The organism is Streptomyces sp. NBC_00057 (assembly GCF_045041165.1).
Lineage (GTDB): Bacteria > Actinomycetota > Actinomycetes > Streptomycetales > Streptomycetaceae > Streptomyces.
This window is the reverse complement of sequence record NZ_CP108256.1, coordinates 1,142,257-1,199,927: the sequence shown is the minus strand read 5'-3', so window position 1 is coordinate 1,199,927 and position 57,671 is coordinate 1,142,257. Positions and strand designations below refer to the sequence as shown.

General features: G+C 70.7%; 31 protein-coding genes (2 of these 31 only partly in view). 18 read left to right on the top strand and 13 right to left on the bottom strand.

The genetic code is table 11. The annotated features are described in order from the left end of the window. Both OG953_RS05835 and eccCa read right to left on the bottom strand, forming a co-directional pair. Positions 1 to 82: the start of an alpha/beta hydrolase gene (locus tag OG953_RS05835; protein WP_405682885.1), read on the bottom strand. The gene continues 938 nt to the left of window position 1, outside the view; the window shows 82 of its 1,020 coding nt (coding positions 1-82); it begins with the start codon at positions 80 to 82; the stop codon falls past the left edge of the window. A 163-nt stretch (positions 83 to 245) separates the two neighbouring features. Next, positions 246 to 4,172 carry a type VII secretion protein EccCa gene (gene eccCa / locus OG953_RS05830; RefSeq protein ID WP_405691659.1) on the bottom strand — a complete coding sequence of 1,309 codons (3,927 nt, stop codon included), beginning with the start codon at positions 4,170 to 4,172 and terminating at the stop codon, positions 246 to 248. 277 nt (positions 4,173 to 4,449) lie between these two features. Here eccCa and eccD point away from each other — a divergent pair, with 277 nt between their 5' ends. From eccD to OG953_RS05765, 13 genes are all read left to right on the top strand, one after another. Beyond that, positions 4,450 to 5,832: a type VII secretion integral membrane protein EccD gene (gene eccD, locus OG953_RS05825; RefSeq protein ID WP_398629467.1), complete on the top strand. Its 1,383-nt coding sequence runs from the start codon at positions 4,450 to 4,452 to the stop codon at positions 5,830 to 5,832. A gap of 117 nt (positions 5,833 to 5,949) precedes the next feature. After that, on the top strand, positions 5,950 to 7,395 hold the full coding sequence (gene eccB, locus OG953_RS05820; protein ID WP_405682884.1) for a type VII secretion protein EccB: 1,446 nt from the start codon (positions 5,950 to 5,952) through the stop codon (positions 7,393 to 7,395). Between the two features lie 260 nt (positions 7,396 to 7,655). Next, positions 7,656 to 8,003: a hypothetical protein gene (locus OG953_RS05815; RefSeq protein WP_405682883.1), complete on the top strand. Its 348-nt coding sequence runs from the start codon at positions 7,656 to 7,658 to the stop codon at positions 8,001 to 8,003. A 66-nt stretch (positions 8,004 to 8,069) separates the two neighbouring features. Then, positions 8,070 to 8,369 carry a hypothetical protein gene (locus OG953_RS05810; RefSeq protein WP_405682882.1) on the top strand — a complete coding sequence of 100 codons (300 nt, stop codon included), beginning with the start codon at positions 8,070 to 8,072 and terminating at the stop codon, positions 8,367 to 8,369. A gap of 36 nt (positions 8,370 to 8,405) precedes the next feature. Continuing rightward, complete coding sequence (locus tag OG953_RS05805; protein ID WP_405682881.1) at positions 8,406 to 8,783, top strand: hypothetical protein; 378 nt, start codon at positions 8,406 to 8,408, stop codon at positions 8,781 to 8,783. Positions 8,784 to 8,787: 4 nt separating this feature from the next. Further along, the gene (locus tag OG953_RS05800) at positions 8,788 to 10,953 is read left to right on the top strand and encodes a hypothetical protein (protein WP_405682880.1); all 2,166 of its coding nucleotides are present in this window, start codon (positions 8,788 to 8,790) and stop codon (positions 10,951 to 10,953) included. Positions 10,954 to 11,006: 53 nt separating this feature from the next. Continuing rightward, positions 11,007 to 11,588, top strand: coding sequence for a type VII secretion system-associated protein (locus OG953_RS05795; RefSeq protein WP_405682879.1), 582 nt, complete (start codon positions 11,007 to 11,009; stop codon positions 11,586 to 11,588). Then, positions 11,588 to 12,046 carry a YbaB/EbfC family nucleoid-associated protein gene (locus OG953_RS05790; protein ID WP_405682878.1) on the top strand — a complete coding sequence of 153 codons (459 nt, stop codon included), beginning with the start codon at positions 11,588 to 11,590 and terminating at the stop codon, positions 12,044 to 12,046. The genes OG953_RS05795 and OG953_RS05790 overlap by 1 nt, the downstream gene beginning before the upstream one ends. Continuing rightward, entirely contained in the window at positions 12,039 to 12,350 is a 312-nt protein-coding gene (locus OG953_RS05785; protein ID WP_405682877.1) for a hypothetical protein, read from the top strand. The genes OG953_RS05790 and OG953_RS05785 overlap by 8 nt, the downstream gene beginning before the upstream one ends. An 87-nt stretch (positions 12,351 to 12,437) precedes the next feature. Next, a complete protein-coding gene (locus OG953_RS05780; protein WP_405682876.1) occupies positions 12,438 to 30,359 on the top strand; it encodes a glycosyltransferase in 17,922 nt (5,973 codons plus the stop codon). 390 nt (positions 30,360 to 30,749) lie between these two features. Beyond that, positions 30,750 to 30,962 (top strand): hypothetical protein, encoded by a 213-nt coding sequence (locus OG953_RS05775; protein WP_405682874.1) that lies wholly within the window; start codon positions 30,750 to 30,752, stop codon positions 30,960 to 30,962. A gap of 98 nt (positions 30,963 to 31,060) precedes the next feature. Beyond that, entirely contained in the window at positions 31,061 to 32,758 is a 1,698-nt protein-coding gene (locus OG953_RS05770) for a hypothetical protein (RefSeq protein WP_405682873.1), read from the top strand. A gap of 336 nt (positions 32,759 to 33,094) precedes the next feature. Further along, positions 33,095 to 33,451 carry a hypothetical protein gene (locus OG953_RS05765; protein WP_405682871.1) on the top strand — a complete coding sequence of 119 codons (357 nt, stop codon included), beginning with the start codon at positions 33,095 to 33,097 and terminating at the stop codon, positions 33,449 to 33,451. A 543-nt stretch (positions 33,452 to 33,994) separates the two neighbouring features. Here the strand turns inward: OG953_RS05765 and OG953_RS05760 are convergent. From OG953_RS05760 to OG953_RS05735, 6 genes are all read right to left on the bottom strand, one after another. Further along, on the bottom strand, positions 33,995 to 34,195 hold the full coding sequence (locus tag OG953_RS05760; RefSeq protein ID WP_405682869.1) for a DUF5132 domain-containing protein: 201 nt from the start codon (positions 34,193 to 34,195) through the stop codon (positions 33,995 to 33,997). 257 nt (positions 34,196 to 34,452) lie between these two features. Next, on the bottom strand, positions 34,453 to 35,595 hold the full coding sequence (locus OG953_RS05755) for an alpha/beta fold hydrolase (protein ID WP_405682867.1): 1,143 nt from the start codon (positions 35,593 to 35,595) through the stop codon (positions 34,453 to 34,455). Positions 35,596 to 35,844: 249 nt separating this feature from the next. After that, positions 35,845 to 36,612 carry a thioesterase II family protein gene (locus OG953_RS05750; RefSeq protein WP_405682866.1) on the bottom strand — a complete coding sequence of 256 codons (768 nt, stop codon included), beginning with the start codon at positions 36,610 to 36,612 and terminating at the stop codon, positions 35,845 to 35,847. Further along, positions 36,609 to 36,800, bottom strand: coding sequence for a hypothetical protein (locus tag OG953_RS05745; protein ID WP_405682865.1), 192 nt, complete (start codon positions 36,798 to 36,800; stop codon positions 36,609 to 36,611). The genes OG953_RS05750 and OG953_RS05745 overlap by 4 nt, the downstream gene beginning before the upstream one ends. 169 nt (positions 36,801 to 36,969) lie before the next feature. Beyond that, positions 36,970 to 37,353: a DUF5132 domain-containing protein gene (locus tag OG953_RS05740; protein ID WP_405682863.1), complete on the bottom strand. Its 384-nt coding sequence runs from the start codon at positions 37,351 to 37,353 to the stop codon at positions 36,970 to 36,972. A gap of 235 nt (positions 37,354 to 37,588) precedes the next feature. After that, on the bottom strand, positions 37,589 to 39,349 hold the full coding sequence (locus OG953_RS05735) for a DUF885 domain-containing protein (protein ID WP_405682861.1): 1,761 nt from the start codon (positions 39,347 to 39,349) through the stop codon (positions 37,589 to 37,591). A gap of 157 nt (positions 39,350 to 39,506) precedes the next feature. On the opposite strand from OG953_RS05735, the gene OG953_RS05730 reads away from it, so the two are divergent. The 5 genes from OG953_RS05730 (at position 39,507) to OG953_RS05710 (ending at position 46,504) form a co-directional block, all read left to right on the top strand. Then, entirely contained in the window at positions 39,507 to 41,105 is a 1,599-nt protein-coding gene (locus OG953_RS05730; protein WP_405682860.1) for an ABC transporter substrate-binding protein, read from the top strand. Positions 41,106 to 41,156: 51 nt separating this feature from the next. Continuing rightward, the gene (locus OG953_RS05725; RefSeq protein ID WP_405682858.1) at positions 41,157 to 42,143 is read left to right on the top strand and encodes an ABC transporter permease; all 987 of its coding nucleotides are present in this window, start codon (positions 41,157 to 41,159) and stop codon (positions 42,141 to 42,143) included. 88 nt (positions 42,144 to 42,231) lie between these two features. Then, a complete protein-coding gene (locus OG953_RS05720) occupies positions 42,232 to 44,091 on the top strand; it encodes a dipeptide/oligopeptide/nickel ABC transporter permease/ATP-binding protein (RefSeq protein ID WP_405682857.1) in 1,860 nt (619 codons plus the stop codon). Further along, a complete protein-coding gene (locus tag OG953_RS05715) occupies positions 44,088 to 45,149 on the top strand; it encodes an oligopeptide/dipeptide ABC transporter ATP-binding protein (RefSeq protein WP_405682856.1) in 1,062 nt (353 codons plus the stop codon). Before OG953_RS05720 ends, OG953_RS05715 begins: the two co-directional genes overlap by 4 nt. Further along, positions 45,146 to 46,504, top strand: a complete 1,359-nt coding sequence (locus tag OG953_RS05710) for an NAD(P)/FAD-dependent oxidoreductase (RefSeq protein WP_405682854.1) — start codon at positions 45,146 to 45,148, stop codon at positions 46,502 to 46,504. Before OG953_RS05715 ends, OG953_RS05710 begins: the two co-directional genes overlap by 4 nt. 77 nt (positions 46,505 to 46,581) lie before the next feature. On the opposite strand, the gene OG953_RS05705 is transcribed toward OG953_RS05710, so the two are convergent. The 5 genes in view from OG953_RS05705 to OG953_RS05685 are tightly spaced (at most 31 nt apart) and all read right to left on the bottom strand, a layout consistent with a single transcriptional unit that may run on beyond the window. Then, the gene (locus OG953_RS05705; protein ID WP_266354702.1) at positions 46,582 to 46,770 is read right to left on the bottom strand and encodes a hypothetical protein; all 189 of its coding nucleotides are present in this window, start codon (positions 46,768 to 46,770) and stop codon (positions 46,582 to 46,584) included. Positions 46,771 to 46,801: 31 nt separating this feature from the next. Continuing rightward, positions 46,802 to 47,566 carry an SRPBCC domain-containing protein gene (locus tag OG953_RS05700; protein ID WP_405682853.1) on the bottom strand — a complete coding sequence of 255 codons (765 nt, stop codon included), beginning with the start codon at positions 47,564 to 47,566 and terminating at the stop codon, positions 46,802 to 46,804. A gap of 3 nt (positions 47,567 to 47,569) precedes the next feature. Then, on the bottom strand, positions 47,570 to 48,817 hold the full coding sequence (locus OG953_RS05695) for a cytochrome P450 (RefSeq protein WP_405682852.1): 1,248 nt from the start codon (positions 48,815 to 48,817) through the stop codon (positions 47,570 to 47,572). A gap of 10 nt (positions 48,818 to 48,827) precedes the next feature. Next, complete coding sequence (locus OG953_RS05690; RefSeq protein ID WP_405682850.1) at positions 48,828 to 49,043, bottom strand: MbtH family protein; 216 nt, start codon at positions 49,041 to 49,043, stop codon at positions 48,828 to 48,830. A gap of 5 nt (positions 49,044 to 49,048) precedes the next feature. Then, positions 49,049 to 57,671: the end of a non-ribosomal peptide synthase/polyketide synthase gene (locus OG953_RS05685; RefSeq protein ID WP_405682848.1), read on the bottom strand. It continues 15,215 nt past the right edge of the window; the window shows 8,623 of its 23,838 coding nt (coding positions 15,216-23,838); its start codon lies beyond the right edge, outside the window; its stop codon occupies positions 49,049 to 49,051.

Sequence of the window (57,671 nt, the reverse complement as noted above, 5' to 3'; positions counted from 1 at the left end):
CACGCAACTCCGGGTCGAACGCAGGCGCGTGCCGCGCCGGCGAGTCGGGGCGGTGCTCCGACGGCCTTCCACCGGTATCCACGACAGGACCTCCCCGGACCGGAGGATGCCTGGCGGCATCCCGACCGGGACAGCCTGCCAGCACAACCGCGCCGGCAGCACCCGGGGGCAGTCCGGCCGTGCACGCGAAGTCCCGTTGTACGCCCGGTAGATGAAGTGGGCGGGACGGGACTTCGCGTACATGCCTAGGCTTCGCCCTCCGGGTCCGGCAGCAGCGGGGTCTGCACCTGCACCACACCCCTGCGCGTGATCAGCTGTGCCCGGCCGGGCGGCAGCTGCCTCGGCTTGGTGTCGTTGAACAGGTATCCCTCCGAGGGCGGGCAGGAGAGCAGCGCGGCAGGCGTGTTGACCTCCAGCAGCCGGCGCAGCAGCGGGTCGTTCATCGCCCGAGCCGCGCCGTTGGCGCTGCGTGCCACGATCAGGTGCAGACCGAGCTCCGCGCCCTGGGCGAGGTAGTCGAGCAGCGGCCCGAAGTGGTTGCTCATGTTGCCGCCGGACACCATGTCGTAGTCGTCCACGACCAGGAAGACCCGCGGGCCGCTCCACCAGTCCCGCCGCTTCAGCTGGGCGGGCGAGATGTCCGCGCCGGGCAGGCGCTCCTTCATGGCCCGTGCGACGCCGTCCACCGCCTGCTTGAGTACGTCGACGGAGACGGCGTAGCCCAGCCGGTGCGACTCGGGGACGCTCTCCAGCAGCCCGCGCCGGTAGTCGATCAGCAACACCCGCGCCTCGGCGGGGGTGTAGCGGTCGGTGACCGCCCGGCAGACCGAGCGCAGCAGGTTGGTCTTGCCGGTCTCCGCGTCGCCCACCACCACCAGGTGCGCGGTCTGTGCGAAGTCGTGCCACATGACGTCGAGCTGGTTGCCCTCCAGGCCCAGCGGCAGGCGCAGATCGCCGTCCGCGCCGACCTCGGCGTCGGGCAGCTCGGAGGGTTCCAGGACCGACGGCAAGGTGCGGACCGCGGGTGCGGGCGGGCCCTGCCAGTGCTCGGCCACCTGGGCCACGGCGTCGGCGACGCCCGCCCCGAGGTCCGAGGAGCTGTCGCCGCCGTCCAGCCGGGGCAGAGCGGTGAGGAAGTGGTGCTTGGAATCGGTCATGCCGCGGCCGGGTGACTTGGGGATGGTCGCGGCGGCCCGCATGTTGATCATGGAGTCCATGCTGTCGCCGAGCCGCAGCTCGAAGCGGGTGCCGAGCTGGTCCCGCAGCGCGGTGGGGATCTCCGACCAGCGGCCCGCCGCCACGATGAGGTGCACACCGTAGTTGAGGCCCCGCGCCGCCAGCGCCGTGAAGGTGTCCATGATGTCCATGAAGTCCTGACGGATCGTGCCCCAGCCGTCGACGACGAGGAACACATCGCCGTACGGCTCGTCGGGCATCTCACCGGCGGCCCGGCGGGCGCGCAGCATCGCCATGGAGTCGATGCCCAGCTCGGCGAACTGCTTCTCGCGCCGGGCCACCAGCCCGTGCACCTCGGCCAGTGTGCGCTGCACCCGCTCCAGGTCCAGCCGGCCCGTCACGCCGCCCACATGGGGCAGGTCACGGAGCGAACCGAGCGAACCCCCGCCGAAGTCCAGGCAGTAGAACTGGACTTCGCGCGGAGTGTGGGTGAGGGCGAGCGACATGATCAGGTCGCGTACGAGCGTGGACTTGCCGCTCTGCGGACCGCCCGCGATACCGACGTGCCCGCCCGCGCCGGACAGCTCGGCCACCAGGGGCTCGCGGCTCTGGTCGAAGGGCCGGTCGATGATGCCCACCGGCACCGTCAGCCGGCCGTGCAGCTCGGGATCGATGGTGGTGAGACCCCGCTCGGCGTGCGGCTCCACCCCCATCAGCAGGACGTCCAGCGACAGCGGGCTGTCCAGCGGCGGCAGCCAGACCCGGTGCGCGGGCCTGCCGCCCTCCCGCATCCGGGACACGGCCAGCGCGAGCAGGGACTCCTCGCTCTCCTCCTCCGCCACCGGCTGCGGGTCCGGGTCGGGCGCGGGGAGCCGGGGCGCGGTCCACTCCGTGCGGTACGGGACCACCTGACCGGCGACGGCCGATGCACCGACCCTGCGGGCGCCCTGATAGGGCCCGGAGACGTACGCGGCCTTGAACCGGACCAGGGTCCCGGTGTCCTTCTTCAGGATGGCGCTGCCGGGTACGGAGGGCAGCTGGTAGGCGTCCGGCACACCCAGGACGCCACGGCTCTCCATCGAGGAGAACGTCCGCAGCGCGATCCGGTACGACAGATGCGACTCCAGCTGGGTCATCCGGCCCTCGTCCAGCCGCTGCGAGGCGAGCAGCAGATGCACACCCAGACTGCGGCCCAGCCGTCCCACCATCACGAACAGATCCATGAAGTCACGGTGTGCGGAGAGGAGTTCGCTGAACTCGTCGACCACCACGAAGAGCGTCGGCAGCGGCTCCAGATCGGTCCCCGCCGCCCGCGCCGTCTCGTACTCGAACGCCGACGTGTAGTTCCCGGCGCTGCGCAGCAGCTCCTGGCGGCGCATCAGCTCACCGTGCAGGGCATCCTGCATGCGGTCCACCAGGGAGGACTCGTCGGCGAGGTTGGTGATGACGGCCGAGGTGTGCGGCAGACCGTCCAGGCCCAGGAACGTGGCGCCGCCCTTGAAGTCGACCAGGACGAAGTTCAGCTTCTCCGAGGAGTGGGTGAGCGCCAGTGCCAGCACCAGGGTCCGCAGCAGCTCCGACTTGCCGGAACCCGTCGCGCCGATCAGCACGCCGTGCGGGCCCATACCGCCCTGCGCCGCCTCCTTGATGTCCAGTTCCACCGGGGTGCCGTCACCGGCGAGCCCCAGCGGCACCCGCAGCCTGGCCCGTTCGCTGCGGTCGTCGCGCACGGCGTCCAGATCGACGGTGTGCAGGTCGGGGAGGCCGAGCAGGGTCGTCAGCTGCACGTCCGAGGTGAGTGCCTCACCGTTGTCCGTGGTGATGCCCATCCGATAGGGGGACAGCTGCGTGGCCAGTGCCCTGGCCCGCCGGGGACCCAGCACATCGGGCCTGCCGAGCGCGGACGTGGTCTCCTTCCCCGACCGGTCGGTGCTGACCAGTTCGAGCTGTTGCCCGGCGATCCGCAGCCGCAGGGTGTGGCGGGACTGACGCCAGGGCAGGGAGCCGGACACGTCCAGCGTCACCGTGTTGCGGTAACCGTCGGTGGCCAGCCGGGAGTCGGCGGGCGTCCGGGCGCTGTCCAGGACCACGACGCAGTAGGGCTCCTCGGTGCTCGGGACGGCGTCCGTCTCGAATGCGGGCCGGCCGGTCAGTTCCTCGCCGAGCAGTGATTCGAGACCCAGGACGGAATCGGTGACCAGCCGCACGGGGCCCCCGCCGTCGACGTCCGTCGGATGCTGGGCGTGCGGCAGCCACTTCACCCACTCCCAGGCGTCCCGGCGGTCATGGTCCGCCAGCACCACGATCCGCAGGTCCTGCGGCGCGTGGAACACACTCAGCTGGGCCAGCAGGGCCCGCACCATCGCGTGCGCGGCCTCCTCCTCGGACTGGAGCAGGACGCGTGCGTAGGTACGCAGATAGACCGCGACCGGCTGGTCGGGCACCGTGCCGTACGCCTTGATGAAGCGCCGCAGGGCGTGCGCGGACAGCGGCTCCAGATCCTCGACCGGCTTGGTGCTCAGCGGTGTCAGCTTCGTCGCCAACTGCTGTTCGCCCACCGCGATCCGCACCTCGGCGAAGTCCGCGTGCGCTGCCCGCCGCTCCCACAGCCTGGCCGTCGGCACCAGGCTCCACAGGGATGCCGGGTCCGGGTGCGACCACGCCTGCGCCTCCCGCTGCTGGGTGATCACCTTGCGTATGCGCCTGCGGCTGATCGACAGGTACCGCATGTAGTCGCGCCGCTCACCGAGCAGCGCCCGCTTGCGGTCCCCGGAAGCCCGGATGATCTGTGAGACCAGCATGCCGACGGCCGACAGCGCCATCAGGCCGATGGCGACGTACATCATGGGGCCGCCGCCGCTGCCGGGACGCAGGAAGATGAGCACCATGCCGAGCGAGCTGAGCGCCATCGGCATGTACGTGATCATGTTGCCCATCGCGCTCTGCGTCTCCGGCACCGTGGGCGGCTCCTGGAGGCTCAGTTCGCCATGGGGCATCTCGGGGCCAAGACGCCGGGGAGGCCTCTTGAAGAGGACCACGCTCAAAGGGAATCGCCTTCCTGAGGGGTGCCGGCGGTTGCCGTGACGCGTCTTCGGGATGACAGAACGTCAAACGCCGACGATACGGCCGACGGTGCGGGAGTGCAGGCCGGGGGATGGGCGGGGGCGGGGCCGCCGATCTTGGCGGCACCCCACAACGTACAGACTGCACGCACAAGTTAATGTGATCAATCTGACCGCGTCGACCACTGTCCTGGAAGGCGATGAAACGCGCTTGACCGACATATCCGCGGCACCCCTGTGCCGCCTCACGGTGCTGACGCCCGACCGCTCCGTCGAACTCGCCGTACCGTCCGACATCGTGCTCGCCGATCTGATGCCGACCATCGTCGACCACGGGGGCACCGACCTCTACGAACGTGGCGCGCAGGCGGGCGGCTGGGTGCTCCAGCGCCTCGGCCAGGAACCCCTCGACGACGAGAACACCCTCGGCGACCTGGGCCTGCACGACGGCGAAACGGTACATCTGCGCCTGCGCGGGGACGCCCTCCCCGAGATCCACTACGACGACCTCGTCGACGGGCTCTCCAGCCGGCTGCGCGAACGCCCCGACTCCTGGCGGCCGGTGTGGTCGCACCACCTCATGACCGCGCTCGCCCTGAGCACCCTCGCCACCGGCCTGCTGCTCCTGCTGCTGCCCGGTTCCACGGGGCTCAGGACGGTCTGCGCGGCGGCGACCGCGATCCTCCTGCTGGCCGGTGCGGCGGCCGCCTCACGGGCGGTCGGCGACGTCGGCGCGGGCGCCGCGCTCGGTGCGGCTGCCGTCCCCTACCTCGCCCTGGCCGGAGCCCTGGTGCCCCAAGGGGCCGAGTCCGACGCGGAACTGGGCGCCCGGCTGCTCGCGGGCTGCTCCGCGGCGGCCGGCGCCGCCGTGCTCGCACTGGCCGCCGTGGGCGCGTGCGCCCCGCTGTTCCTGGCCGCCGCCCTGGCCGCGGTCCTCGGAGCAGTCGGGGGAGCCGTGATGCTCTTCGGCGTCCCGGCCACCGGCACGGCCGCCCCGCTGATCCTGGCGGTCGTCCTGCTGGGACACTTCCTGCCGTCCCTGGCGTTCCGCCTGTCCGGACTGAAGGTGCCGCTGCTGCCCACCAACGCGGGCCAGCTCCAGGAGGGCATCGAGCCCACCCCGGACGAGCGGATCGCCGCCCGGGGCGCCGTCGCCGACAGCTACCTCACGGGCCTCTACGGCGCCACCGGGCTGGTGGCCGCGGGCTGCCTCACGGCGCTGGCGTTCGAGACGTCCTGGGCGCCGCTCACCCTGGCGGCGGTCCTGTGCGCGCTGATGTTCACGCACGCACGGGCGATCGGCGGCGCCTGGCAGCGGCTCGCCGTCGTCCTGCCGGCCGCCTACGGTTCCGTACTGCTGACGGTGCAGCTGGTCCTGCGGACCGACGACGGGTCCCGGCCGCTGCTGCTCGCCGGTCTGCTGGCCGTCGCGGCCGTGCTCGCCATCACGGGCTGGACGCTCCCCGGCCGTCGCCTGGTGCCCTACTGGGGGCGCGCGGTCGACCTGCTGCACCTGCTCTTCGCCATCGTCCTCGTCCCGCTGGCCCTGCTCGTCGCCGGTCTCTACCAGTACCTGCGGGGCCTCAACAGCTGAGCCCGCTGTCCGGCGTCCGCCGTCGGACAGCCGGCGGATCCCGGGGTCCGGCGGCCGAAAGCCCCGGTACCCCGGGCCCTCGCGCGCCGGGCCGATGCCCGGTCGGAAAGGCAAGGAATGCAGTCCAGGCGGGACCAGGTCCACGCGCACATGTTCGTCATGAGCCGGCTGTCACTGGGAATGCTCCGGGACGACCCGGACGCCCCCGAGTCCGCACACCGGCGGACCACGAAGGGCTTCGTCATCGGCCTCGTGGTCGCGGCCCTGGCCGCGCTCATCGTCGCGGTGTACGGGCTGGTGGTGCCCGGCGGCTCGAACGCGTGGAAGGCCACCGGAACGCTGGTGCTCGACGAACGTTCGGGCGCCCGCTACCTCACGCTCGACGGAGTCCTCCACCCGGTCCTCAACGAGACCTCGGCCAGACTGCTGGCGGGTGACCGGATGAAGGTGGTGAGCGTCAAGCCCGCCTCCATCGAGGACGCCCCGCGCGGCGCGACCCTGGGCATCGTCGGCGCGCCGGACCCGCTGCCGCAGGCGGGCGCGCTCAGCCGCGAGGCCTGGTCGGTGTGCGCCACCCGGCCCGACGCCGCCTCGGAGCCGCTCCTCACCCTGGCCGTCGGCCTGACCGCCGAGGGCAGGCCCGTGACCTCGGACGGGGCCACCCTGGTCCGTACCGTCCCGGGCGGCACCACGTACCTCCTCTGGCACGGCACCCGGCTGCGACTGAACACCGCGAACTACGCGGTCCAGGCGCTGGGTTACGACCCCGACGGGGCGTACCCGGTCCCGGACGCGTTCCTCAACGCCCTGCCGGCGGGCCCGGATCTGGCGGTGCCGGAAGTGTCCGGACGCGGCAAGGCGGGCCCCTCGCTGGCCGGCCGCCCGACACGGATCGGGCAGCTCTTCGACGGCTCCGGCGGCCACTACCTGCTGACGGAGCGCGGGCTGACCAAGGTCACCGCGCTGGAGGAGGCACTGCTGAAGGGCGATCCACGTACCCAGCGGACCGCCTACGCCGGAGGAGCAGTCGTACTCCAGAAGATCGGTCCGGACGACCTGGCGCGCCACCAGGACCCAAAGGCGACCCGACTCGTGGGAGCCGGGGGCGGTACGGTCCCGACCGGTCTGCCCAGGCCCAGCCCGGTCGGCGCGGGGGAGGGCGTCTGTGCCGTCGTCGGCACCGCGGACGGCAGGCCGACGGTCTCGGTCGTCCTGCCCCGCGCGGACGCGGTGGGCGGCCGGGCGGTGTCCAACCAGCCCGGAATCACCGCGGGTTCCGGAACCGCCGACCTGTTCGCCGTACGTCCGGAAGGCGGCGCCCTCGTCACGGCACTCTCCTCGGCGGGCACCGGCACGGCCTACTACCTGGTCACCGAGTCGGGTGCCAAGTACCCGGTCCCCGGGGGCGAGAAGGGACTCCAGCGGCTCGGGTACAGAGCCGATCAGTCCGTGCCCATCCCGTCCGGAGTCCTCGGGATGCTCGCGTCGGGGCCCGCGCTGGACGACACGGCCCTGCTGACGCAGGGACTCGTGGAAGCCCCGGAGAACACGACATCGCGATAGCCGATTCCCCTCCGCCTTAAGGGAATTGAGGTTCCTTTGAGGATAGGAGGGCCGGGGGCATGCGCTTTCTCCGGCATTTCCGCAGCTCACGCACGTATCGCAGATGAACACTCAGATTGTCGGGGTACATTCGTGCCAAGATCCCGTACGGCGTATTAACCTGATGATCCGTCGACTCCCGGAGGGCGTGATTCCGGTGTGGTCGGCCTGTCGTGCGCCCGTGGTGCCGCCGTGTTCCCGCAGTGTCCAGGAGGACCCCCATGTCTGATGTCTCCGGCTTCAACGTCAACTCGGCCGATGGCCTGTCCAACGATGAAACAGCGATGCTCGAGACGCTGAAGACGCTGGACCAGCATCTTCGCGACATGGATGAGGCGGGCCGCAAGGTCAGGACCATCCAGGGCCAGGTCCGGGCCGCCTACCAGGCGGGTTCCTCGGAGACCCACGCGGCGGGCATCGACGAGTGGCTCAGGGCGCACGGCCGGGTCATGGAGCGCACCCAGTTCTTCCGCGAAGGCACCGCGATGGCCAACCGGCTCCTCACGGACGCCGAGCACGAGGCACAGGGCTACGCCGCCGGTATCGCCGGCACGATCAACCCCGGGTGACCTTCTCCGCCTTTCTCCCCGCCTTTTCTTCCCCGCTCTCTTAACCGTCTTACGAGGAGTTCCGCCATGACCGTCAAGATCAGCCACCAAGGGGTCCTGGACGCCGTCAAGAACATGGACTCGGCCCAGCAGGAGATGAAGGAGGCGCTCGCCTGGATGGAGAAGAACTTCGGCGCGCTGCGCGACACCCTGAGCGGTCAGACCCGTACCTCCTGGGAGGAATTCCAGGCGGAGCTGGGCCGGATCAAGCTGCAGCTCGACGAGCAGTACGGGGTCGCCCGCACCACTCTCCAGCGGATGCACGCCCGGCAGATCGACGGAGACCTCGACGGCGGCCGCGGCCTGAACAACCTCCAGGGCAGCTGACCCGGCCGGCCGAATCGACTTCTGTGAGGTGTGAGCATGGCTGACGACGCGACTCCGGGCGACATCTACCAGTCGACCGACGGCGTCTATCTCAGGTACGCGAATCAGGAGATCCCCAGGTTCCGCCGTGACCTCACGGTCAAGCCGGACTATGTGAGCCTGGGATCGAAGATCCCGCTCGCCATCGGAAACCCCGAGAAGTGCACACAGGCGAAGGCGCTGGAAGGTCAGCTGGAGGCGTACCGCGCGAGCATGCGAACCCGGTACGAGACGGCCATCACGCTCCTGAACAACTTCTCGGCCAGCCTGCGGGACGTCGAGGCCAAGCACCAGGACGCCGAGGACGACTCGACGAGCATCGGTGGTGCCCTCGCCGACGAGTTCTCCGAGATCCTGACCCCGAAGGGAAAGTGAAACCATGGTCGCGGTGCCCCCCGGGATGCCGGCCAAGTGGGAGGACATCCTCGCCATGTTTCACGACGGCACCACCAAGCTTCCGGACCGGAACCTTGTGGCGGGGCCGGGGTCCAAGCGGTGGATCGCCTCGGCGGTGAACGGGGCCTGGTCCGATACCGCTACGAGGAGCGGCGGCGAGGACTGGGGGTTCGACGGGTACAAGGCATACTATTTTGCCTCCAGGTCGGAGAAGCCGTACCTCGTTTTCGGATTCAGGTATGACTGGAAGGAATTCGGCAACGACCCGGGGCCGTTGAGTGATTTCACGGGGGCCGCCGGGGCCATCTTCGGCTCCGTCTGGGCGGGTACCAACAAGGACACCAATCCGCTGATGTCCAAAAAAGCGGCCGAGGTGTTCAACAACATGGATCTGTGGACCGGCGGGTGGGCCGTCGAGTTCAACAAGTGGGCCGAGAGTGTGGGAAACGGCTCGGAGGAACTCGAAGGGAAGTCCGCGGCTCTCTTCGAAGCCGTGCTCCTCGCGGTCAAGCGTTCTCTCCTGGAGACACAGTCCTACTACATGAGCGGCGTCATCAAGAGCGACCTGGAAGCCGTGAGTTCCAAGCTGAAGACGACCATAGATGTTCTGGCGAAGAATGCCTGGGATTGGTTCGAAAAGCGGGAGACAGTGCCGGTGGTCGCAGGGCAGAAGCCCCGCGAAGCAGGTCCCATCTCCATGCCCTTCACCCACCTCTACGCCGAATTCCTGCGGGCGTTGGCAGCCAAGACCTTCACCACGGATTACCGGGACAGGTTCGACGGTCTGGATTTCGAGAGTGTGGAAGGCGAAGCCAAGCTGAGCTGGCTCGCCGGAGTCAAGACCGAACTGGACGACGCGTCCGCACAGACGATGCTCGACCTGGCGACGGCCTACGACAAGGCGAGCGCGAAGCTCTCCGACGCGAATGCTGTCGTGAAGCCGACATTCACCATCTCGCTGACGCCCGAGGAGCAGAAGGACTTCTACGGCGCCACGGGTACCGGCGATGACGGCGGCCCGGGCGGCGCCGACGACTTCCTCAACAAGTTCAAGGAGATGTTCGGCGGCGGCGCGGGCGGTGACGGCGCGGGCGGCACCGGAGGCGGTTCCGGCGGTGCGGGCGGCGGCGATCTCGACCTCGGTGCCCCGCCTCCGGTCACCGGGCCGAGCGGCAGCACTTCCGGCACCAATCTACCGAAGACCAACAACCTCGGCCTCGGCCCGAATCCGGTCACCGGCCCCAACGGCAGCACTTCCGGCACGGGCGGCGGCGGGTCCCTGACAGTTCCGGCCGGATCGCGCATCGATCCCAAGACCGGTGCCGTCACCGACTCCAAGGGCAAGCCGGTCCTCGGTGCGGACGGCAGGCCCCTGGTCGTGCCGCCCGGCTCCACCATCGGCCCCGGCGGCAAGATCATCTCGCCCGCCGGCCCGAAGCCGCCGACGCTTCCGAACGGCTCCACCTCGGGGGGGAACCCGCCGCGTGGCTTCGGAATCGACGCCGAAGGCAACGTCATCGTCCCCAAGGGCACCAAGGTGGACGCCCACGGAAATCTGATCGGCGCGGACGGCAAGCCGCTGACCAACGCGTACGGCGGGAAGCTCACCGTTCCGCCCGGCTCCCGGATCAACGCCGACGGCACCATCAGCGACCCGCAGGGCAAGCACATCACCGAGAGCAGCAACAACCTGAAGACCCGCAACCCCAAGACGCTCGACGAGCTGTTCAACGGTCAGCGCCGTCCGTCCACGTCGAGCGGTGAGCTCTTCGGTGGCTCGAAGGGGGCCTCCGAGAACCTCCGCAGGATGGTCGACAGCAACGGCAACGCGATCCGGGAACCGTCTTCCGTCGTGTCCGGGCTCAGCAACCGGGCCCGCGCGGCCATGGGGCTGCCCGCGACCCCGGCTGTTCCGCCCACGCAGGGCAAGGTGTCCACCCAGTCGCTCGGCGCCCTCGGACGGGGCGGCGCGGGGGGCGGGACGGGGAGCGGCATGCCCTTCATGCCGCCCATGGGCATGGGTGGCGGTGGTGGTGCCCCGGGCGGCGGGGCCAACGGCGGTGACCGGCAGCGCAACGTATGGCTGTCGGAGGACGAAGAGGTGTGGGGCACCGAGCCCGACGCCGGAACGGGCGTGATCGGACGATGAGTTCCACAGGTGCAGAGGCGGCCGGGACACCTCCCGGGGACGAGGATTCCGTCATGCCGCCGGTGCCCGACGACATCCGCGCCGCGGCGCGCACCGCACCCGAGCACTGGTTCGGCACGGTGGACCCCGCGTGGAGCGGGGACGGTGAGCCGCCGCTGTGGGCGGTGATCGGGCAGTGGCGCTCCGACGCCGACGGCGAGATCGTCGAATGGCAGCGGAACGACAAGTACCGGCCGTCTCCCGGCATGCTGGGCTGGCCCGAACCGACCGACGACGTGGATGCCGCCATGCAGCTCGCGGCCACCGGCTACGGCCCGGTCGAGGGCGTCGCCCTGGCCGTGGTCACGGCCGAACTGGCCGTCCTGACCGCTCCCGGCGGTGGCGCGGTCAGCGCCTGCACCCCGGACGGCGACCCGGTGGTGCCGGTGTTCACCGCGCCCGCCCATCTGGAGCGGGCGGGCGCGCTGGCCCACCAGGTGCTGCCCGTCTCGGAGGCGTTCGCACTCGTACCCGAAGGCCAGGACCTGTACCTCAACCCGACGGGCCCCGTCGCTCTGCGGCTGTCCGCGGACGACCTGTCCCGCGCGGTCGACGTGCTGGAAGCGGCGGCGGAAGGCAAGGAGGAGCAGTACTGATGGTGTCGTTCCAGGAACAGCTCGCGGAGGCCATGGCCGGCCTCGCCGAGCAGACGAAGAAGATCCAGCAGGTCCAGGAGGAACTGGCCAGGGCGTCCGCCTCGGCAACCTCCAAGGACCGGATGGTGACCGCAACGGTCAACGCCCACGGCGAGATCCTCTCGTTCAAGTTCCACACAGAGGGCTACCGCACGATGCCGGGGGCTCAGCTCGCCGAGGTGCTGAAGACCACCGTCAACGCGGCACGCACGGAGATGAATTCCAAGGTCAGCGGCTCGGTACGGCCGTTGATGGGCAGTCAGGAGGAGCTGGCGAGCGGACTCTTCGGCGGTGGTGAGCTCGACGATCTGCTCGCTCCGCTGCGCGCGATGCAGCCCGAGGGGCTGACGGAGACGGTGCTGGGCGGCGGGCGCAAGCCGTCCGGGAACCGCGGCGAGGAGGACGAGTTCTATGGCTGATGGAACCCTGAGCGTTCCGGGGGATCTCCCGCGCCGGTTCACCCAGTTCGGCACCATCTCAAGGATCGTCGGTGAACTGGGCGTCCTCAACGACCACATCAACCTGGAGAACAGGACCGCGGGCGGCAAGGACGATGTGTACGCGAAGGAGTACCACAAGTTCGTCGACTCGACGGGCAAGGGGCTCACGTACGGCCTCGAAGGCCTCTCCGATCTGCTCGAAATGGTCGGCATCAGCGGCAACAACGCCTCGGTCATCCTGAACGACGCCGAGGACGACGCCAACCACATCGCCGCCGGCTGAGCCGGCCGAACCCCGAAGACGCGGCACCACACAATGGCGATTGAGGTTTCCGAGGGATGGGCGACCCTCCTCAAGACTCTGACCGGCATGCCCTTCCCGCAGGCGAACGAGGACACCCTGCGGGTGGTCAGTGACGAGTATCGCCAGATGGCCGAGAAGTTCCGTGAGGTGGAGGAGCTTCTGCGGCAGGTCGTCGGCCGCGTCGACGAGGACTTCGAGGGCGAGACCGCGACCCGGTTCGTGGCGTACGCCCGGCAGTTCGTCGAGAGGACGAACGGTAACGAGAGCATCCTCGAGCGGGCCTACGAGGACGCCATCAAGCTGTCCAAGAACGCCCACAAGACCGCCGCCGACATCGAGTACACCAAGTGGATGATCTTCGGCCAACTGGCCCTGCTCGTCGTGCAGATAGCCCTGGCCCAGGCCCTGATGCCGGTGACCGCCGGGCTGTCGGAGATCTGGGCGGCCGCGGCGATCGCCGCGTTCCGTTCCATGGCGGTGCTGATCCTCAAGTTCCTGCTGGCCCAGATCATCATGCAGACCATCACGGGCCTCGTCGGCGGCCTGCTGCTCGACTCCATCCTCCAGCTCACCCAGATGGGCCGCGGCGACCGTACGGAGTGGAACAAGAACTTCACCGCGGACGCCGCGAAGTTCGCCGCCATCGGCGGTGCGCTGGGCGGGCCGTTCGCGCTGCTGGGCGGCGGACTCGGCAAGCTGCTCGGCAATCTCACCGGCAAGGGCCTCGGCAAGATCCTCGGCAATGACGCGGGGAACGTGCTGGGCAAGGGGCTGGCCGGGGGCGGCAAGGGAGCGGGCGGCGCCGCAGGCGGTGCGGGCAAGGCCGCGGGCGGTCTCGGCAAGGGCGCCGGTGGCGCGGGTGCGGGTGGTCTCGGCAAGGGCGCCGGTGGCGCGGGTGCGGGTGGTCTCGGCAAGGGCGCGGGCGGCGCGGGTGCGGGTGGTCTCGGCAAGGGCGCCGGTGGTGCGGGAGCCGGTGCCGCGGGCAAGGGCGCGGGTGCTGCGGGTGCGGGCGCCGGAAAAGGCGCCGGCAGCGCGGGTGCGGGTGCGGGCAAGGGTGCGGGTGCCGCAGGAGCGGGCCTGGGCAAGGGGGCGGGCGCCGCGGGTGACGGCGCGGCCGGAGCGAGCGGAAGGGCCGGAGCGGGTGCCGCGGGCCAGACGATCTCGGAGGAGTCCGCCCGCAAGCTCGGCGAGCGCCTGGGCAACATCATGGGCCGGACCAATGAATCCCTGAACCATGTGGGGGCAGACGGTGCTCGGGGGGCGGCCGCCGGAGCGGTCGGCCGGGAGGTCGTCAAGGACTTCGCGAACGCCTTCGAGAAGAACCTCGGGGATTCCCTCGGCAACGAGACCGCCCGGAACCTGGGCCGCGACTACGGCGAGGCGCTGGTCAAGAACTGGGGCGGCAAGGCCGACTGGCAGGGGCTGACCCATTCGCTGGACGACGCGCTCAAGCCGTACGTGAAGGACCTGGGGGAGAACGGAGTGCGTGCGCTCTCGCACGACCTGCCCGGCTCCTTCGTACAGACCATCAGCAAGAACATCGAAGGGAACATCGGCTTCCGGATCGGTAACTTCGTCGGCGAGATCGCCGGTGAATCGGGCCACGCCGTGGTCACCGAGGGCATGTACAACCTGATCTTCGGGCCCGAGCACAAGTTCACGGTCAGCGGCTGGACCGCGGCAGCGGGCGCGGCGGGCGGCGTGATGGGTCGGGGCGTGGCTCACGGCTTCCAGGCCATGCATCACGCGGTCTCGGGCCCCCCGGCCGCGCCGCCGCCGCGCCCCCCGGTCTTCTCGTCCGACTCGCCCACGCCGCCGTCCGGCGCGTCGCGGCCGAGCACGGAGTCGAACACGACGGTGCGCGACGGCTCCGACCCGAGGAACGACGCCGACAATCGCACGCTCACGGATTCGGCCTCGGACTCCGGTTCCGACAACGTCTCGCTGCGGAGCGGCGACGACAACGCCTCGGACGGCGACAGCCTGTACTACCTGGCCGTGGACGACTTCTCGGACAGCCGGACGCTGTACTCGAGCGACGACGACGGGAACGCCGCACCGTACGACGTGTCCGGGGCGTCCGCCCCTTCCTTCGCCACCAGTTCGAACGACACGAACTTCACGAACGACGGCAACTTCACGAACAACACGAACGAGACCAACAACGCGAACAGCGCGAACGAGACCAACAACTCGAACAACAGCGACACGACGAACAACTCCGGCGACTCGACCACCAACTCCCTCACACCCGAGCCCCCCGTCCCGCCGGACTCGGTGTCGGAGCTGGACCTCCTGCTGAACAGCCTCCCTGACGTACCCGAGACGCTGCCCTCCCCGGACCAGGTACACGAGAACGTGACGCAGGAACTCACGGACGTGAACACGCTTCTGGACGGCCTCCCGGACGTACCCGATACCCCGCTGGGCACGGTGCTGTCGCCGGAGGCGGAGCGGCTCCTGGCGGACCTGCCCGACGTACCGCGGAACGACCTTCCGCAGACGTCCGACGACGGCGCGGGCGTGGGGTCGTCCAGTCGGCCCGACGACTCCGGGGCGGTAAACCGGACCGCGAACGACCTCGATCGCCTCCAGGAGCGCCTGGACCGGCTGAAGGACCGGCAGAATTCCGACGACTCGGACTCCGACCTGGCGGCACGGATGGCGAAGCTGCGGGAGGGCGACTCCGACGGCGGCCTCGGCCGCCCCGCACGGGTCGACGAGCTCCGTGAGCAGTACCGCGCGGCCCTGGAGGAAGAGGGCGCCGACGGGCTGGAGCCCGACGGCACAACGACGGGTATCGAAGGCGACGGAGTCCTCCCGTTCAACGGCGCGGGCGGCATCGCACCGCCGCCGCGCCCCGTACCGACCGTGTCGACGGGCCCGGGTGCCGGCACTGCCCCCGGCGGACCACGGCAGCAGACACCCACGGGTCCGTCCCCGGACGGGCTCGATGTGGTGTTCCCCGACGTGCCGCAGAACGAACCCGGTGCCCAGCTTTTCACGGGTGACGAGCCAGACCTCGTGTTCCCGGATGTTCCCCAGGCCCCGCCCGGCACCGAGCCCGCGGCCGGCAACCGGCCGGAGACGGAGAGCACCGAGAGCGACGGGAAGGGGCCAGCCACCGAGGACTCGCCGAATCCTCTCCGTACGGAGACGGAGGACGAACTGCCCTTCCGTGACGGCTTCGATGGGGACAACGACAGCGATGCCGACGCGCTGATCGCGCACCTCGACGAACTGGGCAGCCTCACCGACGACCCGGTGACCCGGCTGGAGCAGTTGCCCGACGTGCCCGAGGGCCTGACCCCCACCGAGCAGCGCAGGCTGACCAAGGACGTGGAGCGGGAGACCGACGCCCTGTTGGCGGATGCCCGGCGGGTGGGCGTCGACAGGGAGACACGACAGCGGCTGAGCGAGCGCATCCGGGACGACGCAGGGGCGGGCAGGCACGCCGAGGCCGCCGACGGCCTTCGGGAACTCGGCGACCTCGTCGCCGTGCACGGCCTCGGTGAACGCCTCCAGCAGTTCCGCCGTCACATGGACGGCGGATACGAGGCGCGGGCCGCACAGCTGGGAATGCGCCGCACGGAGTGGCTGCGCCATGCCCTCGACATCGAGCAGTCGGCTCTCGCCAACGATCCCCGTCGGACGACCCAGTTGCTGGACGACTTCGAGAACCGTCTCGGCACCCTCGGGTCCGAGCTGAGCGCCCGCGCCGACAGCACCCCCGAGGCGCTCCGGAAGCAGTTGGCCGACAACCGGCGGGCCGATGCGGAAGAAGCGGGCATGGACCGCGAGCGGTTCCTCGAATGGGAGGACCGCAGGGAGCAGGCGGCGACCCCCGAGGATCTCCGCAGAGTGCAGGCTGACTACGACGCCGAACTGGAGACGTCGCGACGGCTCGCGACCCTGCGGGATCTCGGTGCATCCGAGACGGAGCTGGCCACCTGGAAGAACCGGTTCGAAGGACCGGGGCGGGGAAGTGACCTCGACGCGCAGTACGAACGTCGTACGGTCACCCTCGGCAGGGAGGCCGAGCTGGCGTCCTTCCGGGCGAGGCTGGACGCCATGCGCGAGGGCGGCCACCAGCAGGAGTCCTCGGAGCCGCTGCCCCCGCCGCAGGACGGTGACGGCGGTGACGGCGGTCCCGGCGGTGACGGCACCCCCGGCCGGGACCGGACCGAGGACTCCCGGGCGGAGAACGACCGGATCCTGGAGGAGCGGCTCGACCGGCTGCGCGAGGGCACGGACGACACTGGGATGTCGCGCGAGGAGCGGCAGCAGTGGGAAGACCGGCGCGCGAACGCCGAGGACGACACGGCGAGGCAGGCCATCGAGCGGGAACAGCTCGACCGGATGGCACAGCTGGAGCGCGACCGGCGGCTGAAGGCCATCTCGGACGGCGACCCCGAGGGGGCGGAGCGCGGCACCGAACGCCGCGCCGCATGGCAGAACAGGCTGGACGAGGCGGCGGGCGACCCTCAGGCCATCGACCGGGTCCTCGACAGCTACGACGCCGAGACGGCGGAGCTGAGGCGTGAGGGGCAGGAGCGCCTGGAACAGGAACTGCGTGCTCCGGACCGCTTGCGGGACCTCGACCGCCGTATCGACCGCTCGCTCGACAAGCTGCCCGAGGAGGTACGCGAACAGGCTGCCCACGACGCCCGCACGCTGGTGGAACGCCTGCGGAACCTGGTCACGACCGGCAATGAGCCCGGTACCCCCAAGGTGGACGACGCCGTGTCGGAGAAGCGCACGGACGTCCAGGACACGGATCTGACGGATCTGACGGACACGTCGGGCCCGTCGAATGCCGGACCGTCGGCAACCGTGCGCAATCCGGTCTCCCGGACGAACGTCGACGAGGGTGCCGGCAACTCGGCGAAGACCCCGCGGCCGGCCGACTCCGAACGGGACAGGCGTGCTCCGGTGCAGCCGGGCGAGCAGCTGATGGAGGCTCCGCGGCATCTGGACGATGCGTCGGAGTCCGGGGGGAAGGACGGGGACAGCCTTCACTCGCGGGAGCGGGACGACCTGCCGTCGCCGAACGCCCGTCGTGTACGTACACAGACCGAGGACGACACACAGTCCCTCACCGACACGCGGACCACGTCGGAATCCGAACCGAACAACGACGTCGATCTCAAGTCCGACGACGCGTCCGACTTCAAGTCCGATGACGCGTCCGACCTCAAGTCCGACGACGACGCCGACTCCGTGGCTTCCGCGCCCAAGGACTCCGACATCCCCGTGAAGGAGAACGAGGAGCCGCCGGGCGGCCCTGGCGGTGACGGCTCCTCACCGGCAGGCTCGTCGGGCGCGCAGCAGCCCACGGCCCGCGACAAGGCCCTGAACGCGCTCTCGGCGGACGAGTACGAGCAGCGGATGTACCGGGTACGCCGCGACCGTCCGGACCTGACGACAGAGGAGGCACGCCGCGACGAGGTGTTCCGCCGGATCGAGAACCCGGGCCAGAAGGTGGAGAAGGCGCGCTTCGCCCCTCCGCTGCTGAGCGACAACGTGGATCCGCTCCCGCAGGAGCGGTCCGGTGAATTCGTCACGTTCGACGACAACGCGATGCTGCCGAAGTCGATGAAGGGCCACGGGCACGGACGCATCACCATCAGGGGAGTCGACGCGCTGGCCGATTCCGTCGCGACGGGGTGGGGCCTGCGCCCCGACGGGCTCGACGAGTTGAAGCGCGTGCTCATCCAGAGTCCGCATACGCTGCTCAGCCCCCGGACGTTCGTCCTGCCGACCATGGACGGCGGCCAGCGGGAAATCTCCCTCTCGGTGGAGAGCTACGGGAACTGGCGCCGCCATGCCGAGCCATCGGCGCTGGCCGTCGTGGACGACGTGGCCGAGTCCGCACCGCACAGGGACGGACACGGGAACGAGGGCGGTTCGACCACCTCCAAGGCGGAGGGGCCGAAGGCGGAAGGGTCCAATACCGACGCCTCCAATACCGACGCCTCCAATACCGACGCCTCCAATACCGACGCCTCCAAGACCGGCGCCTCCACGACGGACAAGCCCGGGACCGACGAGTCGAAGAAGGACGCGTCGAAGACCGCCGAGGCCAAGGCCACCGACGCCCCTGTCAAGATCGAGACCGAACTCCGCACCCGCCCCGGTGCGACGGAGACCAAGACCCTCGGCACCTCCCGCGCCTTCGGAGTGGCGGTCCCGCTGGGGCCCTCCGCGGGGACCGTCGGTGCGTTCGGGTCGGTGTCCCTCAGCGCACGGCGTATGGAGGCCTCCTACACGTACACCCAGGAGAGCCGCGCCCAGAGCAGTGTGACCGCGGTCGGCAAGGACGGCAGTCATCTGCATGTGAGCGACCTGCACATCGTCGTCGAGTCCTCGCGCGTCTGGGACAAGAAGGGCCGTGAGCTGTCCCCGGACCAGCAGCAGCCCGGCACCGCCGCGCAGCGGCGCTACCGCATCCAGGACGGGGTCACCTGGCGGGTCCCGGACAGCGTCACCGACCCGGCGATCCCGGACCGGCTGCCCATCGCCTTCGCGTTCGCGCCGGGCGCCCGGCCGCACCTGCTCGCACCGCTGAGCGTCACCACGGAGACCCGGCTGCTGGACTGGGCGCTCGCGAACTTTCCCGAGGCGACCCCCGGCAGCTTCCTCCGCCACCAACTGGCCGATCTGTTCGGCGGGGAGAGCCTGCGCACGATGATCGCGCAGAGCTCCGGCGAGACGGTGGTCAGCGCCCCGCTCTTCGCCGGTCTCGGCAACCGGTCACTGGGCTCCGTCGAGCTCCGGCTGATCCCGGTCGACGCCACACTGCTCCAGGCGTCCGACAAGACCGAGGTCAAGAAGGCCGACGCACAGCGCTCCACCGCCACCACGGAGAAGAAGAACACCCAGGGCGCCGGGGTCGGGATCTCCGCCGGTCCGCAGTTCGCGCTGCTCCAGCCCGCGGGCACCCTGAGCCTCCAGATCGGGGGATCGGCCGCCCTGACGACCCAGCGTGCGGAGAGCAGCTACAGCGGCAACACGGCCGAGTCCGTGCGGACGCTCAACAGCCGCGGCCACTCGGGGCTCTACGACGTCCGCTTCCGGATCGAGCTGCGCAGGCAGGGCGGCGCATGGGAGTCGCCCGAGCCGGCCGAGCGGACCGCCCAGGCCAACCGGAACGCCCCGAACGAGGAAGGTGCCTTCCTCACCGCCACCGTGCAGTTGCCACGGGCCGACGCACGCAGACTGGCCGGCTGGGACGACGGCACCGCACCCGTCCCGGACGCCGAGGTGCCCCCCGCCCCCGCGTATCTGTCGCCGTCGAATCCGGCGACGTTCGGCCTGCACGCGGTCCTGGACCTCGCGGCGACCCGTGCCCAGGAAACGGTCCCGCCCCAAGTCTCCCTGACGGACGAACTGGTCGACCGCATCCAGGCCGGGCTGCACCGCGCCTACCCCGACCTGGTGCTTCCGCCCCGGCCGGACACCGCGGTCGACGGCGACCGGAACGGCGGCAGCGACCGGAAGTACAACACCGCGGTGCGCAACACCCATCTGCTGCGCCAGGCACTCTCCCGTACGGTGCTCGAAGGCTCCCTCGACCGCCTGACGAGCACCGGACTGCGGATCCAGCTGGAGCGGCTCGACTCCGTCAGCAAGCGGTACGTCGTTCTCACCGTGCGCGCGGAGGCGACGAACCGTCAGTTCGTGGGTGCCCACCACGATCTGGGTCTGGCGAACAACGTCCTGTCGACCCGCCGCGCGGACAGCGCGACCACCCGTACCCACGGCTGGTCGGTCGGCGTCGACGTGGGACTGACCGGGATCGAGCGCTTCGGCGGCACCGGGAGCATCGGCTACCGGTACGGCAGGCAGACCGCCTACGGCATGACGTACGGCCCGACGCTGACCCCGGACGGCGGCATCACCAGCTCCGGGTCACAGCACCTGTGGTCGTACGACCTGGCCTTCACCGCCGAAGCCACCAGTTTCACCCGGCCGCGCCAGATCGCGCGGACCATGACCGGCGAGCTGCTCAGCACCCGGTGGTTCGTGAAGCAGGCCGCCGGGAGCGTCGACGTCCTGGCCACCGGGCAGGGCGACGGACAGACCGCCCCGGCCCCCGTCACCGGCCGCGTCACCCTTGCCGTACCCGCGTCGCTGTCCGTCCCCTCCACTCTGCCTCTCAACCGGCCGGAGACGGTTACGGCCCCCGTGTCCGCGCCGATGGACCCGGCTCTGGCCGAACTGCTCTCCTCCGGGAAGCCCGTCTCCACGGATGACTGGACGCCCCACGCCCTTTTCGGCGGCCTGCACTCCGTGCAGAGCGTCACCTCGCCCGAGGTCGTGGTGCACCACCTCAAGGAACTGCTCGCCTCCGTCTCCGGCAACTCCTGGATCTACGGGACCGACGGGACCCCCGCCTCCGGCGCGCTGGCCGAGGCGTTCACCACCGGTCGCAACGAGGCGGACTTCAGCGACGCGGCGCAGACGGGCAAGCATGTCAGCGACCTGTTCGGGAGGACGGCCGTCACCGACATCACCGCGTCGGTCAGCGCCTGGCCCCAGGTGCGCGGGACGCGCGTGCTCGCCGTCGTCGACTCCAGCGACCTCGCCCTCTCCAACATCGGCTCGGGCACCAGCGGGGCGGGACACTCGGTCGCCCATGTCCGCAGTCACGCCATCTCGTCCCTGCTGGCCTTCCGGGCCAAGCACACCGACGCGTTCCAGACCTCCGGCACCTACGGTTTCACCGCGTCGCCGTACCAGCGCACCAGCACCGCGACCTCGGCCGAGACCTTCTCGGCGAACCCGGCCCACACGGTCCAGTACACCGGACCGATGGTCCTGGTCGGCGCCGATGTGGCCTGGCACCTCGCGGCCCGCTCCCAGCCGTCCGGTCTGCTCCAGGCGCCTATGGAACTGATGCGCGGACGGCCGCCCCAGGGCCGGGTCGTGGAGATCCCCGACGGCCTGCTCGTGTGGATGCCGCTTGCCGAGGCGAGGAAGGCCGGTCTCTTCGACGACGGTCTCACCGCTCCGCCTCCCCAGCAGCTCTTCACCGCAGTCGATGCGGCCGCGCACGCCACGCTCACGGTCGGCCGCATCGACATGTCCGAGGCGATCAGCCGGTTCATGGGCACCCTGATGGAAGACCTGCCGCAGCACAGGAGCTGGCTCGGGCCCAAGAGCCTGCTGGCCGACCAACTCGGCGGCCTGGCACGGCAGATGACCACCCTGTCGCCGTCCGGTATCCGCGCTCTCCAGACGGGTATGGAGAACGGCGGCACCTCCCTGCGTCTGGCCCGGAACAAGATCGGGCCGGCCAAGGACGCCAGTCTCACGGTGACTCTGGAACGGTCCGGCTTCACCCCCGGTGCGCTGCGCCACGACGTGAAGCCCACGATCACCCGGCCCACGTCCACGGCGGAGACCGTCACGGAGAAGCTGGCGCGCGGGTACGAGGCCGGCTACCGGCTCGGCGAGGTGCCCACCATCTGGGACCGTCCGGGTCTCCGGAGCGGCGGCTTCACCCTCGACGACCGGGTCGGGTCCACCCGCTCGTCGTCCCTGGCACACGCGGTCACCGACGCCGTCAGCGCCCAAGTGGCCTTCGAGGGGCCGGTGGTGACCGGTCGGACGACGTTCAGCGTCACCTTCACCCTGGAGCTGCCCGACGGGACAGTGGTCCCTCGCACGTATACCGTCGGCGAAGCCGAGGTGGTGCTGCCGCTGAGCCTCGCCCGGCCGCAGAAGACCGAACCGCAGACAACCGAAGCCCGGACGACGGAACCGCAGAAGACCGAACCGCAGACAACCCGAGCCCGGACGACCGAACCGAAGAAGACCGAACCGCAGACAACCCGAGCCCGGACGACCGAACCGAAGAAGACGGAAACGCAGAAGGCCGAACCGCTGGCGGCCCCCACACCCCGGGATGCCGCACGCCCGATGCTGCTTCCCCCGGATCAGCAGCAGGCCGTTGCGCTCCGGGAGCGCAACGCGGCGGGCAGGAAGCTGTTCGCCACCGGCCCGGAGAGTGTCGTCGTCACCACCGTCGGCGGCATCACCGCACTCCGGGACGCCGCAGCGTACGCCGTCGACCTCGCTGTCAAGGGACGCGGCGCCACGACCGACGCCGCGACGGAGATGCCCACGAACAGCAAGGGCCGTTATGTGCGGAAGACGGTACTGACGCGGCCCGGCACCGCCGCCGGTGAAGTCCTCAAGGGGGGCATCAGCACCGACGTGCTGAGCGCCTACCTTCCGCAGATGATCCGCGACAGCCTGACCGTCACGCTGCACGACACCACGTCGACGATCGGCGGGACGGACGCGACCCTGAAGATCTCCGCCGACGTCGATCTGTCGCGGGCCCGGCTGCTGGCCGTGGACCCGGGCGCGGGACTCGGCGGCAGCCGGCGGACCATGGACAACGACACCTACACGGGTGACACCACCGAATCGCACATGCCGTCGATGACCGCGGGACCGGCCTTCCAGACGCAGCCCCTGGTGCAGGCCACGGCCACCGTGCCGGGCTGGACGGACTCCGACGCGGCGGGCGGTGCCGCCGACCGCCGTACCTCCGCGCTGACCACGCTCAAGCCCTTCGCCGGCGGCGCCGTGCTCATCCAGGCACCCCTGCACGTACTCCAGACAGCGAAGGCATCGCACCGCATCGCGGACCTGCCGGTCGTCCCGTCGTTGCTCAGGCCCGGGACCCGGCCGCCGGTCACTGTCGAGCACACGGTGCAGGGCGGGGTGACGATGTGGGTATCGTTCGACGTCGCCCGGGAGCACAAACTGCTGCCGCCCGAGGTCGAGGCCGCTGCGGACACCGTCAAGGAGCAGACCAAGAAGTACACCAAGGCCGCCACGAAGGCGGAGACGGCCGAGCGGCGCCTGCGCGCACTCGACAGCGAGGTCACCTCCCTCCACACGGAGCTCCGGCGCCTCCTGGAGACGCCGGCTCCCACCGGCACGGACGTGGCCGCGGCGCGGGAGAGGCTCGCCACGGCCCGCTCCCGGTACGCCGAAGCCCAGCAGGACCTGGCCAACCATCGCCGCGGCCTCGCGACCGCCGAGCAGCACCTCGCCGCTGCATCCGAGGCCGCCTGGAACGCGGTCGACCACTACACGATCACCGGTACCCGCCCCTCCGGCACGCCGCCGGTCGCCTGGAGCGAGCCGGCCGCCGCCGCGGCCACCGAACAGGCTCCGGCCACCGTCGCCGGATACCCGCCGCTCACCGAAGCCCTCGAAGGGCCGGTGTCGCTCGAAAGCACGGTGTCCCACGAGGGCCCGGCCGCCGACCTCACCGGACCGCCGCGCCTCGTCACGCGGGAGGACGTCCTCGCTCGTACGGAGGCCTGGCTCGACAACGCCGGGCCGCTGTCGGACACGGACGCCGTACGCCGGGAACAGATCAAGGCGGCGGGCTGGGCGCAGCGCCTGCGGACGGCGGACGCCGCCTACCGGTCGTCGCTGGAGGCCGTACTGGCCGCGCGGTCACCCCTGAGGGCTGCCGAGCTCCAGGAGGCCCGAGCCCGAAAGGCAACGGAGCGGGCGGAGACCGAGGGACGGCTCGACGCGGTCGATGCCGAGCTGAAGAACGCGCGGTCGGTGTATGACCGTGCAGTCGCACAGCTGACGGCCGACTACCGGGAACTCGCCCTGGTCCAGACGAACTTCGAATCGGTGGACGCGTCCACGCGCCAGGTTCTGGAGCCACGGCCCGAAGGAAGCGCCCCCCGCGTCGTCACCCCCTGGCACCCCGCGCCGGAACCCGACGGCTACGTCCGCCCGGCCGACGCGAAGTCCGCCCCCGACCTGTACACCACCCAGGGCGAGGACACCGAGGGCCGGCCGATCGCCCTGAAGGCGCCGGACGGCCGCGTCCTTCACCTCCTGGAGCCCCCCTCCACCGGACCCGCGCGCTTCGACCTCGGTACGAGTTTCCACCGGTCCCTCCTCGACGCGGTCGAGCGTGCCCACCCGGGGCTCCTCGCCGAGCTGGGGCTCCACGCGCAGGGCAGAAGCCTTTCCGCCGCTGATGTCGAGCACTTGAGGCAACGCCTCGCCGACCGTCTGATGGCGGACCGCGACGAACTCGCGGAGTTCCTCGCGATCGACCCCCAGGAGCGGTTCACCGCACAGGAACTGGCCGACGCGGGAATCGTGCTCAGCGAGGCACAAGCCGCCGAACACGCCGCCTCGCGCAGCCGCCTCCCGGATACCGTGGCCGCCCGGCTGACCCCCGACCAGCGCCTGGACCTGGCCCGTACGACACTGCTGCGGTCCGGCGACGGGCAGATCGGCGACCGCAAGGACGCGGGCTGGAACCACTCCGCGGGAGACCTGGCGGCACTGCTCGCGGCCCGTGTGCTCGGGGTTCCGGTCACCGTGGTCCAGTCGGACCTGAACCATCTGACGTTCGCCACTCCTGGAACGGACACGGGAGGAAACACGACGTCGGGCGTGGTGCTGCACCTCGCGGACGAGCGATACCGGCCCGCCGTGCCTCTCGCGACGGACGACCTGCTGCTCAACGCCGACTCGGAGATCACGCAGCAGCCGGCCGACACGGTTGTGTCCCGGAGTACCGCGACCGCGTCGGCCGGCGATGCGCCTCCTGCCGGTCCGGTCCACTACGTGGGCGCCGGTCTCGGTCCGTCGGCCCTGGTCCCCAAGGAACTGAATTTCGTCTGGCTGGGTGGCGAACTGACGGACGGTGCCCGCGCCAACCTCCGGACATGGGCGGCCAAGGCAGAAGAAGCACAGTGGAAGCTGACGATCTGGACGGACGAGGGCGGCCGGCGCAACAACAAGGAGTTCCTCAAGCACCTGGTGGATTCCGGCACCGTTCATCAAGGCCGGGTCGAGGACCTGTTCAAAAAGGACAAGACCTCCGGCGGGGAGAAGCTGCCCTTCAAGGTGTCCAAGCTGTATCAGGCCGCGCGTAAGGAGAACAGCTTCGCGATGGCCTCCGACATCGCCAGGTACGCCCTCCTCCACAAGCACGGCGGGGTGTATCTCGATGTGGACCTGGGCCCGGGAGAGGTGGTGCTGCGTCCCGAGGGCGTGACGATGCCCAAGGGCGACGACACCCTGCCGATGTTCGGTCCCATGCTTCGCGACCCCAAGAGCGTACGGAGACTGCTCGGACTCGAAGAGAACGCACCCGTGACCGCGGACCATATCCACCAGGCCGCCGAAGTCGCTTACCGGGAAGGGCGCTTCGGGAACCAGTTCATCGTCACGCACCCCCGAAGCCGCTTCATGAAGCAGGTTCTGGACAATCTGCCGGACATCAACAACAAGGATGCCTACGCCAGGGGTGTCCTTGAGCTGGCCATAAAGTCGAAGAACGTGGGCGCCAGTACCGGTCCGATATTCCTCCTGCGGCAGTTCAACGAGCACATCAAGTCCCTCGACACCACGCAGGCGCCGAACATCCGGTTCGGGCCGCCCGCCGAGTTCCGTGTCCGGGCAGCCGAGTGGGCGGACTGGACGCGTCTGGACTGGCTGACCGACGAGAGCGAGAACCAGGAAGCCCCCCAGAGCACGTCCGCGCCCGCCCGGCGCAACACGCTGGCCAAGCGCCTCGGCGACACCGTCAGGACAATCAAGGGCTCAATACGGTGGGGCAGCGGCAGGTCCGGTTCGGACACAGCACTGCTACCGAACAACGGGACACTGCTGAGCGGCCTCGACCCCGCACCGCAACGGCTGGAACAAGGCAACGGGACACCGAAGGACGAACTCGTCGGCAGCGACGGCCGGAAGATCTCCTTCGAGCAGGCACGCCAGAACCTTCGCACGATCCGGGACGCCACGGGCGAGGTCATCGGATACGCCTCGCACAGCGACCGGGACTGGGCCCCACGCAACGACTTCTACACGAAGTACCGCGCCGACGAGACGTCCTTCAAGGCCTACCGGACGACGGACGACGGCAAGTTCGTCCCCGTGGCCGAGGACGAAGCGTCGCCCCGCACCGTTCCCTGGCACACCGGTACGAACACCCCGGCCGGGCAGCGGACACCCGAACCGGTCTTCTTCGACGCGCACGGCTCCCAGGACGGCGTCAAGCTCCACATCGCCGGCGACCTTCCGCTTGAGGTGGACGGTGCGCAGTTCGCGCGCTTCATGGAGTCCCTGAGGGATCCCGACCAGCCTCCGGCTCCGGTGGTGCTCGTGGCCTGTGACACGGCGAGCGTCCGCTCCACGGATGGTGGAAGCGTCGTGCGGGACGCGGCACGGGCGGTGCCCGGACGCCGTTGGTACGCCCCCGATGTCGCGGTCGGCCACGTGGGACCGCCGGCCGGAGCCGCCGCGGGCGGGGCAACCGGAGTGCTGGCCCTTCTCCAGGACCGGACGACCGGACGCCAGGGCCGGTGGGTGACCGCGAGCGAGCCCACCGAACTCGAAACCCTTCTCACGCGGGAGAAAGGACAGACCCACCAGGACACCGACGGTCCGGGCCTGCTGCTCAATGCCGACTCGGAGATCACGCAGCAGCCGGCCGACACGGTTGTGTCCCGGAGTACCGCGACCGCGTCGGCCGGCGATGCGCCTCCTGCCGGTCCGGTCCACTACGTGGGCGCCGGTCTCGGTCCGTCGGCCCTGGTCCCCAAGGAACTGAATTTCGTCTGGCTGGGTGGCGAACTGACGGACGGTGCCCGCGCCAACCTCCGGACATGGGCGGCCAAGGCAGAAGAAGCACAGTGGAAGCTGACGATCTGGACGGACGAGGGCGGCCGGCGCAACAACAAGGAGTTCCTCAAGCACCTGGTGGATTCCGGCACCGTTCATCAAGGCCGGGTCGAGGACCTGTTCAAAAAGGACAAGACCTCCGGCGGGGAGAAGCTGCCCTTCAAGGTGTCCAAGCTGTATCAGGCCGCGCGTAAGGAGAACAGCTTCGCGATGGCCTCCGACATCGCCAGGTACGCCCTCCTCCACAAGCACGGCGGGGTGTATCTCGATGTGGACCTGGGCCCGGGAGAGGTGGTGCTGCGTCCCGAGGGCGTGACGATGCCCAAGGGCGACGACACCCTGCCGATGTTCGGTCCCATGCTTCGCGACCCCAAGAGCGTACGGAGACTGCTCGGACTCGAAGAGAACGCACCCGTGACCGCGGACCATATCCACCAGGCCGCCGAAGTCGCTTACCGGGAAGGGCGCTTCGGGAACCAGTTCATCGTCACGCACCCCCGAAGCCGCTTCATGAAGCAGGTTCTGGACAATCTGCCGGACATCAACAACAAGGATGCCTACGCCAGGGGTGTCCTTGAGCTGGCCATAAAGTCGAAGAACGTGGGCGCCAGTACCGGTCCGATATTCCTCCTGCGGCAGTTCAACGAGCACATCAAGTCCCTCGACACCACGCAGGCGCCGAACATCCGGTTCGGGCCGCCCGCCGAGTTCCGTGTCCGGGCAGCCGAGTGGGCGGACTGGACGCGTCTGGACTGGCTGACCGACGAGAGCGAGAACCAGGAAGCCCCCCAGAGCACGTCCGCGCCCGCCCGGCGCAACACGCTGGCCAAGCGCCTCGGCGACACCGTCAGGACAATCAAGGGCTCAATACGGTGGGGCAGCGGCAGGTCCGGTTCGGACACAGCACTGCTACCGAACAACGGGACACTGCTGAGCGGCCTCGACCCCGCACCGCAACGGCTGGAACAAGGCAACGGGACACCGAAGGACGAACTCGTCGGCAGCGACGGCCGGAAGATCTCCTTCGAGCAGGCACGCCAGAACCTTCGCACGATCCGGGACGCCACGGGCGAGGTCATCGGATACGCCTCGCACAGCGACCGGGACTGGGCCCCACGCAACGACTTCTACACGAAGTACCGCGCCGACGAGGTCCTGTTCGCGCACTACCGGGCCACGGACGAAGGGGGTGCCGTACTCGACACCGACAGCGACACGGACTCCCCGGCCAACGAGGTCCCCTGGCAGGTCGACGCACCGGCACGGGATGCGAAGGAGCCGGTCAGGCCGCTGTTCTTCGACGCGCACGGCACCGAGAACGGCATCGAACTCCATGTGGTGGGCGAAAAGCCCCTGGTCGTCGACGGTGCCCGGTTCGCGCGTTTCATGGAGACGCTCAGGGACCCGGCGCAGCCCCCGGCTCCGGTCGTACTGGTCGCGTGCGAGACGGCGAAGATCCGCAGTGGCGACGGCGGGAGCGTGGCGACGGACGCGGCACGTGCCATACCCGGACGTCTCTGGTACGCGCCCGACACCGAGGTCGGCCACGTCAGACCGTCGAACGACTCCGACGGCGTCAGGGGTGTGCTGGGTCTGCTCGCGGACCCCGTCGCACAGCGCCGCGGTGCGTGGATCGTGGCGGGAGAGTCACTCGAAACCGGCCCGGCCTTCGTCCCCGACACGCAGGGGGAACCGGTACCGCCCACCACCACGTTCTCGGACATGATCTTCGAAACCCTCAACTCCGCCCCGCGGAACAGTGCGGAGCAGGTGATGTCCGACGACCTGGCGCAGAGCGGCCCGGAGGCCGAGCAGGCAGAGCCCGCACCACCGTCGCCCCACGAGGCCGACCGCTGGCCCACGTCACGCTCACCCGGTACCCCCGCTGACGCTCCGACGACGGCAACGCCGGGCGCGCTCCCGACCGATGGCCGCGGGGTCGGGGACAGCGAGATCATCGATAGTTGGCGGGCTCTGTCGACGCTGCCGCGGGCGCGGCGCTCCAACGCTCTGCGGCGCATCGATACGGCTGTCCACGAGTGGGCGAACGGCGGCCGGCAGCTGCCTGGTGCCCATGACACCAATCAGCGTCAGTTGGCGGCCATCCTCGATGCCGTGGAAGCGTGGAAGTCAGGCAAGAACGGCCCCAGCGACCGTACCGGGGCGGTCGACCGCCTCACCGCACACGTCCGGTCCGAGCGGGACGATCTGCACCAGCGCATCGCCGAGCGGGCGCACCAGGCACAACTTCTCGACCGGTACGCCCGTATCCATCCTGATGTGAGCGACTTCGCGGGCCGACGGTTGCCGGATCGGGTCGATCCGGCGAACAACACCACGCACAACATCTTCACTGGCGACCGCACCCACCACGGCGCTTTGTCGGACGATGCGCTCGATGCTGCCGATGAGCTCTCGCGCCAGCAGTTGGCGGCCAAGCGGGATCAGGCGGCGGCTGGTGGGGTGACCGTCGACGCGGGTGTGTCCGCCGATCGTGTACGGGAGTTGATGGAAAGCGCCCGCAACGACCTGACCCGCTCCACGCTCTACCCGGAACTCAACTCCTATCTCGACCGGGCCAACCAGGCCGAGGCACTCGACACCGGCTCCCACCTCGGGAACCTGACGCCTGTGGTCGAGGACATCCACGGCACGCAGGTCACCGTCCACGGGGACCCCACGGACAGCCTCCGCGACGCTCGGATCGACAACTTCCGCAAGGCCGTAATCACAGTGCAGGAGGCCGGCTTCCACGTTCCCGATGTCGAACTGCACCTGCCCAAGTACGGCCGGTTCCTGGAAGTCCACAACGACCTTGTCGTCGAGCGGAGCGGGGGCCGGCTACAGCGCGCCGAGTACCTCGCACCCAACGCGGTGATCGCCTCGCCCGATGTCGTCGGCAATCCGTTGACCAACAAGCTCGCCGGCAATCGGTACCGCTACCTCTCGACCGAGCTCGACCCCTCCGGCGTCGGCACGATGGTGCATGAACTGGGCCACTTCCTGCACTACGCCAACGCCCGTGCCCAGTACCACGATCTGGCCTTCACGCAGTTCGCCGGCCGCAGCGGGCAGGACGGCGACGCCGTACCCCATCAGGCTCACGCCCTTGGGGTGAGCGCCTACGCCGCCGGCAACCCCCGCGAGTTCGTGGCGGAGGTCTTCACCGGGCTGGTGTACGGGAAGCCGTTCTCGCCCGAGGTCATGCGGATGTACCACGGGCTCGGGGGCCCCGACCCAACTCCACGGACGGACGTCAGGTCTCCTTCGGCCAGGTCTGCGGAGGCCTCCGGGTGATGCGTGACACCGACGGCCGGACGCTGGGCTACGCGTCACACACCCCGCAGCACCGGGCGCCCCGGGATGCCTCGCCCGATGTCGTCGGCTTCGCACGTTCCATGGAGACGCTCAGGGACCCGGCGCAGCCCCCGGCTCCGGTCGTACTGGTCGCGTGCGAGACGGCGAAGATCCGCAGTGGCGACGGCGGGAGCGTGGTGACGGACGCGGCACGTGCCATACCCGGACGTCTCTGGTACGCGCCCGACACCGAGGTCGGCCACGCCGGACTGTCGAACGGCTCCGACGGCGTCAGGGGTGTGCTGGGTCTGCTCGCGGACCCCGTCGCACAGCGCCGCGGTGCGTGGATCGTGGCGGGGGAGCCACTCGAAGGTCACCGACAACATCGAAATGCTCGATACCCTGGAGGCCATGAAGTTGTCGGGCCCGGCGTCCTCGGGGCCGATCCCCCTGCTCCAGGTGCTCAATGTCCACCTGCGTGATGAGTTCGGGGTCCACATACGCGGCGAGTTACCGCGGTTCCAGCGCCAGGGAAGGCACTTGCACGACGCCATGGACTGGCTGACGGCCGAAAACGAGAACCAGGGTTACGAGCAAATGTGACATGCCGTCACATCGCCTGGCGCGGGCGGGTATCGAGTGCTCTCATCAGCAAACGAAGAGAATGAAGAGAATCAATGACAGGGAAAGAGGGGCGACCTGTGAAGCGAGAGCGGTCCAGCGAGGAGAGTGAGTCCGGCAACGGCCGGGGCGGGGCCTCGGGCGGAACGGTTCCGGACAGTTCGCAGGGCGCGGTTCCCGGGAGCATAGGCGCCCCGTCCGCGCCCTCGTCCCGCACGGTGACAGAGGGCGGGGGCACTTCGGTCACCGGCGGCAAGGACGGCGGCGCGCGGACACCGACCTCGTCGAAGTCCGGCCCGGAGGAGGCCGAGGAACCCGCGGCCCAGACCCCGGCGGTGGTGCACGCGGCCGGGGTCTCCATCGGCAGGACCACGTCCGAGCCCGAGGAACAACCGGGCGGTGAGGACTCGGCGGTTGCCCAGGAAGAGGCGACGCCGGCGGCCGGAAGGACCGTGGTGGTGGCCACCACCGCCATCACCACTGCTGCGGGCACTGCCTCCGCGGCCTCGTCGGGTGTCGCGGAGAGCACCGCCGGGAGGACGACCGGGGCGAGCACGTCGTCGTCCGCGACGGCCGCCGCGGAACCGACGCCCGCAGGGGGGCGCTCCGCATCGGAGGAGGCAATTTCCGAGGAGACCGCTTCCGAGAGGACCGCCACGGAGCCGGCTGCCGCTGCCGCGACGGCCGGCTCCACCACGGCGGCCGTCGCGGCCGGTCGGGCCACCACCACGGCCGCCGTCTCCGCCGCGTCTTCGTCCAGCCCTCCCGGCGGTGCCGCGGCAGGGGAGGGCAGCGCCCCGGAGCGCCCCGGCCGGGTGTCGCGCCCGATGGTGGTCGCGGCAGCCTTCGCCGGTGCGCTGCTTCTGGCGACCCCGTTCGTCGTGGCGGGCGCCCAGAAGGACGAGGCCAAGCCCGAGAGCCGCGAAGCGGCGGCGGCGTGGAAGGGGGACGGGCGGGCAGCCGGCTACGTACCGGACACCGACCCTGACAGCCCCGAGGGCAAGCGGGCCGCCGGCGCCGACAAGCCGGGTGGCACCCCGGCCCGGGGCGACAAGGGCCCCGTCGGTGACGTACGCGCGGACACGGGTAACGGGCGGAAGCCCGCGGACGGCTCCGCCGAGGCCGGGACCAAGGGCACCAAGGGCACCAAGGGCACCAAGGGCGAGGCCGACAGTACGGCGAAGAGCGGTTCCGGCGACAAGGCCCCCGCCGGCACGGGCTCGGGCACTCCCACCAAGGCCCCTTCGGCCGGTTCGGCGCCCAAGTCGGCACCCGCCGTGGTGTACAGCGGCGTGTCCGGACCGGAGTGCCCCACCCAGCGCTTCCAGAAGTCGGGTTACTACAGCGACGGCAAGGAGGGCTGGGCCACCCACAGCGGCGGCTTCGGCGGCTACGGCTGCGCGGGGAAGTACCTTTCCATGCCCATGTCCGGCAGTTCTTCCAAGGACTCGGGCGGATCGGCGACCTGGCTGTTCGACCTGCCCGCCACCGCCAGGAAGTGCAGCATCTCCGTCCACGTGCCCGGGAGTTCCGACATCGTGCGGGTCGGTGGCAACCCGAGCTATTACACCGTGTACGACCGGTTCCTGCCCAGGACCAGCAACCTGGTCGGCTCCTACTACGTCCGCCAGAAGGAGCGTCGCGGCACCTGGTACAACGTGCCGGGCACCTTCTCCGTCGACGCACAGAAGCTCTCCGTGCAACTGCACGACCGGGGCGAGGACAACAACTACGAGCACCACGCGATATCCGCGCTGAAGGTGACCTGCACCGACTGAGAAACCGGCTCGGACACCACTGAGAAACCGGCTGCGTAACCGGCCGGCGGACCGGTCCGCCCGCGCCCCGCGCAACGTACGAACGCGGCAGGCGCCCCGATCCCCAGGAGGCCTTCACCTCCGGGAATCAGGGCACCTGCCGCACCCGTGCCGCTGTGGTGCCACGGGCTCGCCCGGCCGTGTTCAGCTCCCGCCGCGTTCCGCCGCGCTCTTGGCCGGCACGGTGTCCGGTCCGGCGACGCTGCGGTCGCCCGCCCTCAGCACTCCGGCCCCCAGGATCAGACCGAACGCCAGCACCGCCCCGACGGCTCGCCAGCCGTCCGACTGATACTCGGCATGCGCAGCTCCACCATCGACGAAACCAACGGCACACTGCAGGACACCGCAGCCGACCAGCTCCTGGGAGCCTTCCACACCGTGCTGCAGCCGGGCATCGGCCACGGCGAGGTACCCCTGACACACCTGCGAACCGACGGGCCAAAAACCGCCGACGACATCGCCGCCTACGCACAAGCCCTCCTGCAAGACCACCCCGACAGCCCCTACACGGCCCAGGACACCCTCACCGAGCAGCGTATCCACTGCGACATCGCCACCGTCTGCGCGGAACTGGCACGCGCGGCCGGCCAGCTTGCCCCCATCCCTACGTGTGCCGCCACACCGTCGCCCACGCCCAGGCCGGCCGCGCCCTGACCGATGAGGTCATGCCGCTGCAACTCGCGGCCAGGGAAAGCTCGGGAACACTACGCGGACGACTGGGCCTGCCGCTGCCCATCGGTGATCCCTCCCGCCGCGCGCAGCTCCGCCCTTCACCGCAGCCCCGGCTGGCTGGCGCATCGCTTTGCGGCCGAAGTCGGCACGCCAGCTCCGTGACCAGCAGCTTGACCTGCAAAAACGCAGGCAGGGAGCCTAGGGCGTCGCGTCCGGGTCAGTAAATGGTCAGCATGAGGCCGGACGGTGCCTCGGCTTGCTGAGCTGCACCCGGCGCCCCGCTCGGAAGAACTACCGAACGCGGGTTCCGCCTATCGCCCGACCTGTGAAGCGGCGGAGGGGGGATGTCCCAGTCCTCGCTGCCGAGGTGACCCTGGCCCCCGAGCCACGCGGTGCGGAAGCTGCGTTCATCGCACATCTGCCTATGCCGCTATCTCCTGTGACCGAGTTCTTGGGTCGGTCACTTCGAGTCTCACGGAGGTTGCCAGGGCGGCCCGTACCCGGCTTTTCGAGGACCACCAGTTCTCAGCCGGCCGTGGCCCCCTGCGTCGTTACCTCGCCGTCGGCTTTCACACGACGCGTGCGAGCCGAACTCGCCAGCTTCTCGGCAGCCACTTCACGGGTGAGGTCCTGGATCTCGTCGCCCGCCTCGATGGCTGCGCGCCTGACTTCGAGGGTCAGGCCGACCGACGTCTTGATGATGCCCCGCACCAGCGGTTTCACCACCCTCTTGACCAGAGGGGCCGCGATCAGGCCAACGAGGAAGGGAGGAACTACAGGGGGCATGTGCGAAGCCTCTCTTGTTTACACAGCACGGCTGCCGCCGCACGTGCCAATACCGCCTGGCCGGTGGCGCTGGGCCGGAATTTCACCCCCACCGACAACACCGTAGTCGGCCCTCGGCCGATACGCCCGGAGAGGCCGACGCCTTTCATTCATTCGGGCGGAGGCGCGCCGGAGCAGACCGCGGCTGCGGAACGGGATCAGAACGGGTCCGGTGCGCCCGGCGCGTGTTCGTCCAGCAGTGAGCCCACCACCTGCACAACGAACTCGGGTACGCGGTCCGGAAAATCGTGGCCGGTTCCCTCCGGGGTGTAGACCCTCCGGGCAGTGCTTGAGGCTGCGAGAAAGCGTTCTCTCACGGTGAGGAAGAAGTGCCGTACTCGGGCGCTCTCCTCCGGATCGTCGACCGTGTCGAAGATCTTGTCACCGCCCGTCAGGTCGCGTGGCGCCACAAGGAGGAGGGGGAGCGGGCTGAGTTCGCCGTCGTGTACGACCGTCTGCCAGCCGACTCGGGTGATGCCACCCGGTGACAGCTCTCGCAGGATCGATGCCGCGGCGCAGTTCGCCTTGGCCCTGGTCTCGATCACGGCGAGAACCCGCGTCGGGTCCTCGGGAGAGTGCGCCTCGTTCTTGGGCACGAGGGCGTGGAGGCCGAAGAGGTGGCGCAGCGCGAGGGCGGTCTGGTCCCTCGCGACATGCCGCAGGGTCGCAAGCGAAGGGCCGAAGGCGACGACATCGGGCGGAGTGGGATCGAGCAGCACCAGACCGGCCACCAGGTCGGGGCGGCGCCTGGCGGCGTTGGCCATGAGCAGTCCCCCGAAGGAATGCCCCACGAAGACGTAGGGTCCCCTCTCGCCGGCCCGCTCCAGCGCCGTGAGCAGTTCGACGGCTTCGGCTGCCGTCGTGCGTGGGAACGGGCCCGGGTCGCTCCAGCCGGAGCCCGGACGGTCCACCAGGACCGAACGTGTCCGTTCCCGTGTCAGCGCGTGCAGCCGGTACATGGCGTAGCCACCGGCATGGCCGCCCGGCATCCAGACCACGGTGGGCCTCGGTCCGGCATCCCCCTCGGCGAGGACGTGCATGCGGTAGCCGCCCACGTCGACCATTCGCCCGGGTGGCGGATACCTCACCCGCACCCGGGCCACATGCACCAGATGGCGGAGAGACCCGAGACCGAGCGCGAGGGCCACGGCGCAGAGCACGCCGCCGAGAATTCGCCAGCCGGTTCCCAGGGTGACGCACCATGCGCCCGCGGCCGCCGGCAGCAGGGCGATGGCCAGCCCGGCCCAGTCCCGGCTGAGCAGCTGGAGTATCGCGTCGGCGACACGTGTGCCCGGTCGCATCTTTCTTCACCGTCCCAGCCTTCGTGGCCGCTGCCAGGGACACCGCACGTCTCAGCGCCCGGCACAAGCATCGTCCCCTGAAAACCCCGAGGGCGCCATGCGCGGTGCCGGGCCCCGCCTTCCGTCACAGCCGTACGGCAGCCGCCAGGGCCGGGGTGCAAGCATGGCCGGGGACCGGCCACACTCGGCGCCCGGCCCTTGTCGGGTGCGTGTGCCGTGGACGTCCAGGTTCCCGATACGGGCATACCGTCAGGCCTGGTCCGCGCCGCACGCGCGCGCAAGGCGTGCTGCCACGTCCGCGACCACTTCGGCCTCCCGGGGCACGAGATAGAAGTGGTCCCCGGGGAACGAGCACAGCTCGAAGAAACCCGGGGCGGCGAGGTCGGACCAGGCGAGGACCCGGTCGAGCACGCAACTCGGATCGTCCTGACCGACGTACGCGGTGATCGGTGCCTTGACCGGAGTCGGATGCGGGGGGTGGTAGCCCTCGATGAGCCTGTAGTCCGCCCGGAGGGCGGGCAGCAGCAGGTCACGCAGCTCCGGGATGTCGTAGACCTCCGAGTGCAGGTCTCCGAGGTGCCGGACGCGGGTGATCAGGGTTTCGTCGTCGGCACAGTGCAGTGCGGTGCGTTCGGCCCGCTGGGGGACCTCGTGCGCGGAGACCAGCAGGTGTTCGGGGACGATGCCGCGGGCCTCCAGCCGCAGGGCCAGCTCGTAGGCGACGCAGGCGCCCATGCTGTGTCCAAAGAGTGCCAGCGGCCGGTCGAGCCAGGGCCGCAGCGCGTCCTCGATCGTGTCGGCCAGGGTGGCCATGTCGTCGATGCAGGCTTCCGCCAGCCGGTCCTGGCGGCCGGGGTACCGCACGGCGAGCACCTCGACGTCCTCCGGCAGCAGCGCGGGCCAGCCGTGGAACAGCTGTGCCGTGCCGCCGGCGTGTGGTAAGCACACCAGTCGGAGCCTGGGGTCCGCCGCGCGCCGGTGGACACGGAACCACTTCTTGGCGTAGTGCGTCGTCATCGCCGTCGGAGACCTCCCAGCTGCGAGGAGTTGAGCTTGGAGAGGAAGGTGGGAAGCTGCTCCACCACTCTCCTGGACACGTATGCGGTCTGCACGGTGTGGCGCAGGCGATCGGTCACGACGAGTTTGTAGTCGCTGCCTTCCTGGATGAGTTCGGCGGAATACAGGGGTGTTCCGGTCGCAGACATCTGACCTGCCTCCATCAGGGTCCTTCTTCTCAAGCCATGCCCTCCACGCCGCCGAACGGCGTGCGCAGACGATAAGGCGGCGTGGAGATGTCCGCAGAGCAGCCGACGGCACGTGGGGAACACTCATGTCGCGGCGGGCCGTGACATCCGGCGTGCCGGAGATAGCGACTCAGCGCACCTTGGCAGCGGCCGAACCGGCGCCGCGGGCCTTGCCGACGGCCTTGCTCTCGCTGCCGGCCTGCGCCGCGTGGGCCGCTGCGGCCGGGGGCGCCGACCCGGTACCCGCCTCGGCCCGGCCCGCGGCGCTGCCCTGCGGGGCGCTGGTGTCGGTGCCGTGCTCGGCTCCGTGCGTCATCTGGACGGCGAGCACTTCGGCGGTCGCCTCGGCCGCGAGATCCTGGATTCCCTCGCCGGCTTCGTGGACGGCCCTCTTGACTTCGATTCCCAGGCCCACCGACGTTTTGACGATCCCTCGCATGAGGGGTTTACCCAGCCTTTTGAGCAGGGGCGCGACGATCAGGCCGATCAGGAAAGGAGGTACTACAGGCGGCATGGCAGGACATCCTTCTCTTCTGCCGAGAAAACGACGGCGGAAAGGCAGTTGGAGGTGAACAGGAAAACTGCGATGACATGCATGGATTCCGCATCATCGAACCCGCACCCTTCATCACGGAGAGTATCCAGGGATGAGCGAACGGCTACCGGTTCTGCCGCGGCCTTCACTCATTCGAGTAGAACGGCCTGCCCACGACGGCCTGTTCAGGCCATTCGACGGCCGGAACCCGACGTCACCCACCTTCTTCGGGTGACCACGTGTACCTCTGCTGACGGCCGGACGCGCCGTGCAGTTCTCTCGCCACCCGTCGGCGCAGCGCGGGAAACGGCAGCGTGCCGCCGGCCAGCACGGCCTCGTGAAAGGCGCGCACGTCGAACGCGGCACCGGCGCCGCGCTCGTGCGCTGCCCGCAGTGCCGTGAACTCCGCATGGCCCGCCCGGTACGTCAGTGCCTGTCCCGGCATATCGGTCGCGTAGCGCAGCAACTCGGTCGTGATCTGTTCCTCGGACTCGGCCGCCGCGTGGGCGCGCATGAAGGTGCGCGCCTGCTCCAGCGTCATCGTCCCGAGGTTGAGGCCGGTGTCGACGACGAGGCGCTGCGCGGTGAACCGTTCATGGGCCAGGCGTCCGTACGCGTCCCACGGGTCGTCGTACAGCCCCATCTCCCAGGCGAGCCCCGCCGCGTACTCCGCCCAGCCCTCCTGGAACCCGGCGAAGGTAACCAGTTCGCGTCGCAGGTCGGGCAGCGCGGTGTTCTCGGTCTGACGGGCGAGGTGGAAGTGATGTCCGGGCGCGAGCTCATGGTGGATCAGCGCGGCCGCGCCGAGCAGTGACCGGTGCGCCAGGTCCGAGGCGTTGTAGCGGTACCGTCCCACCGGTTGCATGGCGGTCGGCGGTTCGTAGTAGCCGAACGTCATCGACGCCTCCAGCGCCGGATCGAGGCGGGCCACGCCGTAGGGGGCGCGGGGCAGGACCGCGAACCAGTGCGGCAGCAGCGGCGTGAGGCGGTCGAGGTGTCCGCGGTAGCGAGCCTCGACCTCCTCCGGGGTGGCGGCGTACAGGCGAGGCTCGGTCGCGAGCCGTTCATGGAATTCCGCTTCCGTCCCCGCGAAGCCGAGCGTGGCTCGCATCTCCCGCATCCGCTCGCTGAGTTCGCGGCAGTGTTCCCGGCCGAGTTCGTGGAGGCGTTCGGGTGATGTGTCGCCGGATGTGTACGTCCTGACGAAGGCCCGGTACGCCGCTTCCCCTTCCGGGTAGTGGGCCCATCCGACGGCCCGCGGTGCCCGCCTGCGGTAGTCCGGGTCGCCCACGAGGGCGAGGAGGCGGTCGAACGCCGGCTCCAGCTCGGCGGCCACGAGCCCCGCCACCGCGTCGCGCAGGTGGCCCCGGCTCGCCGCGTCGAGCCGGGTGAGCCGCTCGGCGTCCGCTCGGACGTACCGTGCCGCCGATGCCCGCAGACGGGTGAGGGTGGTGCGGACCCCGGCCAGCGCCGGGGCCGGGATGAGGAAGCCCCGTGCCGCCTGCCCGGCGGCCTTGTCACCGATCGTCTCGACGCAGCGGGCCAGATCCCGTACGAGGGACACGTACCGGTCCGCGTCGGCCCGGTGCTCGAAGCGGTACGGGCGGAAGACCGTGTCACCGTACTGCTGGAGGCTGAAGAGCTGGTACGGCGTGGCGGTGGGGGTGAGCCAGTGGAAGCGTCCCGCCTCCGCCTCCTGTTCGGCCAGCGCCCGAAGGAAACCCTCGGTGTCGGCGGCGGGACCGGGCAGCTCCGCGGGCCGCAGCGTGCCCAGCCGGTCCAGCACCCCTGCCGCGAACCCGGCGCGCTCCTCGGCCTCCGCGGCGGACACCCCTGGCAGCGACTCGACCGGCAGCCCGCGGCGTGTCCGCAGCGACGGCTCACGTGCGAGCAGGAAGTCCCAGTACGAGGCCGCGAGTCGCTCGACCTCCCGCGCCGCCGAGCCGTCCGGGGAGTCCGAGGAATGGTTTGCCATGGCGCCAGTGTGCGCGACGAGGTGACGCCGCATCAGGAACCGGGAGCAACCGCGAGTCGGGGAACCTCACTCGGACGGGGGAAATCGTCCGGCCCGTTCGTGTCCGGCCCGGGAGAACCGGTCCGACGCCGTCGATCTCGGTGGCACGATGAACACCATGAACCGCCGAACCGTGTCGTTCCCCAGGGCCCGGTCGGCTGCGGTGGCGTCCGCCGCTGTCGCGTCAGTCATGGTGGCCGGTTGTGGCGGCGGCGACGTGTCATCGACGCACACCCCTGTTGTCGTGGGGGGCACCGTCACGATCGCCACTGCCTCCGAGACCCCGAGTTTCCATCCGTACTCGCAGTTCGGCTCTGCCCTGGCTCCTTATGCCTACGACTCGTTGGTCACCGTAGCGCCGGACGGGCGTGTGGTGTCGGGCCTCGCCGAGAAGTGGCGGGCCGGAGCCACTTCGGCGAGTTTCACCCTGCGCAGGGGCGTGACCTGCTCCGAAGGCACGATCCTCACGGCTTCCGGGGTGGCCCGGTCACTGAGCTATGCGAGCGATCCCCGCAATCGGCTCATCGGCGCCCGGGCGGCACTGCCCGGTGTGCCGTTCACGGTGTCGGCCGACGACGCGGCACGGACGGTGTCGGTGCGGATGGCGTCACCGTACAGCTTCGTCGTGCGGACGATCGGTCTGCTGCCGGTCGTCTGCCCCGCCGGGCTGGCGGATCCCGGCGCGCTGGACAGGAGCACGCAGGGCACCGGACCGTACGTGCTGAGCGGCTACGCCTCGGGCGGCCCGTACCTTTTCACACGGCGCAAGGGGTATGCGTGGGGGCCGGGCGGAGCGACCAACGCAGCTGCGGGCCAGCCTGAGCGGATCGTGGTGTCGGTGGTGCCGCAGGAGTCCACGGTGGCGAATCTGCTGCTCACGGGCGGCGTGAACATCGCGACGGTGACCGGCCCGGACCGCGCGCGGCTGACCGGCCACGGTCTGGCCACCGCCCAGGTGCCGACCGTGGTGGGGCTGACCTTCTTCAACGAACGGTCCGGCCGCCCCTTGAGCGATCCCGTGCTGCGTCAGGCACTGGTGGGCGCCCTGGACCGCAAGGGCCTCGCCAATGTGGCGATGGGCGGTGACGGAACGCCCGCGAGCCACCTGACCGCCGTGGACTCCGTCTGCCACGCCGACGTGGCCGGCGGGAACCTGCCCTCGCACAGTGCCGTGGGGGCCTTGGGCGCCGCGGGCTGGACGAAGAACGCACGGGGCAGGCTCGTGAAGCACGGCAGGCCGCTGCGGCTGCGGCTGCTCAGCAGCGCCGACTTCGGCTCCACCCTTCCGTCGGTCGCCGAACTGATGGCCGCCTCCTGGCAGGCGCTGGGCGCGGACGTCGACCTCGTCAGCGAGAGCCGCAACGCGGTCATACAGGCCATGTACCAAAGCGGCGACTTCGACGTCGTGGTCGGCAGTTCGCCGGGTCCACCACTGCCCGCGCAGCTCGTTCCGTACTTCTCCGGCCCGCCGCCGTCCGGGGGACTCAACTTCGCGTACGTCACCAACCGCGTCTACGACCGCTTCGTCGCCCTCGCCCTGCGCGCGCCGGGCACGGCCAGCTGTGCGGACTGGAACAGGGCCGCCGCGGCGCTGTTCCGCTCGGCCGACGCGCTGCCCGTCGCCGACGGCACGAGCACGGTGTACGGCTACCGGACGACCTTCGCCGTCGCGCCCGGCGGCCGGATCGTACCGACCAGCATCCGCCTGCACAGATAGCGGCGGCGCACGCCGCACACGACCGCCCACCACCAGTCGAGGAGGTCTCCCATGACGACCGTGTCCGCGCGGCTCGGCGCCCTGGCCCGGCGCCACCCGTGGGTGGAGTTCTGCTGCCGGCGTGCAGTGCGGCTGACGGTCTCCCTCTTCGTCGTTGTCACCGCTTCCTTCGCGATGATCCGGCTGGTACCCGGTGACCCCGTCCGGGCCGCGCTGGGCGTGGATGCCCCGCCGGACCTCGTAGCGGCGAGGCGGCACGAGCTCGGCCTGGATCATGACCTGTCGGCACAGTACGGGCAGTATCTGCGTCATCTGGCCCACGGGGACCTCGGGCTCTCCCTGGTGACCGGCGAGCCGGTGGCCGACCTGATCAAGGCACGCCTGCCGGCCACCTTGCTGCTGGCTGTCCTGGCGTTCGCCTGCGTACTCGTCGTCGCCCTTCCGGGAGGGCTGCTCGCCGCGGTGTGGACACGCGGAGGGCGGCGGCCCCGGGCGGAGCTGGCGTTCACCGCCACCACCTCCGTCATGGCGGGCATGCCGGACTTCGTGCTCGCGGCGGGTCTCACCGCGGGACTCGCGGTCGCCCTGCGCATCTTTCCGGTGGCCGGCGACCTCGGTCCCCAGTCCTACGTGCTGCCCGTGCTCGCGCTGGCGCTCGCTCCGACCGCTGTTCTGTTGCGCATCGTACGGGTGGAGACGCTTCAGGTTCTCGCGACGGACTATGTGCGTGCCGCCCGAGCGAAGCGGTTACCCGCCCTCCCGCTGTATCTGTGCCACGTGGCACCGAACACGTTGACCGCGTCGCTGACGCTCGCCGGGAACCTCCTGCCGGCCCTGATCGCGGGGACCGTACTGGTCGAGAAGGTGTTCGCCTGGCCGGGCATCGGTTCGGCGATGGCACAGTCCGTGGCCGCGCAGGACTACGCGGTCGTCGAGGCGTCGGTTCTGGTGCTGGGCTCGGCCGTTCTCGTGGTGAACTTCCTGGTCGATCTGGCCCTCGCGCTGCTCGACCCCCGATCGGTCATCCGGAAGGCGTGATCCGATGGTGCTGTCCTCCCCTTCCCCTTCCACGCCGGGTGCCGCTGCCGGCCGGTCTCGTGCGTCCCGGTCGGGCTGGGCCTCGCCCATGGGCGTGATCACCCTGGCGATGCTCGGATCGCTCGCCGTACTGGCCGTCGCGGGGGCAGCGCTGTGGGGGCAGGCCGCCGACCGTCCGGACCCGTCGGCGGTGCTGCGGGGGCCCACCGCGGGTCACCTGCTCGGCACGGACCATCTCGGGCGCGACCTGCTCGCCCGGCTGCTCTCGGCGACCTGGCTCTCCCTGCTGCTGGCAGTCGCGGCCACGCTCCTCGGGGCGGCGGCCGGGATCACGCTGGGCGCGCTCACCGCCGTGGTGGGCGGGCGCGCCCGCCGCCTGCTGGGAGCCCTGATCAACCTCCTGCTGGCCTTCCCCGCGCTCCTCGTCGCGATGTTCTTCGCGGCCCTCTTCGGCGCGGGCGCGGGTGGGGCGGTGTGCGCACTCGCCGTCGCCTGCGCACCGGGCTTCGCGCGGATCACGCAGACCCTTGCCGCCGGAGTGGCCGGAACCGACTTCATGGCGGCGGCGCGTGTGCTGGGCCTGCGCCGCCACCGGCTCCTCCTGCGCCATGTCCTGCCCCACATCGCCGAACCGCTGATGCTCAACACCACGGTCGCCGCGGGCTCGGCACTCGTGGCCCTGTCGGGACTGAGCTTCCTCGGACTGGGGGTGCAGCCCCCCTCGTACGACTGGGGGCTCCTGCTGAGCCAGGGGCTGGACCGCATCTACACCGAACCGCTGCCCGCCGTGGCACCCGGCATCGCCATCGTCTACGCCGGCGTGGCCTTCCAGCTGCTCGGCGAGGTGCTGGCCGGAGCCGCCGCGCGACGTACCCGCCCGCGTCAGCTGGAAGAACCCGCGGTTCACCCGGCACGCACCGACCGCCCGGCAGTCGCGGACCACGTGCTGGAAGTGGAGGATCTGCGGGTCGCCCTTCCCTCGGCGGACCGGGTGGTCCGGCCCGTCCGCGGTGTCACCCTCGCTCTGCGGCGCGGTGAGATGGTCGGCCTGGTCGGCGAGTCCGGTTCCGGCAAGTCGCTGACGGCGCTCGCCATCGCCGACCTGCTGCCGGACAGTGCCTGCATTACCTGGGATACCCACCGGTTCCTCGGCGCGGACGCCGAGTCGTTGTCCCGCAAAGAGCGACGCAGGCAGCTGGCGACGGGAATGGCGATGGTCTTCCAGAACCCGGCCTCGGCCTTCAATCCGTCGCTCCGCATCGGAAGGCAGATGACGGAGGCCGTGCGCGCACACCGCGGCACTCCTCGTGCCCAGGCCGTCGAGCAGGCCCTGGCCCAGCTTCAGCGGGTCGCGCTGCCCGGCGGGCGTCGGTTGCTGCGCTCCCGCCCCTTCCAGCTGTCCGGCGGTCAGCGCCAGCGAGTGGCGATCGCTGCCGCTTCGATGATGCGGCCCGACCTCATCATCGCGGACGAGCCGACGACAGCCCTGGACGTCACCGTGCAGCGGCAGATCATGGACCTGCTCCGCCGCATCCGGCACGACGACGCCACCGCGATCCTCTTCATCAGCCACGACATCGCCCTCGTGGCCGACGCCTGCGACCGGGTTCTGGTCATGTACGGGGGAACCATTGTGGAGAACCTTCCTGCCCGTGAGCTGGCGACCGGAGCACGGCATCCGTACACGCGGATGCTCGTCGCCTCGGTCCCGGACCTGGCCGCGGACCGTGACCGCCCCCTGCGCACCATCGAGGGAGGGCCGCCCGATCCGGGCGATGAGGCCCCGGGCTGCCGGTTCCATGACCGCTGTTCGCATCGACTGGACCGATGCGTCGTGGAGAGCCCCGTGTTGTCCCCGCTCGGCCCGCAGCACGAGGTCGCCTGCTGGCGACCGCTGCCCCCGTCGCCGTTCCGCGGACAGCGTGAGACCGAAGAGGTGGAGAAGTGAGGGAAGAGGCAGGGTTGGCGCTGTACGACGTCACCGTTCGCCATCACGGGCCGTTCGGGCCGGTCACGGCGGTGGACGGAGTGTCACTGGAGGTTCCCCGGGGCAAGACGGTCGGCCTGGTCGGCGAGTCCGGTTCGGGAAAATCCACTCTGGCACGTGCGGTCGTCGGGCTGGACGATCCGTGCGCCGGGCGGATCACGGTCGGAGGGCGGGAGTACCGTGGGCGCCGGATGGCCGATCGGCGCCGGCTGGGGCAACGGGTCCAACTGGTGTTCCAGGACCCGGACACGGCATTGGACCCGCGCATGACGGTCCGTCAGTCGCTCGCCGAATCAGCCGGGGCCTTCGTCCGGCTGGACCGCCGCAGCCGCGAACAGCGCATCGACGGACTGCTGGAACTGGTCGGTCTCGACGCCGGCTGCGCCGACCGCGTGCCGCGGCAGCTCTCGGGCGGCCAGCGCCAACGCGTGGCCGTCGCCCGCGCGCTCGCCGTCGATCCGGTGGTACTCATCGCCGACGAGGTCACCTCGGCTCTCGACGTGTCGGTCCGGGCGGCGCTCCTCACCATGCTCCGGGACCTGCAGCGACGCATGGGCTTCGCCATGCTGTTCATCAGCCATGACCTCGCCGCCGTTCGTCATGTGTCGGACGTCGTCGCCGTGATGTACCTCGGTCGGATCGTCGAGACCGCCTCCACCGAGAACCTGCTGCGCCGCCCGCGGCATCCCTACACCCAAACGCTCCTGTCCGCCGTGCCGAACCTGCACGCCGGACGACGACAGGTCGAGGAACCGCTCCTGCCCGGAGAGGTGCCCGACCCCGCGTCGCCACCGCCCGGGTGCCGCTTTCATCCGCGTTGCCCCATCGGGCCGAACCTGCATCCCGGGCGGGAGGTCTGCGCCGCACGGGACCCCCAGCAGGATGCGGCCGGACAGCCGCACCGCGCCGCGTGCCACTTCCCGTATGGCGCCGACGACCGCCCGCCCCACGTCGGCGGCGTCCACCCGGACGCGAACGGCGACCGGGCCCCGCGAACCCCCGGGGAGCCGCCGTCATGACGGCCGGGGAACCGGACACGCTTCCCTCCGGCGCGGACGCGGTCGTCGTGGGGGCCGGTGTGATCGGTGCCGCGGTGGCACTGGAGCTGGCCCGCACCGGTCGGCGCGTGGTGGTCGTCGACAGGTCCGGCGGCGTCGGCCACGGATCCACCAGCGCCTCGAGCGCGATCATCCGTTTCAACTACTCGACCTGGGACGGTGTCGCCACCGCCTGGGAATCCCAGCACTGCTGGGCACGATGGGCGGAGCACCTGGGGACCGTGCGCGGCCCTGGCCTGGCGGCGTTCCGGCGGACCGGAGCGGTACTACTCGACGCGCCGGGCTCCGGGACGTCGGAGGTCGTCACACTGTTCGAGCGTGCAGGTGTGCCGTACGAGCGCTGGGATGCCGCAACGCTGCGCAGCCGGATCCCCGGCATCGACGCGGGACGCTACGGGCCCCCCAAGCCCCTTCGTGACGAGGCGTTCTTCTCCGGCCCCGAAGGTGAACTCGGCGCGCTGTTCACACCCGAGGCGGGCTTCGTCGACGATCCCCAGCTCGCGGCACAGAATTTCGCGGACGCGGCGGCCCGCATCGGGACCCGCTTCCTCTTCCGTCGCGCGGTCGTCGGTGTCCTGCGTCGCAAGGACCGGGCGGCGGGTATCCGGCTTGCCGACGGCACCGCGATCACGGCACCGGTGGTGATCAACGCCGCCGGGCCCTGGTCGGGCGCGTTCAACCGGATGGCCGATGTCGGGGCCGAGTTCACCGTCGGGGTGCGCCCACTGCGCCAGGAAGTCCACCAGGTGGCCGCACCGGTCTGCCGGGGCGGCACAACCTCGTCGGACCCGGGCGGTGCCGAGACCACGCTCGGCCTGATCGTGGCCGATGTCGACTTCGGGACCTACCTGCGCCCCCTCGGCGGGCACCTTCTCATCGGCAGCATGCTGCCCGACTGCGACCCGATGGAATGGCTCGACGACCCCGACCTGTGCAACCCACACCCGACGCCCACCGGGTTCGACACCCAAGTGACCAGGGCCGCACGCCGATTCCCGCTCCTGCGCGTTCCGAACCGGCCGACCGGCATCGCCGGTGTCTACGACGCCGCCGACGACTGGACCCCCCTCTACGACTGCACCGATCTGCCCGGCTTCTACGTCGCGATGGGCACGAGCGGCAACCAGTTCAAGAACGCTCCTCTTGTGGGCCGGTTCCTCGCCACCCTGGTCGACCGCGTGGAGGCCGGCCACGACCACGACCGCGATCCGCTGCGGTACACCGGCGAACACACCGGCGTCGCCATCAACCTGGGAGCGTTCTCCCGCAAACGGCCCGTGGCCGAGGGCGCCGCCTCTCGAACCGTCATGGGCTGACCCATGGCACAGCGGGACCGGTGCCGTCCGGGAGCTGCTGCGCCGGACGGCACCGGCCCCGTCACATCGGAAGAGGTCTACCTGCGGCCGCGTGCCGGCGCGGAGCTGAGCTTGGAACTCAGCACCGACAGGAACGTCGGGAGCCTGTCCACCGCGGATTTGGGGACAGGGGTGACCTGGACCGTGTCCCGCACCAGGTCCTGCACGACGAGCTTGTACGTACCGTCTTCCTGGACGAGTTCGGCGGCGTAGAGCAGTGTTTCCACCAGGGGTCCTTCGGTTGTGTCGTGCGACGGGTCAGGCGCCGTTGAGCCAGGCGTTCCACGCCTTGGTGGCCTGCTGTTCGTCCACGTCCACGGCGAACAGGTGGTGGCCCAGCCAGATCGGCCAGTTCCAGGAGCTGCCGTTGAAGAACCGGTACAGCGCGTGTGGGCCGCGCAGGCCGACGAAGTCGGGGCTGAGCCAGTCCACGACCACCTCCTCCGAGCCGCCGTCCGCACCCGGGAGGTCGAGCGACAGCCGGTCGCCCACGGTCGTGTCGTCGGTGAGGCCGAGGCGTCGGCGCAGGGCGGCGAAGTCGGCGGGGTCGTCGGTGCGCTCGTCGCGGCCGGCCCTGATGTAGACGGCGGGGCGGCCGGCGAAGTGCCTCAGGTACTCGGCGAGCCCGTGCTGGTAGAAGTCGACGTGCTTCTCGGCCGCGTCCGCCTTGGTGTCCCAGTAGTCGTCGACGACTCCCGTGTGCACCCAGTGGATTCCCATCCGCAGGTGGCTGGTTCCGTCGTCGAGCGGCTTGATCCGGTAGGTGAGGGTGTTGGAGAACCCGTCGTCCAGGGCCACGCGCACGGCGAAGTGGTGCGGCGGTTCCCACGCCACGACGGTGCCGTCGGCCCGGGTGACCTTTCCGCCGATGCGCGGCTCGACCTCCATGGGGTACAGCCAGCCGAGGTTTCCGGCGCCGGTGGCGACCGCGTGCCAGACACGCTCGGGCGTGGCGGCCAGGTCCTGCTCCCGGCGGACTTCGAACTCTCGGGCCATGGTCAGTTCTCCTTCGTCGTCGTTCATACGTCAGTAGGTGAGCGGGAGGGCGTTCAGCCGTCGTTGCAGTGGGTTGGGCCGCCATTCGAGGGCCGCCCCGTCGGCCAGCCGCAGGTGCGGGAGCCGGCGGACCAGCGTGCCGATGGCCACCTCTGCCTGGAGCTTGGCCAGTGGACCGCCGAGGCAGAAGTGCGGGCCGTTGCCGAAGCTCAGGTGGCGGTTGCCGGGGCGGGACAGGTCGAGCCGGTCGGGGTCCTCGAAGCGCTCGGGATCACGGTTGGTCGCGGCGAGGAACAGGTACGCCAGCTCGCCCTCGCGCAGCGTCTGCCCGCCGATCTCGACTTCCTCGGCCACGACCCGGACGATCGCCTGGGTCGGCGTGTCGTAGCGGGCCAGTTCGTCGACGGCCGTGCGGATCAGCGCCGGGTCCTCACGCAACCGGGCCAGCTGGTCGGGGTGGCGCAGCAGAGCGAGCGTGCCGTTGCCGACCAGGTGGGTGGTGGTCTCGTCTCCCGCGGTGATCAGGACGAAGCAGGTGGACAGCAGTTCGGAGTCGGTGAGCCGGTCGTCCTGCGCCTGCGTCGCGACCAGGGCGCTGACCAGGTCGTCGCCCGGGTCGGCCCGGCGTCGGCGGACGAGTCGGGCGAGGTACTCCTCGTACTGCTCGATCGCGGCCTCGGACTTGTCGATGTCCTCGGAGAGCCGGCCGAGGCGGCGGAACCAGCTCTTGACCTGCGGGCGGTCCTCGGGCGGGATGCCGAACAACTCGCAGACGACGGACAGCGGCAGTGGGGAGGCGACCGCCTCGATCAGGTCCATGGACGACCCCGCCGCGACCGCCTCGTCGACGAGCCGGTCGACGATCCGCTGGATGCCGTCGCGCAGGTCTTCGACCCGCCGGGCGGTGAAGGCGCGGTTGGCCAGCTTGCGCAGCCGGGCGTGTTCCGGCGGGTCGGTGTTGGTCATCACCCGGCCCAGCCGGTCGGTGAGCCTGCTGAAGGCCTTCAGGTCGCCGCCGAGCGCGCCGTAGGCGCGGGTCATCCGGTCCCGGTCGTTGGACAGCCGCAGGTCTCCCAGGGCCGCCTCGACGTCGGCGTACCGGGTGAGGTACCACATGCCCTGGGGGCTGCGGTGGACCGGGCTCTCGTGCCGCATGCGGGCGTAGAACGGGTACGGGTCCCGGCGTGCCTCGGGCGTTTGCAGCGCTGCGGCGAGGTCGCCGGGCCGGACGAGGCCCGCGGCACTGCGAGCCTCGTCCAGGGTCTCGGTGGAGGTCACGTCGGTCGCCCTACCGCTGGGCGTCCATGGCGTCTACGAGGCTTTTCGGCCGCATGTCGGTCCACGTCTGCTCGACGTACTCCAGGCACGCGGCGTGGGTGTCGGGGCCGTGGGCGACGGCCCAGCCGGCGGGGACGTCCGCGAACTGCGGCCACAGCGAGTGCTGGTTCTCCTGGTTGACGAGCACGAGGAAGGTGCCGTCCTGGTCCTCGAACGGGTTGGTCATGGAAATCAGTCCTCCTGGTTGCGGGTTTCGGTGTCACCGGTGGCCTCGGCGAGCTTGGCGGCCAGGATCGGTCCGATCTGGGCCAGCGAGCCGGCTTGGGTCATCCGGTCGTGCCGGGTGGTGATCTCGTGAGATTCGATCCGGCCGGTGATGTACGGGCGCCAGGTCCCGGGCCCGGCGTTGTCCTCGCCCCGGTCGATCGTGGAGTTGAACAGCAGCAGGTCTCCGTCAAATTTGCCGGGGACGAAGTCGACCGCCAGCTTGGCGTTGTTGATCATGATTTGGACGACGACCTCGATCTGCTGCCCCGTCAGGCCGGCCAGCGCGCTGCCCCGTTCGCGGAGGATCTCGGCGACCTCGCCGTAGGTCAGCGGCCGGTCGCCCAGCTCGTCCAGGTTGCAGTCGAGCACACCGACGAGAACGTCCCGCTCGGTAGGCACGGGCACCTCCTCGAACGCCACGTCCTTCACCGGGTAGGCGTCGAGGATCGCCAGCAGCGCGGTCCGCTCGCCCCGTGCCTGCAGCTCGCAGGCGATCGCCTGGGCGATCAGCCCGCCGGCGGACCAGCCGAGCAGCAGGTACGGGCCCTCGGGCTGGATCTTGCGGATCTGGTTGGCGTAGTCGGCCGCCATCTCCTCGAAGGACGCCGGCCGGGGTTCGGGGCGGCCGAGGCCGCGCGCCTGGATCGCGTAGACCGGGTACTCGGAACCGATGTGGTTCAGGAGCCCGCTGTACGACCAGCTGATGCCGCCGCCGGGGTGGATGCAGAACAGCGGTGTCCGGCTCCCCGTCGTGCGCAGCGGCAGCAGCACGTCCAGCGCGTCGTCGGGATCGTTCATGACCAGGCATTCCGTGAGCCCGGCCACGGTCGGCGCTTCGAACAGCGTGCGCAGGCCCACCTCGACGCCGAGGGTCTCGCGGACGCGGGAGACCAGGCGGGCGGCAAGCAGCGAGTGTCCGCCCAGGTCGAAGAAGCTGTCGTCGATGTGCACCTGTTCCCGGCCGAGGACCTGGGCGAAGAGGTCGCACAGCAGCTGCTCCTGCGGCGTCCGGGGGCCGCGCCCGGCGCCCGGCGCACCGTAGTCGGGGGCCGGCAGGGCGGCCCGGTCCAGCTTGCCGTTGGCGGTCAACGGCAGCACGTCCAGGGTGACGTATGCCGACGGCACCATGTACTCGGGCAGTTCGCGGCGCAGCCGGTCGGACAGCTCGCTCACCTCGGGGACACCCTCGGGAGCGGGCACCAGGTACGCGACGAGCCGCTTGTCGTCCGGCTGGTCCTCGCGGATGACGACGGCCACCTGGGCGACGCCCGGGCAGCTCGCGAGCACCGCCTCGATCTCGCCGGGCTCGATCCTGAAGCCGCGCAGCTTGACCTGGTGGTCGGCCCGTCCGGCGAACTCCAGCGTGCCGTCGGCCAGCCACCACGCCAGGTCGCCCGTGCGGTACATCCGGCTCCCGGCCGGCCCGTACGGATCGGCGGTGAAACGCTGCACCGTCAGGCCGGGCCGGCCGACGTAGCCCCGGGCCACGCCCACCCCCGCGAGGTACAGCTCGCCGACCACGCCCGGCGGCACCGGCCGCAGCCCGGCGTCGAGCACGTAGGCGCGCATGTTCGCCATCGGCCGGCCGATCGGCACGGTCGCGGCATGCTCGGAGAGGGCGTGCACCGGGTGGCAGGTGGCCAAGGTCGTGGCCTCGGTGGGCCCGTAGCCGTTGACCACCGTGATACCGGGGCAAGCTGCCAGCACCCGGGCGACGGCGGCCGGGGAAACCACGTCACCGCCGGTCCACACCTCGCGGACCCCTGTGAGCAGGCCCGGCCGCTCCTCGGCGACCAGGCGGAACAGGCCGGCCGTCAGCCACAGTCCGGTCACCTGGTGCTCGCTGACCGTCTGGTGCAGCAGGTCGAGATCGAGCCGCCCGGGCGGTGCGACCACGACCCGGCCGCCGCCGAGCAGCGGCACCCAGTGCTCGTACGTCGAGAGGTCGAATGCGGTGGGGGAGTGCAGCAGCACCCGCTCGTGTCCGCCGTCGCGCCAGCAGGGGGTCAGGGCGTGGGCCACCACGTCGCGGTGTGTGACAGCCACGCCCTTCGGGCGCCCGGTTGAGCCGGAGGTGTACATCACGTACGCCAACTGCTGGGGGTGGCAGGGGACTTCAGGGTCGGAGGAGTCGGGTTCGGCCTGGATCAGCGCGGTCAGCACGTCCTCGGTGAGGACCAGCGAGGTCCCGGCCTCCTGGAGGATCAGGTCGATGCGGGACTGCGGAAAGCGCGAGTCGAGAGGCACGTAGGCGCCGCCCGCCTTGATGATCGCCAGGATCGCCACGACCAGATCCGCCGAGCGCTCCAGCAGTACCGCGACCGGCGTCTCCGGCGCCACGCCCTGGCCGATCAGTGCCCGCGCGAGGCGGTTGGCCCGCAGGTCGAGTTCCCGATACGTCAGCTCCGTGTCGCTCGCCACGACGGCCACCGCATCCGGGGTGGCTCGTGCCTGACGGGTGAACAGCTCCGGCAGCGCGGCCTCGGGCAACTCCACGGCGGTGTCGTTGAACTCGGACAGCAGCCGGTGGCGTTCCTCGCCGGACATGATGTCGATCCGGCTGACCGGCCGGTCGGGGTCGGCGACCACCGCGCGCAGCAACCGCGCCCAGCGGGCGAACAGCAGCTCCACGGTGGCCGGGTCGAACAGATCGGTGGCGTACTCCACCGCACCGGCCATGCCGTCGAGGCTGCCGTCCGGTCGGTACTGCTCGGCCAGACTGAACGTCAGGTCGACCCGCGCGGTGCCGGTCGGCGCCTCCAGGTAGCCGGTCGACAGTCCCGGCAGCGTGAACTCGCCCAGCGGCGCGTTCTGCAGGGCCAGCATGATCTGGAACAGCGGGTGGTGCGACAGCGACCGGGCCGGGTTGACCACCTCGACCAGGTACTCGAACGGCACGTCCTGGTGGGCGTACGCGGACAGCGCCTTCTGCCGCACCCGGCCGAGCAGTTCAGCGAAGCCGGGGTCGCCGCTCGTGTCGGTGCGCAACACCAGGGTGTTGACCATGAACCCGACGAGGTCGTCCAGCGCCTGGTCGGTGCGCCCGGCGATGGGGCTGCCGATCGGGATGTCGGTGCCGGCGCCGAGCCGGGTGAGCAGCGCGGCGAGGCCGGCCTGGAGCACCATGAACATGCTGGCGCCGCGCGTGGTGGCCAGGTCCCGCAGTGCCTGGTGCAGTTCGGCGTCCAGCCGGACGGCGAGCCGGCCGCCCCGCTGGGAGGCCACAGCCGGCCGCGGCCGGTCCGTGGGCAGTTGCAGCCGCTGCGGCAGCCCGGTCAGCTCCTCGCTCCAGTAGGCGAGTTGCCGGGCGAACAGGCTGTTCGGGTCGGCGGCGTCGCCGAGCAGATCGCGTTGCCACCGTGTGTAGTCGGCGTACTGCACCGGCAGCGGGGACCACCGCGGTTCCTCGCCCCGGCAGCGGGAGGCGTAGGCGGTCGCGAGGTCGCGGGAGAGCGGGCCCATCGACCAGCCGTCGGCAGCGATGTGGTGCACCACGAGCAGCAGCACATGCCGGTCGGGGGCGAGCGCGTAGAGCTCCGCGCGGATCGGCGGCTCGGCGGCCAGGTCGAAGCCGCGCTGGGCCCCCTCCGTCAGCCGGCCGGCCAGCCGTACGTCATCGAGCTCGATGACCGGCAGTTCGGGGCGGGCCTCGTCCTCGCTCAGCACGAGCTGGTACGGCACGCCGTCCGCCTCGCGCAGGACCGTCCGCAGGCTCTCGTGCCGGGCGATCACGTCGGCGAGCGCGGCACGCAGCGCCGCCCGGTCCAGTTCGCCGTCCAGGCGCAGGGCGAGCGGCATGTTGTAGGTGGCGCTCGGCCCGTCCATGCGGTGCAGGAACCACAGGCGTTGCTGGGCGAAGGACAGCGGGATCCGCTCGGGGCGCGGACGGGCGGTCAGCGCGGGCCGCTGCGTGACCGAGCCGTCGAGGCGGGCCGCCAGGGCGGCCACGGTCGGGTGCTCGAAGAGAGTGCGGACCTCGAGCTCCGCGCCGAAGACCGCCCGGACCCGGGAGGCCAGGCGGGTCGCCAGCAGGGAATGCCCGCCGAGGTCGAAGAAGCTGTCCTCGACACCGACCCCGGGCAGCCCGAGCACGTCGGCGAAGAGATCGGCGAGCATTTGTTCCTGCGGGGTGCGCGGCGCCCGCCCGGTCGCGGCCGTCCCCAGGTCGGGGGCGGGCAGGGCGCGGCGGTCGACCTTGCCGCTGGCGGTCAGCGGCAGTGCGTCCAGGACGACGATGGCCGACGGCACGAGGTAGTCGGGCAGCCGGTCGCGCAGCCGGTCGCGGAGTGCGCCGACGAGGGCGCCCGTGGCGCGGCTTCCGGTCGGGCGGTTGGTGAGCGAGGACAGCGCGGTGCCGGACGGCCGCAGCGGCCGGTAGGTCTCGACGGGGGCGTCTCCCGGTACGCCGCCGATGACGACGTCCAGGGCGTCGGGCGCGCCGGCTGACCAGGTGACGTCCACCCGGCGGCCGAGTTCGTCGCCGAGTTCGCGGAAATCCTCCGGGTCGGGCAGATTGCCGCTGTCCGGGCCGTGCAGCCGGTCCAGCAGTTCGGGGAGCGTGCCGTCCCCGTTCTGCACCGCCCGGGCCAGTGCTGCCTCGCGGGCGACGCGCCGGTTCGGCACCCCGGTGATGCGCACCGGCTCCGTGCCGCGCCGGGTGAGCAACTCGCGCACTTCCGTGAGGTCGGTGACCTCTCGGCCCCACGTCAGCTCCTGCGGTGGGGTTGGAGCCGTCGGGCCGGCCGGCTGCTTGTGCAGCGTGACGTCGTAGCGGTAGCGAGTGAGCTCGTTGTGGTGCCGGCCGCGCTTGACCTCCACGGCCACGGCCCCGACGGTGCCGCGGTCGCGCAGGACGGCGAAGAAGTCCGGGTCGACCAGGAGTTCCTTCTCCACCAGAAGGGCCTGCTCGACGGCACGGCGCACTGCGGGCAGATCGGCGCCGTCGTCGGCCCGGTGGAGCTGGACGGCCGTCGCCAGCGGGCACAGCAGCCGCAGGTTGCGGACGTCGCCGACGAAGAGCGCGCCGCCGGGGGCGAGCAGCCGCATCAGCCGGTCGATCACGTCCGCGAGGTAGTCGGCGGACGGGAAGTACTGCACCACCGAGTTCAGCACGATGGTGTCGAACCGCCCGACCGGCAGCCCGTCGGTGTCGTGCGCCGGGCGGGTCTGCAACACCACACGCTCGGCCAGCCGTTCCTCCCGAGCCACTTGGGCGGCCAGCGCGTCGATCGCGGTGGCGGAGAAGTCGGTCGCCCAGTACGCCTCGCAGTGCGGTGCGATCTGCGAGAGGAGCAGGCCGGTGCCGACGCCGACCTCCAGCACCCGGCGGGGGCGCAGGGCCAGGATGCGTGCCACGGTGGCGTTCCGCCACTCCCGCATTTGCTCGATCGGGATCGGGCTCGCGTCGTAACTGCTGTTCCAGCCGACGAAGTTCTGGCCGAAGGCGGCTTCCTCGGGAACGATGCGCAGGGCATCGTAGATGTCCCGCCACTCGCCCACGTGGTCCGCTTCGAGGTGACCGTCGCGGTCTGCCTCCTGGCGTGGGACGACGTAGCCGACGAGCCGGTCGTCCTGCGCAACGGCGGCGGCCTGGGCGACGGCGGGGTGCTCGGCCAGGGCCGCCTCGATCTCGCCGAGCTCGATGCGGAAGCCGCGTACCTTCACCTGCTGGTCGGCGCGGCCGACGTACTCCAGGTCGCCGTCGGCGCGCCGGCGCACCAGGTCGCCGGTGCGGTACATGCGCTCGCCGTCCGTGCCGAACGGGCAGGCCACGAACCGTCCGGCCGTCAGCGCCGGCTGGTTCAGGTACCCGCGCGCCAAGCCCGCCCCCGCGACGTACAACTCGCCTGGCACTCCCGGCGGCACCGGCCGCATCCGCTCGTCCAGGACGTACACCCGGGCGTTGGAGATCGGACGGCCGATCGGCGGCACGCCCGACCCCGGGGACAGTGGGTCGCTCATCGTCGCGCACACCGTCGTCTCCGTCGGACCGTACGCGTTGATCATCCGACGGCCCGGTGCCCAGCGTTCCACCAGCTCCGAGGGGCAGGCTTCACCCGCCACCACCAGTGTCGACACGGTCAGCGCGTCCTGCTCCACGGTGGCCAGGAGGGACGGGGGCACGGTCACGTGGGTGACCGCGAGGTCCGGGTCGGTCAGTGCGGCGACCGGGTCCGCCGCAGGGGGCAGCACGAGGGCTGCGCCGCGCAGCAGGGCGGTGAAGACCTCCGACACCGAAGCGTCGAAGCTGGGCGAGGCGAACTGGAGCACGCGACTGTCGGGTTCGATTGCGAAACGCTCGATCTGGGCGGTGACCAGACTCGCCACACCGGCGTGGCTCACCACGACGCCCTTGGGGCGGCCGGTCGAGCCGGAGGTGTAGATCACGTAGGCGGGGTGCCGGACGTCGAGCGTGATCTTTGGATCGGTGTCCGGCCAGTCTCCGTCGGCGACCATGGCCGGGTTGTCGATGACCACCGTCGGTCGGGCGTCGTCCAGCATGAACGCGATCCGCGACTGGGGGTACGAGGGATCCACCGGCAGGTACGCGGCCCCGGCTTTCAGCACGCCCAGGACGGCCACCACGGACTCGAGCGAGCGCGGCAAGGCCACTGCCACGATCTGCTCCGGGCCCACGCCCCGAGCGATCAGCGCATGCGCGAACCGGTTCGCCCGGGCATTGAGCTGCCCGTACGTCAACTCGGTCTCGCCACGGACCAGCGCGATCGCATCCGGCGTCGCCTCCACCTGCGCAGCGAAGGCCTCCGGCACCGGTACGGCGCCCACCTCACGGGCGGTCGCGTTGCCGCGCTCCAGCAGCCGGTGCCGCTCGTCGGATTCGAGGAGGTCGATCAAACCGATCGGCTGCTCCGGGTCGGCGGTGACCGCCTCCAGCAGGAGCGTCCAGCGCCGGGCGAGCGTGGCGACCGTATCCCGGTCGAACAGGTCGGTTGCGTACTCCACCGCGCCGACGATTCCGGCCGGCCTTCCGTCCGGTCCGAACTGTTCGGCGAGGTTCACACCGAGGTCGAACTTGGCGGTTCCGGTGGCCACCGCGTAGGTGGTGACGTCAAGGCCGGGCAGCGAGAAACGGCCCATCGGCGCGTTCTGCACGGCCAGGATGGTCTGGAACAGGGGGTGGTGCGACAGTGACCGGGACGGGTTCAGCACCTCCACGAGGTGCTCGAAGGGCACGTCCTGGTGGGCGAAGGCCGACAGTGCCGTCTCCCGCACCCGCCCCAGCAACTCGGCGAACGTCGGGTCACCGCTCGTGTCGGTGCGCAGCACCAGCGTGTTCACGAAGAACCCGACCAGATCGTCCAGCGCCTCGTCCGTACGCCCCGCGATCGGGCTCCCGATCGGGATGTCCGTTCCCGCGCCCAACCGCGTGTACAGCGCGGCCAGGGCCGCCTGGAGCACCATGAACAGACTGGTGCCGGTACGCCGCGCCAACTGGGCCAAGGCAGCGTGCAGTTCGGGACTCAACTCCAGGCCGACCTGGCCCCCGTGCCAGCGGGCGACGGCCGGCCGCGCCCGGTCGGTGGGCAGCTGGAGCAGCTCCGGCAGGTCGGACAACTGCCGTTTCCAGTAGTCCAGTTGTTCGGCGAACCGGCTCGCCGGGTCGACGGCGTCGCCGAGCAGGTCGCGCTGCCACAGCGTGTAGTCGGCGTATTGCACCGGCAGGACCGGCCGGCTCGGTGCGCGCCCCTCGCACCGAGCGGCGTATGCCTCGGTCAGGTCGCGGGCCAGCGGGCCGGTGGACCAGCCGTCACCGGCGATGTGGTGCATCACCAGCAGCAGCACGTGCTCCTGCGGCGCGAGTGCGAACAGCTTCGCCCGCAGTGGTGGTTCCGCCGCCAGGTCGAAGGGCTGCCGGGCGAACTCGGCGAGCCGCTTGGGTAGTTCGGCGTCGGACACCTCGGTGAACCGTGCCCGAGGCCGGGCGGCCTCCGGGGCCAGGACGCACTGGCACGGTACGCCGTCGACTTCCGGGAACACCGTCCGCAGGCTCTCGTGCCGGGCCACCACGTCGCAGAGTGCTTCGTCCAGCGCCGCCGCGTCGAGCGTCCCGGTCAGACGGAGCGCCAGCGGGATGTGGTACGTCGCGGCGGTGCCGTCCATGCGGTGCAGGAACCAGAGCCGGCGCTGGGCGAAGGAGAGCGGTACCGCTTCCGGACGCATGTGCGCCGTCAGCGCCGGACGGGCGCGGCCGGCCTCGGCCAACGCCTTGGCCACTCCCGCCGCGGTGGGCGCCTGGAAGAGCGCGCGCAACCCCAGCTCCACATCGAGCACCGAGCGAATCCGTGCGACCAGCCGGGTGGCGAGCAGGGAGTGCCCGCCCAGGTCGAAGAAGTCGTCGTCGACCCCCACCTGGGGCGCGCCCAGCACCTCGGCGAACAGCTCGCACAGGATCTGCTCCTGCGGCGTACGCGGAGCCCGGCCCGTCGCCGCGGTCACCGACTCCGGCGCGGGCAGCGCCGCCCGGTTGAGCTTTCCGCTCGGCGTCAGCGGCAGCACATCCAGGAGCACGAACGCCGACGGCACCAGGTAGTCGGGCAGGCGGTCGCGCAGGTACGCCGTCAGCTCC

What these genes read in the sequence shown, in the direction of transcription:
- OG953_RS05790 (WP_405682878.1), top strand. Translation starts at nt 11,588, where the DNA reads ATGGTGTCGTTCCAGGAACAGCTCGCGGAGGCCATGGCCGGCCTCGCC.
- OG953_RS05780 (WP_405682876.1), top strand. Translation starts at nt 12,438, where the DNA reads ATGCCCTTCCCGCAGGCGAACGAGGACACCCTGCGGGTGGTCAGTGAC.
- OG953_RS05775 (WP_405682874.1), top strand. Translation starts at nt 30,750, where the DNA reads ATGCTCGATACCCTGGAGGCCATGAAGTTGTCGGGCCCGGCGTCCTCG.
- OG953_RS05810 (WP_405682882.1), top strand. Translation starts at nt 8,070, where the DNA reads ATGACCGTCAAGATCAGCCACCAAGGGGTCCTGGACGCCGTCAAGAAC.
- eccB (WP_405682884.1), top strand. Translation starts at nt 5,950, where the DNA reads ATGCAGTCCAGGCGGGACCAGGTCCACGCGCACATGTTCGTCATGAGC.
- OG953_RS05765 (WP_405682871.1), top strand. Translation starts at nt 33,095, where the DNA reads ATGCGCAGCTCCACCATCGACGAAACCAACGGCACACTGCAGGACACC.
- OG953_RS05800 (WP_405682880.1), top strand. Translation starts at nt 8,788, where the DNA reads ATGGTCGCGGTGCCCCCCGGGATGCCGGCCAAGTGGGAGGACATCCTC.
- OG953_RS05795 (WP_405682879.1), top strand. Translation starts at nt 11,007, where the DNA reads ATGCCGCCGGTGCCCGACGACATCCGCGCCGCGGCGCGCACCGCACCC.
- OG953_RS05690 (WP_405682850.1), bottom strand. Translation starts at nt 49,043, where the DNA reads ATGACCAACCCGTTCGAGGACCAGGACGGCACCTTCCTCGTGCTCGTC.
- OG953_RS05725 (WP_405682858.1), top strand. Translation starts at nt 41,157, where the DNA reads ATGACGACCGTGTCCGCGCGGCTCGGCGCCCTGGCCCGGCGCCACCCG.
- OG953_RS05755 (WP_405682867.1), bottom strand. Translation starts at nt 35,595, where the DNA reads ATGCGACCGGGCACACGTGTCGCCGACGCGATACTCCAGCTGCTCAGC.
- OG953_RS05815 (WP_405682883.1), top strand. Translation starts at nt 7,656, where the DNA reads ATGTCTGATGTCTCCGGCTTCAACGTCAACTCGGCCGATGGCCTGTCC.
- OG953_RS05805 (WP_405682881.1), top strand. Translation starts at nt 8,406, where the DNA reads ATGGCTGACGACGCGACTCCGGGCGACATCTACCAGTCGACCGACGGC.
- OG953_RS05710 (WP_405682854.1), top strand. Translation starts at nt 45,146, where the DNA reads ATGACGGCCGGGGAACCGGACACGCTTCCCTCCGGCGCGGACGCGGTC.
- OG953_RS05785 (WP_405682877.1), top strand. Translation starts at nt 12,039, where the DNA reads ATGGCTGATGGAACCCTGAGCGTTCCGGGGGATCTCCCGCGCCGGTTC.
- OG953_RS05740 (WP_405682863.1), bottom strand. Translation starts at nt 37,353, where the DNA reads ATGCCGCCTGTAGTACCTCCTTTCCTGATCGGCCTGATCGTCGCGCCC.
- OG953_RS05720 (WP_405682857.1), top strand. Translation starts at nt 42,232, where the DNA reads ATGGGCGTGATCACCCTGGCGATGCTCGGATCGCTCGCCGTACTGGCC.
- OG953_RS05730 (WP_405682860.1), top strand. Translation starts at nt 39,507, where the DNA reads ATGAACCGCCGAACCGTGTCGTTCCCCAGGGCCCGGTCGGCTGCGGTG.
- OG953_RS05750 (WP_405682866.1), bottom strand. Translation starts at nt 36,612, where the DNA reads ATGACGACGCACTACGCCAAGAAGTGGTTCCGTGTCCACCGGCGCGCG.
- OG953_RS05745 (WP_405682865.1), bottom strand. Translation starts at nt 36,800, where the DNA reads ATGTCTGCGACCGGAACACCCCTGTATTCCGCCGAACTCATCCAGGAA.
- eccCa (WP_405691659.1), bottom strand. Translation starts at nt 4,172, where the DNA reads ATGCCCCATGGCGAACTGAGCCTCCAGGAGCCGCCCACGGTGCCGGAG.
- OG953_RS05700 (WP_405682853.1), bottom strand. Translation starts at nt 47,566, where the DNA reads ATGAACGACGACGAAGGAGAACTGACCATGGCCCGAGAGTTCGAAGTC.
- OG953_RS05735 (WP_405682861.1), bottom strand. Translation starts at nt 39,349, where the DNA reads ATGGCAAACCATTCCTCGGACTCCCCGGACGGCTCGGCGGCGCGGGAG.